Raw genomic sequence first — 57,239 nt, 5'->3', positions numbered from 1 at the left:
GGTGGCGCGGAGCGCCTTGTCCTTCTCGGCGACCAGTTCCGTCAGCGCGTGGGCGTAGTCGGTCAGCTTGGCCTGCAGCGTGGCGTCGTGCATGCCGAGCATCCGCACCGCGAGCAGCCCGGCGTTGCGCGCCCCGGCGATCGACACCGTCGCGACCGGGATCCCGGCGGGCATCTGCACGATGGACATCAGCGAGTCCATCCCGTCGAGGTACTTCAGCGGCACCGGCACCCCGATCACCGGCAGCGGCGTGGCCGAGGCGACCATGCCCGGCAGGTGGGCGGCCCCACCCGCCCCCGCGATGATCACCTTGAGGCCGCGGTCGACGGCGGCACCGGCGTACTCCAGCATGAAGTGGGGCGTACGGTGCGCCGACACGACCCGCACCTCGAACTCCACGCCGAACTCGGTCAGCGCCTCGGCGGCCCCGCGCATCACCGGCCAGTCCGAGTCCGAACCCATGATCACCGCTACCTGCGGCGTCGCCTCGGTCATGACATCGCCTTTCCGTAGGTGAGCCAGTGCGCCGCCCGGGCCGCGCGGGCCCGGCAGTCGTCGAGGTCGGCGCCCAGCGCCGTGACATGGCCGATCTTGCGGCCGGGCCGGGTCTGCTTGCCGTACAGGTGCAGCTTGACCCCCGGCTCGGCGGCCATCAGATGGTGCACCCGCTCGTCGATGCCGATGCCGCCCTCGGGCCCGCCGAGCACGTTGACCATGACCACGGCCGGGGCGGCCAGCGAGGTGTCGCCCATCGGGTAGTCGAGCACGGCCCGCAGGTGCTGCTCGAACTGCGAGGTGCGGGCCCCCTCGATGGTCCAGTGCCCGGAGTTGTGCGGCCGCATCGCCAGCTCGTTGATCACCAGCCCGTCCGGCGTCTCGAACAGCTCGACCGCGAGCAGACCGACGACGCCCAGCTCGTTGGCGATCCGGATGGCCAGCTGCTGCGCCTCCAGCGCCGTGTCCTCGGCCAGGTCGGGCGCCGGGGCCAGCACCTCGACGCAGATGCCGTCGCGCTGCACGGTCTCCACCACCGGGTACACGGCGACCTGGCCGTACGGCGAGCGGGCCACCTGGACCGCGAGTTCGCGGCGCAGCGCCGCCTTCTCCTCGACGATCAGCTCGGCGCCGCTGGCCAGCAGGTCGGTGATCTCGGCGGGGTCCGACACGACGAAGACGCCGCGGCCGTCGTAGCCGCCGCGGGCCGTCTTCACGACCGCGGGCAGCCCGAACTCGACCAGCTCGGCGGCGGTGCGCAGCGGCGCCCAGCGCGGCACGGGCGCGCCGAGTTCGCTGAGCCTGCGCCGCATCGCGTGCTTGTCCTGGGCGTAGTGCAGCGCGTCGGCGCCGGGGAAGACCTTGTGGCCCTCGGCGGCCAGGGCCCGGATGTGCTCGCCGGGCACGTGCTCGTGGTCGAACGTGACCACGTCGCACGACTTGGCGAAGTCGCGCAGCGCGGCCAGGTCGGTATGCCGCCCGAGCTGCACGTCGGCCGCGACGAGGGCGGCGGATTCGTCCGGGTCGGTGGCGAGCACCCGCAGTGATTGACCGAGGGCGATCGCCGCCTGGTGGGTCATACGGGCGAGCTGGCCGCCGCCGATCATGCCGACGACAGGGAGTCCGGTGCGCGTGTCCATCGCCGCGAAGTCTAGTCAGCGCCGCTTCGCCGCAGGCCGACCGCCCTTGCGGCCAGTGGACTGGGCCACCTGCCGGGGCTTGGCCAGCGCCAGCACCAGCGGGGTACGCCGGTCGTCCTGCCCGAACGGGTTGTCGGCGCACAGCGCGCCCAGCAGCGCGGCGGGCGGCTCGCCGGGCCGCGACCAGCCGAGCAGCCGCATGCCGCCCGTGCCGACCCCGACGACGGCGCAGCCGGACAGCGCGGCGTACACGTCGGCGGGCAGGCCCTTGCGCAGGGCGGCGGCGATCTCCTCGGCGACCCGCTGCGGCTGGCGCGGCGGCGGCACCACGGCCAGGTGCGCGGGGGCGCAGGCGTGCTCGCGGGGCGGGCAGACCGAGCGGACCAGCGGCCCGGCGAGCTGGTCGGCCCAGGCGCGGTGGCCCAGCCGGACGCAGAGCGCGGCCGCGCCGAGCCGGGCGGCACCGCCGTGCTCAAGGGCCACCTGCACGGTCCACGGGTCGACGCGCCCGGCGCCGGACCCGGCCAGCCGGGCCAGGCCCTGGGCGACCGGGCCGGGGCGGATGTCCCAGACCGGCCGGGCCAGTCCTTGCGCGACGGCGACGGGCTTGGCCGCCACGAGCAGGTGCCAGGGCTGGCGCAGGGCCTGCCGGGTCGGCTTGTCGGCGCCGAGGGCGAACTCGGCGACGTACCAGGCGATCTTCTCCGCGATGCGGTCGCCCGCGACGACCGGCTCGGTGGTGAGCGCGTGCAGCAGCCAGTCCTGCCCGTCGGCGGTGGCGGTCGGGGCGGCGGGCGCGCGGTTCGGCGCGGGGCGGGCGGCGGGCACGGCCGCGACCGGGCGCCGGTACGGCCCGACGACGGTGTGCAGCCAGCGCTCCAGCACGTACCGCCGCCACAGCCGGTCGGTCTCGGCCGCGAGCGCGCCGGTCAGCTCCTGCATCGCGGCCAGTCCCGCGTGGTCGGTGGGCCCGTGGCGCGGGTAGAGCAGGGCGCCGATCACCTCGGCCCGCAGCCGCAGCAGCACCTCGGCCAGCGGCGGCTCCAGCGGGCCGTTCCCGGCGGCGAGCGCCGTGCGCGCCGAGGTCGGCGGCAGGGTGCGCTCGGCCAGCGAGCGCAGTTCGGCGCGCAGCGCCTCGTCGGTGGTCTCCAGCTCGCGGTACGGGAAGCGCAGGGTCACGCCGTAGCGGGCGGCGACCCGGTCGGACAGGCGGGGCAGGTGGTTGGCGGGCCCGCTCCAGCCGGTGCTGCACAGCAGCGCGTCGACCTCGCCGCCGCTGGCCCGCGCGACCGCCCAGCACAGGTAGCCGGCCAGGTCGGGCACGGGTTCGCCGACGTCGGCGAGGAAGGCGTCGACGTCGATGTCGTCGGTGAAGAACGGCAGCGACCGGTGCCGCACGGTGCTGTCGGCCAGCGGCCCGAGCAGCGCCGCGGCGTACGCGGAGGAGTCGCTGGGCAGGCCGGGGAAGGTGACCGAGTAGACGGGCAGGCCCCGGGCGTCGACGCGCTCGGACAGCGCGGTGCCGAGCACGGCGGCGCCGGGCAGGCCTGGGCCGAGCAGCACCCCGACCCGGTCCTGGCCGAGGGCCTCCAGCAGGGCGAGCCGGCCGGACGGGGCGGGGCCGCGGCCGCGTACCGGCGGATGGGCCCGCACCGACCAGTTGTCGGCCTGCCCGCGCCCGATCTCGACCACCTGGCCGGGCAGCACCCGCCGGACGCCGTCGAAGAAGGTCGCCGCGCCCTCGTCGCACGAGCCCACGGCCAGGAACCGCTGCACGGTCTCCGGGTCGGGCTCGGCGGGCACCCCGGCGGCCAGCAGCGCCGTCGGCTCGCTGGCCACGAGCACCGCGCTGCGGGTGCGGGCGTAGTAGAGCGGCGGGCCGTCGCCGCTGCGGGCCAGCACCAGGCCGTCCGGGTCGGCCAGGACCAAGGTGTACGGCTGCCCGCCGGTGATCAGCCCGACCGGCCCCCGCTCGGCGTACCGGGCGTTGAGGGTGCTCAGCTCGGCGATGCCGTCGAGGACCAGCACGGCGCCGCCGTCGAGGCGGTGCACGATCGGCAGTGCGGCCCGGACCAGCAGCCGGGCCGGGCCGGCCGCGCCGCGCGCCTCCTCGGAGCCGCGCGGGGCCAGCGCGCGCGACAGCGCGGTGAGCGTTTCGGTGGAGTTGCGATCGGAGCCGAAGCTCAGCAGGGCGGCGAGGCCGGCCATGCGGTCATCTCCTCAGCGGGGGGCTTTGGGGGGAGCCTCAGCCTAGCCAGGATTGTCCGTTTGACGGCCTAATTAGTGCTATTGGGTGAGAATTGTCGTCAGTTCGACAGTCGTCGTCACCGGACGGTCGCAGACGAACCCCCGGCACACGTACGCGGTGGACCTGCCGTCGATCATCGTGCGGCCCGCCAGCAGCGGCACCCCGGGCGCGTTCGGCGCACCGGACACGACGACCGCGCCGGGCGGCGCCTGCTCCAGCGCCGTGAGCAGCAGCGGGTCGGTGTCGAAGTCGGCGGTCACGATCGCGATCTCGTACGGCCCCGACAGCAGCACCTCCGCCCCGGCGGCCGCGTACCCGGCGAAGCGCGGATGCTGCGCCAGCACCGGCACCACCGTGCCCAGCGCCCGCTCGGCCATCTCCCGCCAGCGCGGCTCCCCGCTCAGCCCCGTGTACGCCAGCAGCGCCGCCACCAGTGACGACAGCCCCGACGGGGTGGCGTTGTCGGTCGGGTCGGCCGGGCGGACCACGAGCTTCTCCGCGTCGTCGGCGGTGTCGTGGAACCCGCCCTCGCCGTCGCGGAACCGCTGCGCCGCCGAGTCCAGCAGCCCGCCCGCCAGCTCCAGCCAGCGCCCGTCGCCGGTCACCTGGTGCAGCGCGCAGAACGCCTCGGCCACGCAGCCGTAGTCCTCCAGCACGCCCGCCGGCTCGCCGACGACCCCGTCCCGCGACACCCGCCGCAGCCTGCCGTCGACCAGGTGGGTCCGGGCCAGCAACTCGCCCGCCTCGATCGCGGCCAGGCGGAAGTCCGTCTCCACCCGCTCGGCGTCGTCGCCGGTGTCCACGCAGCGGCGCCAAAGCTCGCACAGCGCGGTGATGGCCAGCCCGTTCCAGGCCGCGACCACCTTGTCGTCGCGGGAGGGCTGCGGCCGGGTCCGGCGGGCGGCCATCAGCAGGTCCCGCACCCGCTCCCAGCGCGCGCGGATCTCCGGGGCGGTGTCGTCGATGTCGCGCTTGAGCTCCAGCACCGAGCTGCCGTGCTCGAACGTGCCCGCCTCGGTCACCCCGAACAGGTCGGCCGCGAACGCCGCGTCGTCGGCGCCCAGCACCGCCTCCAGCTGCGCGGGCGTCCACGAGTAGGTGGTGCCCTCGACGCCCTCGGTGTCGGCGTCCAGCGCCGAGGCGAACGCGCCCTGCGGCGTCTGCAGCTCGTCGAGCATGAACGCGGCGGTGTCCAGGGCCACCCGGCGCGCCATCTCGTCGCCGGTCAGCCGCCAGATCTCCGTGTACGCCCGCAGCAGCAGCGCGTTGTCGTACAGCATCTTCTCGAAGTGCGGCACGGTCCACGTCGCGTCCACCGCGTACCGGTGGAACCCGCCGCCGAGCTGGTCGTGGATGCCGCCGCGCGCCATCGCCTCGCCGGTGTGCCGGGCCAGCTCCAGCGACTCCTCGTCGCCGGTGCGCCGGTAGTGCCGCAGCAGAAACAGCATGATCATGTGCGGCGGGAACTTCGGCGCCCCGCCGAACCCGCCGTGCGCGATGTCGTAGTCGGCGCGCAGCCGCTCCACCGCGTGCGCCAGCAGCTCGTCGGTGATCTCGCCGCTGCCCGTGCCGGGCCGCTGGCCGATCGCCTCCACCACCAGGTCGCTCTGCTCGACCACGGCCTCGCGCTGATCCCGCCACGCCTCGGCCACCCGGGTCAGCAGCAGCCCGAACTGCGCCTTCGGGTAGTAGGTGCCGCACACGAACGGCTTGCCGTCCGGCGTCGCGAAGACCGTCATCGGCCAGCCGCCCTGCCGCGTCATCGCCTGCGTCGCCGCCATGTACACCGCGTCGACGTCGGGGCGCTCCTCGCGGTCCACCTTGATCGCGACGAAGTTCGCGTTGACCAGGTCACCGATCGCCTGGTCCTCGAACGACTCGTGCGCCATCACGTGGCACCAATGGCACGCGGCGTAGCCGACCGAGATCAGCACCGGCACGTCGCGGCGCCTGGCCTCCTCGAACGCCTCGTCACTCCACGGCCACCAGTGCACCGGGTTGTCGGCGTGCTGGAGCAGGTACGGCGAGGTCGCGCTGGCGAGCCGATTCACCCGACCACTCTCTCACACCGACGATCTCGCCAGGCCCGGTCGGGTTGCCTTCCTCACCGGCGCCAGCGCCACCGCCCGGCCGGCTGAGGTTTCGTCGCAACGCGCCACACCGCATAGGGTGTGGCCACATCGCACGAGGTGTGGCCGCGTACCGGACCTACTCGCCCGGCGCGGCTGCCCGCGCAGCGGTCACGCGAGCCGGGCCGCGCGGTGCACCCGGGTGAGGTGCGGCATCGGGAAGCGGGTGCGGCCGGCCAGCTCGGGGCTGGTCAGCAGCTCGCGGACCGCGCCGATCAACTCCGCGCGCTGGTGCTCCGTGCCCACCAGGTACGGCGAGCGCGTCGTCGCCAGCGCCACCAGGTCGTCGGGCGTCAGCCACAGGTCGTGCGGGAACCCGGCCGCCTCGACCGGCCCGAACAGCGGCCCGAAGTCCGACCGCGGCCGGTCCCCCGCCGCCTCCCCGCCCCCGTCGATGATCTCGACGAACCGGACCGTCCACGGGGTGCCCAGGTCCGCGTCGTTCCAGAGCGCGGCGAGCACCCCGCCCGGCCGCAGCACCCGGGCGATCTCCGGATGCGCCCGCGCCGGATCGAACCAGTGGTACGCCTGCCCGGCCACCACCGCGTCGACCGACCCGTCCGGCAGCGGGATCCGCTCCGCCGACCCCGCGTACGCCATCACCCCCGGGCTGGCCTGGAGCAGGTGCTCGCGCATCAGGTCGTCGGGCTCGACCGCGACCACCTCGTGCCCGAGCCGGTGCAGCAGGCGGCTGAGGATGCCCGTGCCGGCGCCCAGGTCCACCACCCGCACCGGCCGCTCCCCCACCGCCCAGACCACCGCCTCCGGGGCATAGGACGGGCGGTAGCGGTCATAGCGCTCCGCCGCGCTGCCGAAGGAGCGGGCGTGCGAACTCGGGTCGGTCACGGGGCTCACCCTAACGACGCTCAGCGCCCGGACGGCCCCGACTTCATCGCGGCCAGGCGCTGCTCGATCTCGCTGTCGCGGGCGCCGGCCGCCAGCTGCTCGAACTGCTTGTCGATGCTGGAGGCGGCCAGCTCCTCGTGCCCCTTGAGCCGGGCCTCCTCGCGCCGCACCATCTCCTCGAACCGGCTGATCTCGCTGGTCGGGTCGAGCATGTCGATGTTGCCCGTGGCCTCCTGCACCCTGCCCCGCGCCTCGGACACCTTCGCCCGGCTGACCAGCTCGTCCCGCTTGCGCCGCAGCTCCTCCAGCTTGGTGCGCAGCTGCGCCACGCCCTGCTTGAGCTGCTCGGTGACCTGCGTCTGCTCGGCGATGAGCGGCTGGTAGTTGCTCGCCTCGGTCTCGTAGGCGATCTGCTTGCCGATGGCGATACGCGCGAGATCGTCGAACTTGTCGGCCTCGGCCTGGCTGCCCGCCGACCGCATCTGGTCGGCCTTGGCGCTGGCGGCCTGGGCCTTGACCTGCCAGTCGGCGGCGGTCTTCGTCGCCTCCCGCGCATCGGCCTCCATCAGGCGCAGGTTGCCGATCGTCGTGGCCACCGCGTTCTCGGCCTCGCCGATGTTCGCGGTGTAGTCGCGCACCATCTGGTCGAGCAGCTGCTGCGGATCCTCGACCTGGTCCAGCATCGCGTGGATGTTGGCGCGGGCCATCGCGGTGATCCGTCCCAGGATCGACTGTGCCGCCATCGGACTTCCCCTCTCCCCGTTCAGCCTTGCCGGGCCCAGGTGCTGGGACCGCCGAATCTCGCCTGCACCGGCGCGGGGGCCGCCGGGTCGTCCCCGCCGGGCACCAGCCCGAGCCGGATGCCGCCGCCACCGGCGCCGGACAGCACGTTCTCCAGCAGGATGCCGCCGAGCACCGCACCGCCCAGGCCGCCCATGCCAAACCCGCCCATGCCACCGCCACCGATGATCACCTGCCCGCCCGGCCGGCCGTAGCCCGACGGGAACGACCAGCGCTCGACGTCGTCGCGGGCGGCGTCCATGGCCTGGGCGGCCAGGTCGTGCGCGCGCTGCGCGGCGGTCAGCGCGAGCACCGGGTCGCCACCTCCCGACGCGGTGGCGAGCTGCTGCTGGGCCTCGGCCAGCCGGGACCGCGCGGTCGAGCCGACCGCGCCGCGCCGGGTGCCGATGAACCCGGTCGCCGCGTCGACCGCCGACCGGGCCGCGAACAGCGCCTGCTCCAGCTGGGCGCGGGCCTGGCCGGCCCGCTCGGCGGCGTCGCGTACCGCACCCAGCGCCTGACCGAGCGAGGCGCCGGCGCCCTCCAGGCGGCGCATCAGCCCGAGCGGGTCGGTGCGGGGTGCGGCCAGCTGCCCGCGTACGTCCGCGGCGACCTGCTCGGCTCGGGCGACCGCCGCGGCCAGGTTCACCTGGTCGGCCGAGCCGGTGCCGCCGCCCGCCTGCAGCGCCGCCCTACCCGCCGCGACCTCGGCGTGCAGCTCGTCGGTCAGCCGGGTGGCGGCCTGGGCGGCCGCGTCGAGGTCGGTGGCGGCCCTGCCAACCGCATCGAGCAGCTGCCCGGCCTGGTCGAGGGCCTGCTGCGCGCCGCGCAGCGCGACGGCGGCCTGTCCCCGGTCGGCGGCGGCGAGGCTGGTCGCGGCGCGCCGCAGCTGCTCGTCGGCGAAGTCGAGGCGGGCGGCGGCCTCGGTGGCGTTGCCGGATACGGCGGCCAGCGCACCGTCGGTGTAGCGGGTGCCGAGCCCGGTCAGCGTGGCCGCGCCGGCGGGCAGCCCGGCGCGCAGCGCGCTCGCGCGGGCGGTCAGGTCGGCGCTGAGCTGCTCGGCGTTGGCCTGCATGTCCCGTAGCCGCTCGAACGCGTCGGCCTGGGCGTCCAGCCGCTGGTCGACGGCGGCGCAGCGGCGCAGGATGTCGGCGAGCAGCGCCCGCCGGGTGGGCTCGTCCTCTTCGATCTCGTCGTCGAGCTGCTGGCGCAGCCGGAACGCGGCGGCCACCTCGTCCTTGGCCGCCGCGACCGCCTGCGCGTACGGCGCGACGGTCGCGGTGCCGTACTGGGCGGTGGCGAAGCCGAGTTCCTGCTCGCTGGTGCGCACCGCGTTGTCGACCGCCACGAGCTGCCCGTTCGCGCGGGTGGACAGGTCGTCGGTGGACATTCCCGCGTACGGGTCGGGCGGGCCGGACGGTCCTGCCGGGCCGCCGCCACCGCCGCCGGGGCCGCCGGGGCCGGGTGGGCGCCTGCGGCGCAGGACGAACAGGACGATCGCCAGGGCCACGAAGAACGTCAGCAGGCAGCAGAGCACCGAGTAGAGATCGGCTCCACCGCTGTCCACCGGCACCTGCTCACCATAACGCGGTTGAGCAGGGCGAACGGTCGAATCATCGGCCTATCCGGAGGCCAGACCACCCGGCTCGGCCCGCAGTTTGCGCGCCGGCCGCGCTGCCGAGGCGAGGGTGCGCAGCGCCTCGATGATCTGGTCGCCGGGCAGCGGCCGGGAGAAGTGGAAGCCCTGCCCGGCGTCGCAGCCGAGCCGGCTCAGCACGGCCCGCTGGTCGCCGGTCTCCACGCCCTCGGCGACCACCCGGATGCCGAGCTGGCGGCCCAGGTCGACCACAGCCCGCACGATCGCGGCAGCCTGCTTGGACTCCGCCATCCGCGCCACGAAGGTACGGTCGATCTTGAGTTCGTCCACCGCGATGCGGGTGAGGAAGGTCAGCGACGAGAAGCCGGTGCCGAAGTCGTCGACGGCGAAGCCGACGCCGAGCTTGCGCAGGTCCTGCAGCACGTGGTCGGTGACGGGCAGCGGGCTGAGGACCACCGTCTCGGTGATCTCCAGGACCAGCCGGGACGCGGGCAGCCGGTGCTTCTTCAGCAGCTCCGCGACGTCGGCGGGCAGGCGCGGGTCGAGCAGGCTGCGCGGGGACAGGTTGACCGCGACCGGCAGCTCCATCCCGAGCGCGCCCCACTGCGCGGCGAAGCCGAGGGCCTGGTCGAGCACGTGCCGGGTGAACTGGCCGAGCAGGTCGCTGGCCTCGACCGCGCGGACGAAGTGCACCGGGGTGAGCAGGCCGCGCCGGGGGTGGTGCCAGCGGATCAGCGCCTCCACCCCGGTCGGCGCACCGGTGGCCAGGTCCACCGCGGGCTGCAGCACCAGGTGCAGCTGGTCGTCGGCGGCCAGCGCGGTACGCAGCTCGGCCACCAGCGCCAACCGGTCGGTGCTGGTCCGGTCCCGGGCCGGGTCGTACGAGGTGACCCGCGCCCCCGACTCCTTCGCCTGGTACAGCGCGATGTCGGCGCGGCGCAGCAGTTCCGTCGGGTCGAACTCGCCCGCGGCCGCCACGACCACCCCGACCGACACCTCCGACGACAGCGTCACCCCGGCCACCTCGGTCGGGCTGGCCAGCGCCGCGGCCAGTGCCCGCGCCCGCCGTTCGGCGACCGTCCGCGCCGCGCCCAGCAGGTCCGGCTCCGGCGCGTCGCGGTCCCAGGACATCGCCGGCAGCTCGGTGATGAGCAGCGCGAACTCGTCCCCGCCCAGGCGGGCGACCAGTTCGGACTCGCCCGCGTCGGCGACCAGGCGGGTCGCGGCGGTCTGCAGCAGCTCGTCCCCGGCCAGGTGCCCGAGGGTGTCGTTGACCTCTTTGAAGTGGTCCATGTCCAGCAGCAGCAGCGCCACCGGCGAGCGCGCGTCCAGCCCGCGCAGCACCGCGTCGCCCCGCTCCAGCAGCGCGTCGCGGTTGAGCAGCCGGGTCAGCGGGTCGTGGTGCGAGTCGTAGGTGTTGCGTTCGCGCAGCTCGCGCAGGGCGCTGTGGGTGGCGGCGTCGTGCAGGGCGGCCGCGAGCGCGTCGCCGAACGCGGCCAGGCGGTGCTGGTCGTTCAGGCCCCACGCGCTCTGCCGGGACAGGCGCAGCGTCAGCAGCCCGACCGGGCCGCCGGCCACCTCCAGCAGCCGGGTCACCACCGGCACCCGGTCGTGCTCGGTCGGCTGGACGTCGGCGGGCTCGGCGGCGGCCAGTTCGAACACCCCGCCCCTGGTCGCACCGTGGTAGCGGGTGTGCGAGGCGAGCACGGTCAGCTCGACGGCGCGTACCGGGAACAGCGACTGCGCCGCCCGCAGCCCCTCCTGCGCGACCGCGACCTCGTCCAGTTTGTGCAGCGAGCGGCTGGCCGCCGCGAACGCGCCCCAGGTCCGCCGCTCCTCGTCCTCGCGCAGCCGGTGCACGTAGAGCTGGTGCACCAGCCACAGCAGCGGCGGCAGCACCCACAGCCAGCTGCTGCGCCACAGCCCGACCGCGAGCAGGCCCAGCGCCACGTTGCCGACGATCATGACGGGGGTGCCGCGCAGGGCCTGCCACACCACGCCGAACATCGACTGGCCGTCGCGTACGCCCAGGTGCAGTGCGAGCAGCAGGGCGCTGCAGAGCAGGTACAGGACCGCGGCCAGCACCACCACCGCGGCCGAGGACGGCGTCAGCGGGCGGGTCTGCACCCCGCTGGCCGACACGACCAGCACCGCGAGTCCGGCCGACAGGGTCAGCGACGCCGAGGCGCGCACCACCTCGAACGCCGTGGTCCGGTTGCCGGTGAACAGGGCCAGCACCGGCTTGGCGACCAGCACCGCCACGGCCGTCGCGGCGAGCAGCCAGCCCGAGGGCACCAGCGTGAAGCCGACGATCAGCGCCGCCTCGCCCCAGTCGACGTCGATGTAGGTCGAGCCGACCCGCATCCGCATGCCGAACAGGTGCGCCAGCACGATGAGCCCGGCGACCAGCCCGAAGTCGGCCAGGCGGCCGCCGCTGTCCAGCAGCAGCCCGCAGACCGAGGCGGCCGCGGCGGACACGGCGAGGGCGGCGGTCACCAGCCGCACCGGGCGTGCCGCCGTAGCCACCCCGGACCAGCGCCGCCACCGGTCCCACGTACGCGAGAGCGAATCGCTCATCGCAGCCCCCTGTCCGAGCGCACGCGTGGCGGAGGCTGCCGCCGACGTGCGGCGACGCGTCCTCCGCCTGACGTGACAGCGCCCGCCGGTGGTAGTCCCGATCCGCCTATCGGGCGTCCGGCGAGGTGGGCGTGTCAGGCCGCACACCGCCAACCATGCTGGCGGAATCGAACGTCTCGGGCAACCGCTTGATTCGCTTGTTCATGTTGCGAATCAGGAAAACCGTGGCCACAGCCAGCAAAAGGATCAGCAGGAGGGCCATCGGACCGGCGAGGCCGTCGCCGGAGCGGGTGTCGCCGAAGTTGTTGTCGGCCAGCAGTTGCAGCATGGTCCTCACCTGTCGGTCACGGCCGGCTCGCGCAGGCCGGCGAAGAGGTCGTCCTCGGGGATGGCGGTCTGCACGACGGAGCGGACCAGCTGGTAGTCCTCGGTCGGCCAGGCGGCGCGCTGCACCGTCAGCGGGGCGCGGAACCACGGGCCGTCGGGGTCGATCTGGGTGGCGTGGGCGCGCAGCGCGTCGTCCCGCAGCTCGAAGAACTCGCCGCAGGGGACGCGGGTGGTGATGCGCGGGGACTTGTCGCCGATCCAGTCGTCGTTGAGGCGCTCACCGTACGGCGACTCCATGCCCGCGGCGAGCATCGCCTCGTGCAGCGCCGTGAACTTCAGCTTGGTGAAGCTGATGTGGTAGTAGACCTTCTGCACGGTCCACGCCTCGCCCAGCTCGGGCCGGAACGCCGGGTCGGCGGCGAGGTCGAGCGCGGCCATGCTGATCACGTGGGTCTGGATGTGGTCGGGGTGCGGGTAGCCGCCCTCCTCGTCGTACGTGAGCAGCACCTGCGGCCGGAACTCGCGGATCAGCTTGACCAGCGGCTCGGCCGCCTCCGCCGCCGGCACCCGGGCGAAGCAGCCCTCGGGCAGCCCCGACGGGTCGGCCGGGTCGAAGCCCTCGATCCAGCCCGAGTCGACGAAGCCCAGCCAGGCCTGGTCGACGCCGAGGATGTCCCGGGCGGCCGCCATCTCCGCCTTGCGGATCTCGGCGATGTTCTCCCAGACCTCCGGCCGGTCCAGCTTAGGGTTGAGCACGTCCCCGCGCTCGCCGCCGGTGCAGGTGGCGACCAGCACCTCCGCGCCCTCGCGGACATACTTAGCCATCGTCGCCGCACCCTTGGACGATTCGTCGTCAGGATGGGCGTGCACCGCCATCAGGCGCAGCCGCTGCGTCACCGTGTACTCCCCACGTGCGAGAATCAACCCCACCAGTGTTCCTCACGACTGTGACACGGCTAGCGAAGGACCCCCCACGGTGACCGAGACCTCGACGAACACGCCCACCGGCACCACCGGTGAGCGTGCGCCGTGGCCCGCGGGGCGGTACGGCCGGCGCCGGGAGCGCCGCAGCATGCCGCGCACGGCGGTGGTCGCGCTCGCGGCGGTGACCGCGGTGGCCATGTCGGCGGTCGGCTGGCAGCTCTTCCGGGCGTACGGCGACGGCGACTACAGCGCCTCGGTGACCCGCTTCACCGACATGGCCGACGACCAGGTCGTGATCACGATCCTGGTGCGGATGCCCGCCGACGGCACCGCCACGTGCACGCTGCGGGCTCGGAACGCCGCGGGCGTCCAGGTCGGCATCGAGGACGTCACGGTCAGCCCGGGACCCGACCCGGCCCGTACCCAGGTGACACATCGCCTGGTCACCAGCGGGCGGCCGGTCACCGGCGAGGTTAAGGGATGCCGTCCGGCCTGAAGCGCTGGTAAGTTTGTAACTTCGCCCAACGCGCTCAACGAGGCCGTTACCACTTGACGAGCCCTTGACGCGCTCGTGGACGATCGCACAAGAATCCGACCGTAAGACCCTGAGGAGAACGCCCGTGTCCACGACTGACGCCACCTGGCTGTCCCAGGACGCGTACGACAAGCTCCAGGCTGAACTCGCCGAGCTGATCGCCGCCCGCCCCGCCATGGCCGCGGAGATCAACGCCCGCCGCGAAGAGGGCGACCTGAAGGAGAACGGCGGCTACCACGCCGCCCGCGAGGAGCAGGGCAAGGCCGAGGCCCGCATCCGCCAGCTCCAGGAGCTGCTGCGGGTGGCCAAGGTCGGCGAGGCGAAGACCACCGACAACATCACCGTCGGCACCGTCGTGACGATCTACTTCGACGACGACAGCGACGACACCGAGACGTTCCTGCTGGGCTCCCGCGAGATCGCCACCACCACGGACCTGACGGTGTACTCCCCCGAGTCCGCCCTCGGCCGGGCCATCCTCGGCTCCCGCAAGGGCCAGACGGTCACCTACACGGCCCCCAGCGGCGCCGACATCAAGGTCACCATCGTCTCCTTCGAGCCCTTCGCCGGCTGACCCGCCCCTGACCGGGCCAGCACCGCTCCCGCACCGCTCCCGCGTCGCGCCGTGCCGCGCCCGTGCCGCGCCCGTTGCCGCGCCCGCGCGGCAGCACTTGGCATCGACAGTGGCCTATCCAGAGGACGACTATTCGCGAGTCGTCTTCCAGATAGGCCACTGTCAATTAAAGAGCGGGTCGTGGGCCCGCCCCGGGTCAGTTGTTGACCTCTACCTGGTAGCCGGCGGCCGTGAGGGCGTTGACCAGGCGGTCGGAGTGCTCGGCGCCGCGGGTCTCCACCGACAGGTCGACCTCCACCTCGCCCAGGTGCAGCCCCGGGTCGTGCCGCTGGTGCGCCACGTCCAGCACGTTCGCGCGCTGCTCGGCGATCAGCGACAGCAGCGCCGCCAGCTGCCCCGGCCGGTCGGCGCAGCGTACGCCGAGGTGCAGGTAACGCCCGGCCGCGCTCAACCCGTGCTCGATCAGCCGCACCATCAGCAGCGGGTCGATGTTGCCGCCGGACACCACCGACACGACCGGCGTCCGCACCTCGACCTTGCCCGCCAGCAGCGCCGCCACCCCCACCGCCCCGGCCGGCTCGGCGACCAGCTTGCCGCGCTCCAGCAGCATCAGCAGCGCCCGGGAGATCTCCTCGTCGGTGACGGTCACGACCTCGTCGACGAGCTTGCTGATGTGGGCGAAGGTCAGGTCGCCGCAGCGGCCGACCGCGATGCCGTCCGCGATGGTGGCGATGCTGGGCAGCCGCACCGGGCGCCCCGCTCGCAGCGCCGGGGGCACCGCCGCCGCGCCCGCCGCCTGTACGCCGATGATCTGAATGTCGGGCCGCAGCGCCTTGGCCGCCACCGCCATCCCGGAGATGAGCCCGCCGCCGCCGATCCCCGTGATGATGGTCTGCACCTCGGGGACCTGCTCCAGGATCTCCAGCGCCACCGTGCCCTGCCCGGCGATCACGGCGGGGTGGTCGAAGGGGTGGATGAAGACCGCGCCGGTACGGTCGGCGAACTCCTGCGCGGCGACCAGCGCCTCGTCCACGGTCGCCCCGGCCAGCTGCACGCTCGCGCCGTACCCCCGGGTGGCCGCGACCTTCGGCAGCGGCGCGCCCACCGGCATGAACACGGTGGCCCGGGTGCGGCACAGGCCCGCCGCCAGGGCCACGCCCTGGGCGTGGTTGCCCGCGCTCGCGGCGACGACCCCGCGCTCGCGCTCCTGCTCGCTCAGGCCCGAGATCCGCATGTACGCCCCGCGCACCTTGTACGACCCGGCCCGCTGCAGGTTCTCGCACTTGAGCCAGGCCGCCCCGCCGAGCTTGGCCGACAGGGGCCGGCTCGGCTCGATCGGGGTGGTGCGCACGACGGAGCGCAGCCGCTCCCGGGCCTGTTCGATGTCGGCGAGGCTGACCAGCTCAGGTGTCACACCTGGATCGTGCCACCTGCGGCGGGCTGCCCGCCTGCGGGGACGTCGGCGGGGATCCCGGTCACGGACGGGTCGGCCGCCGGGAACGCCGTCTGGAGGTACGCCGCCTGCGCGTACGCCGCGTACGCGTGCAGCACGTCGCCGCGGGCGATGCGGTCGGTCTGGGCCCGGCTCACCCCGTACACGAGCCAGGCGAGGCAGCCGCCCGCCACGCCGAACACCAGCGCCGACACCGCCCCGCTGAGCAGCTCCTGGTCGAAGTAGGCGGACAGCGCGCCGTAGTCGCGGGTCCCGTCCACCGGCACGTCCCCCTCCAGTAACCGCCCGAGGCACTGGTACACCAGGAACGCCGCCCACCACACGGCCACCACGGGGCCGACCCAGCGGCGGTGCACGCTCTCCCGGGCGACCTGCAGCATCAGCCGGCAGGGGATGACGAAGTTCGCGATCGGGGTGAACCAGCCGCCGATGGCCCAGCCCGCGCCCAGGTCGGCGGAGGCGCCGGGGAAGGCGTCGAGGTTCTTGCGCGCCCGCCACAGCCATACGATGACGAGGACACCGGCGACCAGCAGCACCGCCAGCGCGGCGAAGATGCCCACCGCCTGGACGAGGAACGCCGCGGCGACGCCCTCGCCGCCGTCGGCCGCCGCCTGCTCCACCAGGGCCCGGCCGATCAGCGGCGTCATCACCGCCGCCGCCAGCTGCGCCGCGGCCGCCGCGACGACGGCGATCGCCGTCGCGACGCCGAGACCGCGCACGCCGTACGTCCTCGGGCGTTGCCCCGTCTCCGGCTACGGGCGCGGGTAGCCCGGGGCGTGGCGGCGCCAGGGCGAGGCCAGCTCGATCTGCCCGGCGACGGCCAGCAGCAGCAGCTCGGTGCCGGGCGGGCCGACGAGCTGCACCGCCGCGGGCAGGCCGTCGGGGCGTACGCCCAGGGGCAGGGTCATCGCGGGGAACCCGGCGATGTTCCACGGCGCCGCGTACGGGGCGTAGCGGGTGTTGGCGACGAGGTTGCTCAGCCACCCGCGCCGGTGCCAGTCGGCGGCCTTCAACGGCGGCCCGGCCAGCACCGGGGTGAGCAGCAGGTCGACGCCGTGCCCGGCGAAGAACTCCAGCGACTGCTCGCGCATCCGCGTACGGTCGGCCTCGCGGACGTAGCCGCGCTTCCAGGCCCAGGCGCCCATGGCGATGTGGCGGCGGCTGCGCGGCTGCAGCCGCCAGCGCTCCAGCCCGGCCGCCTCGGCGTCGCGGTAGGCCGCCGCGAACCAGGTCGCCATGCCGCGCAGGCCGAGCTTCGTGTCGTACGCCGGGTCGGCGGTGATGAGGTCGTGACCGCACTCCACCAGCAGCTTCTCGGCGGCGCTGACCGCCGCCCGGTTGCCCGCGTCGGCGCCCGCCCCGGCGACCGGCGAGCGCAGCGACACCGCGATGCGCAGCCGCCCCGGCTGGTTCAGCGGCTGCGGCGTACGCCCCGCGAGGACGGCGAAGCCGAGCGCCGCGTCGGCCACGGTGGTGGCGAGCATCCCGTGCTCGACCAGGCCGAACCAGTCCTCGGCGCCCAGGTTCACCGGCAGCACGCCCCGGCCGGGCTTGAGCCCGATCAGGCCGCAGCAGGCCGCCGGGATGCGGATCGAGCCGAGCCCGTCGTTGGCGTGGGCCATCGGCACCAGCCCGGCGGCGACGGCGGCCGCCGACCCGCCCGAGGAGCCGCCGGGGGTACGGTCCAGCGACCACGGGTTGCGGGTGACGGCGGTGTCGTCGTCGGTGGTCCCCCACAGGCCCAGCTCGGGCATGCGGGTGGTGCCGAGCACCACGGCGCCCGCGCCGCGCAGGCGCCGGACCAGCTCGTGGTCCTCCTCGGCCACGGCCGAGCGGGCACCGGCCGAGCCGTGCCAGGTCGGCAGCCCCGCGACGGGGGTGTTCTCCTTGACCGCGATGGGCACCCCGGCCAGCGGCAGGTTGCCGAGCTCGCCCTGCTCGTCGACCTTCTCCGCCTCGGCGGCGGCCTCGGCGTCGCGGATCACCCGGAAGGCGGCCACGATCGGATCGGTCCGGCTCACGTACTCGAGGTGGTCGGCGATCACGGCGGTGGCCGAGGTGTCGCCGCGGCGCACCGCGCGCGCGATCTGCTTCGCGGTGGACCCGACCCAGGTGTCCGCCATCAGTTCCTCCGCAACTTGGCTGTCGCCGACCAGGCAACCGGGGTTCCAGTATGGAGGTGATCGCCGACACCTCGACAGTGGAGTCTTGCCGGGGCGGGGGTTCGTTGGCAATGCTGGTCCGATGCAACCGAACCAGTCTCGTCGTGATTGGACCGTGCCTGTCGTCGTCGGCGTGATAGCGCTGGTGTGCGTGCTGGTGCTGTGCCTGGCCGGCGGGGCGGCCGGCTACTACTTCCTGTACCGCGACGGCTCGGACCCGTCGCCCACCCCGTCGCCGCTGGCGGCGGCCGCCAGCCCGCAGCCCTCGGCCCCGGCGCCCGCGCCGACCAAGGCGCCGCAGGACTGCCTCATCGGCGACTGGCTGGAGACGTCGTACACGTCGAACACCGAGTTCTCCACCGGGACCGTGCAGCTGACCGGCAAGGGCACCCGGTTCAGCTACGGCGCCGACGGCGTGCTGCGGATGGTCTACAACACGACCCGCACCGGGTCCCTCGACGGCGACAAGTACCAGGTCATCCACAAGGGCAACGTCACCATGAACTACGTGGCCGACGAGAAGACCATCAACTACAGCAGCCCGAAGACGACCGGGACGACGACACTGAAGATCAACGGCAGCACCAACAACTCCCGCAAGCTGACCATGTCGGTCGACCCCGACAGCTACAGCTGCAAGGGCGACGACCTGCGCCTGTTCGGCGAGAACTACGCCATGGAAGCCAAACGCGTCCGCCCACCCGGCCAAGGCGTCTAGCCCCCTGAGGAAAGGAAGGGCCCCTTCTTATCGCAATGCGATGTAGAAGGGGCCCTTCTTCACTGCCGACGGCTCAGGAGAGCGCGGCGGACAGGTCGGCGAGCAGGTCGTCGATCGTCTCGATGCCGACCGACAGGCGGACCAGGTCGGCCGGGACCTCCAGGGCCGAGCCCGCGACGCTGGCGTGGGTCATCCTGCCCGGGTGCTCGATCAGCGACTCGATGCCGCCCAGCGACTCCGCCAGCGTGAACACCTTCGTGCTGTTGCAGACCCGCTCGGCCGCGGCCGGGTCGCCGGTACGGAAGCTGATCATGCCGCCGAAGCGGCGCATCTGCTTGGCCGCCAGCTCGTGGCCCGGGTGCTCGGGCAGGCCCGGGTAGTAGAGCTGGGTCACCTTCGGGTGCCCGGCGAGGAACTCGGCCACCTTCTCCGCGTTGTCGCAGTGCCGCTCCATGCGTACGGCCAGCGTCTTCACCCCGCGCAGGGTCAGCCACGCGTCGAACGGGCCGTTGACCGCGCCCATCGCGTTCTGGTGGTACTTCAGCGAGTCCGCCAGCTCCAGGTCGTTCAGGATCAGCGCGCCGCCCACCACGTCGGAGTGGCCGCCGACGTACTTGGTGGTCGAGTGGACCACCACGTCGGCGCCCAGCGCCAGCGGCTGCTGCAGGTACGGGCTGGCGAACGTGTTGTCGACGACCAGCAGCGCGTGCGCGTCGCGCGACAGCGCCGCCAGGCCCGCGATGTCGGCGATGTTGAGCAGCGGATTCGTCGGCGTCTCGACCCAGATCATCTTCGTGTTCGGGGTCAGCTTGGCGCGCACGTCGTCGACGTCGGAGATCCGGGCCGACGACCAGGTCAGGCCCCAGCGCTCGGCGACCCGGGCGAACAGGCGGAACGTGCCGCCGTACGCGTCGTCGGGGATGATCACGTGGTCGCCCGGCGCGCAGACCGTACGGATCAGGGTGTCCTCGGCGGCCAGGCCGCTGGCGAAGGTCAGCCCGCGGGCGCCGCCCTCCAGCGCCGCCAGGCACTCCTGGAGCGAGTCGCGGGTGGGGTTGCCCGAGCGCGCGTACTCGTAGCCCAGCCGCGGCGCGCCGACCGCGTCCTGCTTGAAGGTTGATGTCTGGAATATCGGCGGGATCACCGCACCGGTACGTTCGTCCGGTTCCTGACCCGCGTGGATGGCGAGCGTTTCAAACCCGTAAGACATAAGGACAGCCTAGGCGAGCACACTTGACACATGTTCCTTCGCCACAAGAAGCTCGACCTGCCCACCCCCGCCGAGGCCCTGCCCGGACGGGACGCTTCCATGCACGTGCCCGCCCGCCACTTCGTGCTCGGCACCCCGCTCACCGGCCCCTGGCCGGAGGGGCTGCAGACGGCAGTGGTCGGCATGGGCTGCTTCTGGGGAGCCGAGCGGCTGTACTGGAAGACCGACGGGGTGTACTCGACGGCGGTCGGGTACGCGGGTGGGACCACCCCCAATCCGACGTATGAGGAGACGTGCTCGGGGATGACCGGGCACACCGAGGCGGTGCTGGTCGTGTTCGACCCGGCGGTCGTCTCGTACGAGGAGATCCTCAAGATTTTCTGGGAGAACCACGACCCGACCCAGGGGATGCGGCAGGGCAACGACATCGGCACGCAGTACCGGTCGGCGATCTACACGACCAGCCCGGAGCAGGCCGCGGGGGCGCAGGCGTCGCGGGAGGCGTTCCAGCCGGTGGTGAACGCGTCGGGGTACGGCGAGATCACGACGGAGATCGCGCCGCTGACCCACTTCTACTACGCCGAGGACTACCACCAGCAGTACCTGGCCAAGAACCCCAACGGGTACTGCGGCATCGGCCCCAACGGCATGAGCTGCCCGATCGGCGTCGCGAAGACCGACGCCTGACCGGCGCGGCCGGCCTGGTCACGCCCAGCGCGTTGATCACGGCCTGCGGTCGGAACCTCGGCTAGAGGCCCGGGTTCCGACCGCAGGCGGTGATCACCCGCCGAGACGGGCTCCGCTCAACGACCGCGCCGCTCTGGCGCGGGCGATCCGGTCGGTCTGCGCCCCGCTGATCAGCACGATCAGCCGCACCAGCAGCACGCCCGCCGCCACCATGGCGACCGCCGCCACGAGCTGCACCTCGCGCATCCGCACGAAGTACTCCACGTGCGCGGGGAACCCGCCGTCGGGCCGCAGTCGCCTCATCAGCCGCGTGGTGAGCATCCCGACCAGGTACGCGCCCCACCACCAGCCGACGAGCCGCCCCGTGGCGCGGCCGCGCAGGCTGGCGGCGGCGATCTGCTTCATGATCCGGTACGGCAGCACGAAGTGCGCGAACGGCACCAGCCAGCCGCCGATCGCCCAGCCCGCCGAGATGCTCGGCCGCGCCTCGGGGAACGCGTCGAGGTTCCGGCGCGCCCGGCTGAACCAGGCGATCACGAGCACGCCGGCCACGAGCATGGCGACGCCCTCGGCCCGCAGCAGCCCCTCCTCCAGCCGGTGCGCCCGCTCGACCAGGCCCGGATCGCGCTGAGCCGCGCCCAGCCGCGCCAGCCAGAGGCTCTCGAACGACAGCGCGCCGGCCACGACGGCCAGCAGCGAGCAGACGGCCACCGCCGCGGCCGCCACGACACCCAGCTTCCGCACCGCGTACGCGGGCAGGTGCGGCCAGATCAGCGGGGACGTACGGTCCAGCCCGCAGGTGCGGCAGCGGCTGCTGTTGACGGGGTTCTCCGCTGAGCAGTGGGGGCAGCGCATGATCTTCTCCAGGATCGAGGGCCCGCGCAGCGTACCGATCCCGGGCAACCAGCGTCCGATCGGCTGCGGCGCCCCGGTCGCCCGGAGAACGACCGCAGACGGCGATCTTGGTGGCTCGGACCTGCGCTTGATCGCGGATGGCGGACGAAAGCTCGGATTCGGCCACTCGCGACGCCCGGAAACTGACCACAGACCGCGATCTTCGGTGCCCTACGCAGCCATGATCGGCGCCCGCGGTCAGAAGGCCGCCCCAAACGCGCTGTTCTGACCGCTGACGGCGATCACGAAGTCCGAGGCCCCGACCGCCACCGAGCCCACCAGCCACATCCGGCACGCGGGCGCCCGAAACACGACTGAAGCCCCGTTTCGTGGCACCAAATCGCGATCATCACCGCGGCAGCGCGCAGAGGCGCGGGCCGGGGTGGACACGAGGGCGGTCCGGGTCGCCGTACGCGACCCGGACCGCACCCAGACCAAGCGCCCAGTGAGTGAACCCGCGCTCAGTCGCCCCCGCCGCCCCCCAGCGGCGCGGGAGTCTTCTCGTACGCGTGCCAGCTGTTCCCGCCCGCCCCCATGAAGAACACCAGGTACGTCTTCCCGTCCTGCACCACCGCATCCAGACTCTCGCCCAGCCGCGCGTCGGCCTGCCCCGCCAGCGGCCCGAAGTCCAACCCGACCACGCTGTCGGGCCCACCGCTGCGCGCCGGGCGCAGCTCCCACACCCCGCCGCCGTCGACCTGCCCGGTGCACCCGTCGGGCAGGAAGTCGTGGAACTCCCAGTACGGCAGCTTCGTGGCGGTGAACCTCCCGTCCGCCGTGAAGACCAGCGACCCTCCGTCCGCGTTGCTCCAGGTGCCGAACAGGTCGGTCGGGCGCGGGTCGGCGGGCTCCCCGTAGTCAACGAAGAGCTCCCCCAACACGCACCCGCCCCCGATGACCAGTACCGCCACCAGCGCGAGCATCCGTCGCACGCCCCTGATTCTGCCGCCGCGCCCCCCGGATAACGCCCGCCCTCACCACGCCTTCACACCTTCTCCACACCCGAGAAGGCGTTAGGAGGCTCTCGATGTTAAGAAGGGCCCCTTCTACATCGGATTCCGATAAGAAGGGGCCCTTCCTTTCGCCTTAGGCGAGGGCGGCGAGGGCGAGAGCGGCGAGGGCGGCGGTGCCGTCCGAGCCCGAATCGCCGTCGGCGATGGCGATGGCGTATCGGAGCAGCAGGCTGCTCTCGGGCGCCACCGTCACCTCAGTGGAGAAGAACGGCGCAGGACACACGCACGCGAACGGCTCGGCCCGGACGAACCACTGGACGTGCTGGTCACCGTTGCCCGGGGCGTCGACGAAGACGAGGGTCGAGGAGCGCCCGCTCCCGTCGTGCCGGCCGGTGAAGCCGAGCCACGGCGCCCGCACCCCCATCAGCTCGTCGCCGCCCACCTTGCCCTCGGTGTACACGGTGCCGCCCGTGAACGAACGCGGTCCGCGCCAGAACAGGCCGCCGTAGCCCGCGTTGTCGCGCCCCTCGGTGGTGGGGCTGCCGATGACGATGTCGCGCCCGCTGACGTTGGTGAGCTCGGTGCTGAAGGTGAGCACCCAGGCACCGGCGTCGGGGGCGACGGTGACGGTGAAGCCGCGCTGCTCGCGCAGCCAGGTCTCGCCGCCCTCGGTGATCCAGTCCAGGCGGTGGGCGACGCGCACGGCGTCGGGCCCGGCGTCGAGCCGGTCGAACTCGAGGTGCCGCATGCTGCCGTTGTTGGGCAGCTGGCGGTAGCCGTGGCCGCGGGTGTAGGTGACCCCGCCCCAGAAGTTCTCGGTGCCGACGTTGGGCAGCGACAGCGCGATGCCCCGGTGCCACACGTGGTCGTGCGGCCGGAACAGGCTGACCAGGTCGCCGCCGAGGGTGTGCAGCGGGTGGAAGTACGGCCGCGGCGACTCCAGCTGGGCGTCGTCGGGCTGGTAGACGTAGCGGAGCAGCAGCTGGTCGCCGTACTCGACGGCCAGGGCGCCGGTGGGCTGGGTGAGGCGCAGGGCGGTCATCGGGCACCTCCGGTGGGGACGGCGCGTACGGTCGGCCACGGGGCGCCGGTGCCCTGCATCCGGCCGTAGAACGGCGAGCCGGGTCCGATCTCGCCCCGGGCGACGGGTCGGCCGGTGAAGGCGGACTGGTACACGGCGGCGACCAGTTCCATGGTGGCGCGGGCGTCGGCGGGGCCGACCGGGGGCGCCTGGCCCGCGTCGAGCGCGTCGAGCACGGCGAGGAGCTGGGCGCCGTGGCCACTGTCGCGGCCCTTGGGTCCGGCCGCCCAGGCCGCGTCGATTGTGTCGGCGTGCTCGGGGGTGGCGGTGACGGTCCAGTCGGCGTCGCCGTAGCCGTACAGGTGGGTCAGTTCGACGGTGGCGTGGGCGAAGTCGAAGCGCAGGTGGCTGGTCTCGCGCGGGGACAGCAGGCTGTTGACGACGCTGGCCACGGCACCGGACTCGAATGTCACGATGGCGCAGGACAGGTCCTCGGTGTCGGTGGGCCGGGCCCGGCGGGCGGCCACGGCGACCACCTCGCGCCACGGGCCGAGCACCGACAGCAGCAGGTCCATCTGGTGGATGCCGTGGCCCATGGTCGGGCCGCCGCCCTCGACGTCCCAGCGGCCGCGCCAGGGCACGTCGAAGTACGCGTCGGGCCGGTGCCACAGGGTGTGGCAGACGGCGGTCATGGGCGCGCCGAGGCGCCCGTCGGCGGCGAGTTCCCGCAGCGTGCGGGCGCCGCTGCCGAAGCGGTGCTGGAACACGGTGGCGAAGTGGCCGCCGCCGTCGCGCGCGGCGGCGGTGATCCGGTCGAACTCGGCGAGGCTGAGGGCGGGCGGCTTCTCGCACAGCACGGTCAGGCCCCGGCTCAGGCACATGACCGCCTGCGGGGTGTGCAGGCCGGGCGGGGTGCACAGGTCGACCAGGTCGGGGCGCTCGGCGGTGAGCAGCTCCTCCAGGCTGGTGTAGCCGCGCGGTTCGGGCTGGCCGAGGTCGGCCAGGTGGGTGGTGAAGTCGCGCAGCCGCTGCGGGTCGACGTCGACGACGGCGCCGATGCGGGCCCGGCCGCCGGAGTCGGCGATGCCGCGGGCGTGCACGGCGGCGATGCCGCCGGTGCCCACCACGGCGAGGTCATAGGTCTTCAAGCACAACCTCCGAGGTCATGACTCGGCCGTGGCCCACGGTCCGCTGCGGACCGTGGAAGCGGGCTGCCACGGTATGGCGGAAGTCTGCACTGGACGCCCCGAACCGCAACTCGGCGTCCCCCGGTTCGACGACGCGCTGCCCGGACCGGCCGGTGAACGAGGTGAGGTCGGCGTGCACGGTGAACACGACCCGGCACGCCTGGCCGGGCGCCAGCGGCACGCGGGCGTACCCGATGAGGCGGATCACGGGGCGGGTCACCTGGGCGACCGGGTCGTGCAGGTAGAGCTGGACGATCTCGGTGCCCGCCCGGTCGCCGGTGTTGCGGATCCGGATCGCGACCTCGACCGCGCCGTCGGTGCCGCAGCTCAGCGGGCCCTCGGTATCGGGCTCCCAGGCGAAGCAGGTGTACCCCACCCCGTGCCCGAACGGGTACAGCGGGGTCGGGTCGACCGTGCTCACGTCGCTGCGGTGCGCCAGCTTCGGGGCGAGGTACGTGGCGGGCTGCCCGCCGGGGTGGCGCGGGACGCTGACGGGCAGCCGGCCCGACGGCTCGACCCGGCCGGTGAGCACGCCCGCGACGGCCGGCCCGCCCTCCTCGCCGGGGAAGAACGCCTGCACGACGGCGGCCAGGCGGTCGGCGTACGCGCCGAGGGCGTAGGGGCGGCCCGACAGCAGCACCAGCACCACCGGCACGCCGGTGTCCAGCACGGCCTCCAGCAGCCGCTCCTGCACGCCGGGCAGGCGCAGCTCGGTGACGTCGCAGCCCTCGCCGGAGGTGCCGTTGCCGAACAGCCCGGCCTGGTCGCCGAGGACCAGCACGCACGCCTCGGCCCTGGCGGCGGCCTGCGCGGCCGCGCCGATCCCGGCGGTGTCGTCGCCGCGCACGTCGCAGCCGGGGGCGTACGCGATGGCGGTGCCGGGCAGTTCGGCGCGCAGGCTGGCGAGCAGGGTCGGCACCTCGACGCCGAGCGGCAGGCCGGGGTGGTGCAGGCCGACGTGGCGCGGGAACGTGTAGCAGCCGAGCATGCCGTCGGCGTGGTCGGCCAGCGGCCCGGCCACGGCCAGCGTGCTGGGGGCGCGCAGCGGCAGGGTGCCGTCGTTGGCCAGCAGCACCACCGACTCCTCGGCCAGCCGCCGGGCCAGCTCGCGGGCGGGCGCCGGGTCGAGGTCGACGGTCTCGGGGACGGTCGGGGTCCAGTCGGGGTCGAGCAGGCCGAGTTCGCACTTCTGCAGCAGCACCCGGCGCAGCGCGCGGTCGACCAGCTCCGGCGCGACCTGGCCGGACTCGACCGCCTCCAGCAGCGGGCGGCCGTAGCAGCGGACCATGGGCAGCTCGACGTCGACCCCGGCGGCCAGCGCCAGCCCGGCGGCGGCGCCGTGGTCGGCGGCGACGTGGTGCAGCGTCTGCAGGAACGTGACGCCGAAGTAGTCGGCCACGACGGTGCCGGTGAAGCCCCAGGCGTCGCGCAGCAGCGTGGTCAGCAGCCACGGATCGGACGCGGCGGGCACGCCGTCGATCTCGGCGTACGAGTGCATCACCGAGCCGGCGCGGCCGTCGCGCACGGCCAGCTCGAACGGCGGCAGCAGCACGTCGGCCAGCTCGCGCGGACCGAGCCCGACGGGTCCGAAGTTGCGCCCCGCCTTGGACGCCGAGTAGCCCGCGAAGTGCTTGAGCGTGGCCACGATCCCGGCCGACTGGAGCCCCCGCACGTAGCCGGTGCCGACCGTGGCCACCAGGTACGGGTCCTCGCCGATGGTCTCCTCGGTGCGCCCCCAGCGGGCGTCGCGGGCCACGTCGAGCACCGGGGCCAGCCCCTGGTGCACGCCGAGCGCGCGCATGCTCGCCCCGATCGCGGCGCCGACCTGCTCGACCAGCGCGGCGTCGAAGCTCGCGCCCCAGGCCAGCGGGGTCGGGTAGATGGTCGCGCCGTACGCGGTGAAGCCGGTGAGGCACTCCTCGTGCACCAGGGCCGGGATGCCGAACCGGCCCGCGGCGACGACGGCCTGCTGCAGCTCGGCGAGCTGGCGGGCGCCCTCGGCGCCGGAGACGGGCGCGGTGCCGTACGGCCGGGTGAGCTGGCCGAGGCCGTCCTTGATCAGCCGGCGCCAGTCGAAGTCCGGGTCGGCCATGTCCGACTGGAACGGGGCCACGTCCTGGCCGGTCGCGCCGCCCGCGGGCCACACCGAGTAGAGCTGGCCGAGCTTCTCGGCCAGGGTCATCCGGCGGATGAGGTCGGCGACTCGCTCGGCGGCGGGCAGCGCGACGTCGCGCCACGGTTCGAGCTGGGTGGGCTGGCTGGACATCCGGCGGGTCCTCCGAGGCACGAAGACGACAGCTTTCCGGGAAAGTTCCGGTATGGAGATTTCGCCCGAGGGCAGTGGCCTCCGCACCCTAGCACCGCGCTCGCCGCTGTCCATAGGTCTTGCACAGACTTTCGCCGTACCCGCGTCCAAAAGCGCCGATCAATGAGCACCGAAAGTTCCGAAAACAAGGGAACTGGCTGCTGGCGCCCGTCGGCCGCGTCGGGAGCCGCACAGTGGACAGCCGCGCCCAGACGCCGGAGCACGGGGTACATCACGTTGCGTGGCCGGGTTGGCGGGTCGGATCAGAGAGCCGAGAGCTTGTCGCGGCCCAGCGGGCATCGACGTCGCTCCACTGCGTGACCGAAAGTTTTCAATGGCCCCAATTCGGCCATAGGGGGTTGACTATCCCGTTCGGTCGTCCCTACCGTTCCGGGTCAGTTACGGAACTGTTCCGGAATTCTTTCGACTGTACGGCTTTGCCCATCGAGAGGACCGCGAGGCGATGACCGTGCCGACGCAGACTCCCGTGGGGCGGACCAGCCCGCCGCCCCACGGGTCACCCGCTCCCCCACCGGCGGCCAGCCGCCGCCCGCCCTGGTGGCGGCGGCTGGCCGCCGACCGGGTGCTGGTGCTGGCCGCGCTGCCGGGCGTGGCGGCGCTGCTGCTGTTCCACTACCTGCCCTGGCTGGGCAACGTCATCGCGTTCAAGGACTACCAGCCGTACCTCGGCATCCTGGACAGTCCGTGGGTCGGCCTGGCCAACTTCGCGGTCATCGTCGACGGCGACCCGCAGTTCCTGAACGCGCTGGCCAACACGCTGCTCATCACCGCGCTCCAGGTGCTGATCGTGTTCCCGGCGCCGATCGCGCTGGCGCTGCTGCTGGACAGCCTGATCTCCGAGCGGCTGAAGCGGCTCGCGCAGAGCATCCTGTACCTGCCGCACTTCCTGTCCTGGGTCATCGTCGTGGCGATCTTCCAGCAGATGTTCGGCAACGCCGGCCTGCTCAACAGCGCGCTGCGCGCGCAGGGGCTGGCCACGATCGACGTCATCAGCAACCCGGAGCTGTTCAAGCTGCTGGTCACCAGCCAGGTGCTGTGGAAGGACGCGGGCTGGGCCACGATCCTGTTCCTGGCCGCGCTGGCCCGCATCGACCTGGAGCTGTACGAGGCCGCCGCCGTCGACGGGGCCGGGCGCTGGCGCCAGCTGTGGCACGTCACCCTGCCCGGCCTGCGCGGCCTGATCGTGCTGCTGCTGATCCTGCGCCTGGGCGACACCCTCAGCGTCGGCTTCGAGCAGATCATCCTGCAGGAGCCCGCCGTGGGCAGACAGGCCAGCGAGGTGCTGGACACGTACGTCTTCAACCATGCGGTGCTGGCCGCCGACTGGGGCCAGGGCGCCGCCGTCGGGCTGGTCAAGGGCGTGCTGGGGGTGCTGCTGGTGCTGGGCGCCAACAAGCTGGCCCACCGCTTCGGGGAGCGGGGGATCTACCAGCGATGAGCCGACGTTCGATCACCGCGCTCGGGCCGCCGTCGGCGGGCGCGCGGGCGCTCAAGGGGCTGGTGCTGACGCTGTGCTGCGCCGCGGTGGTGGTGCCGTTCGTCGGCATCGTCGCGACCAGCCTGTCGCCGCGGGCGGAGGTCACCCGGGCGGGCGGGTTCGTGCTGGTCCCGAAGCAGATCAGCTTCGCGGCGTACGAGGCGATCCTGAGCGGGGGCGTGGTCACCCGGGCCACGCTCGTCAGCCTGTTCGTGACCGCCGCCGGGACGCTGCTGAGCCTGGTCGCGACCACGCTGCTGGCGTACGGGCTGAGCCGGCCCGGCTCGTTCGCGCACCGCCCGCTGCTGATGACGGTGCTGTTCGCGGTGCTGTTCGGCCCCGGGCTCATCCCCAGCTACCTCGTGGTCAAGAGCCTGGGCCTGCTCGACACGTACTGGGCGCTGCTGCTGCCCCCGATGATCAACGCGTTCAACGTGATCATCATGCGGTCGTTCTTCCTGGAGCTGCCGCCGGAGGTCATCGAGAGCGCGCGCATCGACGGCGCCGGCGACCTGGCCGTGCTGACCCGGATCGTGCTGCCGCTGAGCAAGGCCGCGCTGGCGGTGATCGGGCTGTTCTACGCCGTCGGCTACTGGAACGCCTTCTTCTCCGCGCTGCTGTACCTCAACGACTCCGGCATGTGGCCGCTGCAGCTGGTGCTGCGCACGTACGTGGTCAACCAGACGCAGCTCGGCGTCGACCAGCTCGGCGGCGGCGCCGGGCTGCCCCCGCAGGAGGCGGTGCAGATGGCGATCCTCGTCCTCTCCATCGTGCCGGTCCTGCTGGTCTACCCGTTCGTCCAGCGGCACTTCAGCAAGGGCGTGCTCATCGGCGCGGTCAAAGGCTGACCGCGCGACCCGGAGGAGTCACCATGCTCGAACAACACCCCGTCCCGCGCCGGACACTGCTGTCCGGCGCGCTGTCCACCGCCGCGCTCGCCGCCACCGGGCCGTCCCTACTGGCCGGGTGCACCGACAGCGGCGGCACCCCGAACACCGCGGTGAACAACGCCGACGTGAAACTGCCGACGTACACGCCGTACGCCGGGGCGAAGCCGGACTTCCCCGGCAACGCCGAGGGGCTGCTCGACGCGTTCAGCGGCTACCCGAACCCGGCGCCGCAGGCGTTCCCCGCCCCGCCCGGCAAGGGCGGCCAGGTGTCGGCGTTCGTGCTCACCGGCGCGCCGGTGCCGCCCTCGGTCGACCAGAACCCGTTCTGGCAGGAGCTGAACAAGCGGCTCAACGTCGACCTGAAGCTCACCATCACCCCCGGCGGGGACATGCCGGTCAAGTTCGCGGCCCTGGTCGCGGGCGACGACCTGCCCGACTTCATCGTCCCGGCCCTGTTCACCCCGTCCGGCCTGGGCGCGGGCATCGCGAACCTGCCCGCGTGGCTGTCGGCCAAGTGCCAGGACCTCAGCCCGTACCTGTCCGGGGACGCGGTCAAGGAGTACCCGTTCCTGGCCAACATCCCGAGCGCCGCCTGGAAGCAGTGCGTCTACAACGGCGGGATCTACGGCCTGCCCGTGCCGCGCGGGGTCGGCGGGACCCTGATGTTCCGCCGCGACGACCTGTTCGCACAGCTCAAGGCCAACCCGGACCCCGCCTCGTACGCCGAGTTCCGCGACGTGTGCAAGGCGGTGACCGACCCGAGGGCGAGCCGCTGGGCCGCCACCACCGGCGCGCTCATGTACTTCGTGCAGCACATGGTCGGCGTGCCCAACCGCTGGCGGCTGGACGGCGGCAAGCTCACCCACGCCGCCGAGACCGAGCAGTTCCGCAAGGCGCTGGCCGACGTCCTGCAGCTGGTCAAGGACGGGTACGCCCACCCCGACAGCAACATCGCCAACGCGCCGGTCAAGAAGTGGTTCAACGCGGGCAACACCGTGCTCAACCCCGACCGCTACACCGCCTGGCCGCAGTACTACGCCGAGAACGTGGCCGGGCCGGGGTTCGACATCGGCGGCATGCGCCCGCCGCGGTACGACGGCGGCGGCTTCGCCGGGACCTGGCAGTCCGAGCCGACCAACAACTTCACGGCGCTGAAGAAGGCCGACGCCGGGAAGATCAAGGACCTGCTCGCGATCGCGAACTGGCTCGCCGCGCCGTTCGGCACGCAGGAGTGGCTGTTCCGCCGCTTCGGCGTCGAGGGCGTCCACTACACCATGAGCAACGGCGGGCCGGCCCAGACGCAGGCCGGGATCACCGAGACCGCGCTCGGCATCCGCTACATCGTGGACGCGCCCGACGCCATCTTCATCCCGGGCAACGCCGCGGCCACCCGGAAGTCCTACGAGTACCAGAAGTCGATCATCCCGACCTCGGTCAAGGACCCCACCGTCGGCTACTTCTCCGACGCCTGGTCGCGCAAGCGCGCGGCCCTCGACACCATCCTCAACACGTACCAGACTGACATCCTGTCCGGACGCAAGCCGCTGTCGGCCTGGGACGACGCCGTCAAGGAATGGCGCCAGGGCGGCGGCGACGAGGTCCGCGGGCAGTTCCAGGACCAGCTGGCCTGATCGTCGCACCGGGTGCGGACCGCGCTCTCCCTACCGGCCCGCACCCGGCCCGCCTCCGCCGTCGTCGTCGCAGCCCGCAGTTTCGGGGAGAGTGCAGGAATCTCGACCCGGATTCGCGCACTCTCCCCGAAACTGCATGATCATTTCCGCCGGCGCGGGCGCCGCGCAGGTAGCGCTTGTCGTCCTGCGGCTGGAGGTCGGCCATGTCGCCCTCGCCCCCGTTCTGGCCCCCGTTCTGGCCGCCGGGCTGGCCGCCGGGCTGGCCGGCCCCGGGCTGCGGCGCGCCGCTGGGCGGGGTGCCGCCGGGTGCGCCGCCCGGGGGCGTGCCGCCGGGGCCGCACGCGGCCAGCAGGCTGCCCAGCCCGAGCGAGCTGATCCCCGCGAAGATCGCGCGGCGGCTGATCCGCTGGCCCTCAAGGTCGTGGTGCATCGCGGTCTCCATCCCTTCGTCGATGCACCCGGCGCTAGGCACCCCAGGTCGGCACAGCTGCACGGACCCTGCGCGGGCCCTCAGAAAACCCTGGGAGCCATCCGGTACGGCGGCCGTACGCTACGCCGGTGACCCGAGAGTTGATCGTGCTCGGCACCTCCAGCCAGGTGCCCACCCGCCACCGCGCGCACAACGGCTACCTGCTGCGCTGGGACGACGAGGGCATCCTGTTCGACCCGGGCGAGGGCGCGCAGCGCCAGCTGCTGCTGGCCGGGGCGGCCGCGAGCGACATCAACCGCATCTGCGTCACCCACTTCCACGGCGACCACTGCCTGGGCCTGCCCGGCATCGTGCAGCGGCTGTCGCTGGACCGGGTGCCGCACGAGGTGCCGGTGCACTTCCCCGCCTCGGGCACGCTGTTCTGGCGGCGGCTGCGCAACGCGAGCTGGTTCGACAACCGGGCGCGGACGGTCGAGCAGCCGGTCATCGGCGAGGGCGGGGTCATCGCCACGGGCCGCTTCGGCACCCTGTCGGCGCGGCGCCTGAACCACTCCGTCGAGTCGTACGGCTACCGCCTGGTCGAGCCGGACGGCCGCCGGATGCTGCCGGAGCGCCTGGCCGCCCTGGGCGTACGCGGACCCGGCGTGGGCACCCTGCTGCGCGACGGCTCGGTCGAGGTCGACGGCCGCCGGGTGACCCTGGACCAGGCGAGCGAGCCGAAGCCGGGGCAGGTGTTCGCGTTCGTGATGGACACCGGGCAGTGCCAGGCGGCGCTGGACCTGGCCGCCGGGGCGGACCTGCTGGTGATCGAGTCGACGTTCCTGGAGTCGGAGGCGGAGCTGGCCGCCGTGGCCGGTCACCTGACCGCCGCCCAGGCGGCCCGGATCGCGGCCGAGGCGGGCGTACGGACGCTGGTGCTGACGCACTTCTCGCAGCGGCACCCGGACGCCGACGTGTTCGGGCACGAGGCGGCGGAGCACTTCGACGGGGACATCGTGGTGGCGCGGGAGCTGGACCGAATCCCCCTGCCGACGCGCCGCTGAGGAATCGGCCTAGTATTCGCACCGGCCAGCCGCACCGCCGATCGGAGCCGACCTGTGTCTTCCCTGAGCCAGCCGGGCACCGCACCCGCCGCGAGCGGCGCGCCGCGGTCGCGGTTGAAACAGTCGTTCCTGGCGGCGTGGCCCGCGCTGGCGGCGTACGTGGCGGCCCGCGCCGTCGGCGTCGGCGCCTTCCTGGCCGTGGCCCGGATGGCGGGGCGCGACGGGTGGCAGATCCTCGGCCACCGCACCGACGCGGGGTTCTACCTGCGGATCGCGGTCGAGGGCTACGCCGGCGCGGAGCCGCTGGACAAGAACGACATGGCCTTCTTCCCGCTGTTCCCGATGCTGGTGCGGGGCGCGCACGCGGTCGTGCCGCTGCCGGTCGACACGGTCGCCGTGCTGGTGAGCTGGCTGGCCGCGCTGGCGGCGGCCTGGGGCGTGTTCGCGATCGGGGCGCACCTGCACGACCGCCGCACCGGGGTGCTGCTGGCGCTGCTGTGGGGGCTGCTGCCGCACGCGATCGTCGAGTCGATGGCCTACACCGAGGCGATCTTCACCGCGTTCGTCGCCTGGGCGCTGTACGCGCTGCTGCGCGAGCGCTGGGTCGCCGCGGGCGTGCTGACGCTGCTGGCCGGGCTCACCCGGCCCACCGCGCTGGCGCTCATCCCGGTGGTGGGCCTGGCCGCGCTGCTCGCGGTGGTGCGCGGCCGGGGCCGGGCGTGGCGGCCCTGGGCCGCCCTGGTGCTGGCCCCGCTGGGCTGGCTGGGGTACGTGCTGTGGGTGGCGCAGCGCACCGGGCGCCTCGACGGCTACTTCCACCTGCAGGACGCCGGCTGGGGCTCGCGCTTCGACGGCGGCCGGTACACCGCCACGACCATGGCGAAGCTGCTCACCGAGAACAGCTCACTGAACACGTACCTGGTGTCGCTGGTGCTGGTGGTGGCCGTGGCACTGTTCGCGCTCACGATCCTGGACCGGCAGCCGTGGCAGCTGCTGCTGTTCAGCGGGTTGATCCTGCTGATCACGCTGACCGGCGCGGGCTACTTCAACGCCAAGGCCCGGTTCCTGCTGCCCGCGTTCGCGCTGCTGCTGCCGGTCGCCACCGCGCTGGCGCGGACCAGGCCGGCCCGGATGGCGGTCGTCGTGGCGACGCTGGCGGCCGTGTCGACCTACTGCGGCGTCTACCTGCTGCTCATCTGGAAGTACTCGCCGTAGTCCCGGCCCGCCGACGCTAAAGGGCGAGGGTACGTGACCGGACTGCGGGGACCGGACTGTCACGTACCCTCGCCCACTCGACACCGGTACGGCCCGACGGACGCCTGGCCGGAGGCGCCGGGTCGACGGAGGCTTGTCGACCCGCTGTCGGCTGTACAGGTGCGACGCGGCACGCCGGCGCTGGCGGAGCGCGGTGGCGGCGCCGCGGGGTCGGATGCCCCGCCCGGCCCGCGCCGGGGGACGGCCGGCCGGGCGGAGCACCCTCAGGTCGGCTAGCCGGGACGATCCGGCTAGTCGAAGTACCCTCGGTTCTCGAAGCTGCTGCCGCGCGTGCCACCGGTGCCGGTGGCGGCGTCGCGCTGGTGCGAGCCACCTCGTTCGCCCAGGTCGGCACGCCAGCCGGGCAGCGAGCGCAGCCCGTTCAGGTCGTGCCGTGCGGTCCAGGCCTCCCGCCAGTGCCGGCTGGCCGCGGCTTGCGCGCGCTCTGCCAACCGCCGCGGCGGGCACGGCCACTGCTGACCGCACCAGTTGCAGTGATCGTCTTCAGGTCGGTCGTGCCGGTCCAGGATCTGCTGCGCGTCGCGCCACAGCAGCCGGTCGGCTATCTCGGTCGGTTCGGTGTCGGCGGACAGTGCATGGTCGACGGTGACCACGTTCCCACTTCCTTCGGTAGCGGTGCCGCTTCCGTACGCTTAGTAGAACTGCGGGGCAAGCAGACGCGTCGCACAGACTGTGCGATTGCCGGCCGACACGGTCATCCGAATCAGCGACGTGCCGCTCTAGCAGCCATGACACCGACCAGCAGGGCCAGCCCGACCAGCAGCAGCGCCACCCCGAACCAGGTCACTGGCTGTGACGCCAGCGCCAGCATCCGCCCCGCGTCCGAGGCGGGCGACACGGTCGCGGCGGCGCCCGCGCCGGGATCGGGCGTGCCACCGGCGCCCGACGGCGTCGCCACCGGCCGCGGGCTGCCGTCGCAGATCAGATCCAGGGGGTACGGGTACCGCCGGGTCGCCGGGACCGCGCTCGGCGACGGGCTCGGACTGGGCGACGCGCTCGGACTCGGGCTGGCCGACGGGCTGGGGCTCGGGCTGGGCGACGTGCTGGCCGACGGGCTGGGGGTCGGGCTGGCGACGACCCGGGCGTTGCGGGCCGTGCGCTCCGCGTTCGGGCTCGGCACGACCTGGGCGTCGGGTCGGCTGTCCGGGGGCGCGGGCACCACCTGCGCGGCCGGTGGCGGCTCGGGCGACGGGACGGCGGAGGTGTCGATCACCTCGGCGCGGGGCGCGAAGACCAGCCCGCTGGGCACCGGGGCGCTGAGCGTGATCCGGATCGCGTCCGGGAAGTGCCACAGCAGGTCGCGGTTGGGCCCAGGCAGCGACGGCAGCCGGGGCACGGTCCAGGCGAAGTCGTAGCCCACGCCGCGGGTGTCCACGTTGACCAGCACCGGCGCCCCGAACGAGGGGTTCGGCTCGAAGGTCAGCTCCTCGATCTGGTTCAGGTCGGCGGCGGTCAGCCACAGCACGTTGGTCTGGCCGCCCACCAGCCGCACCACCGCCCGGGTGCCCGGCGCGTACGGCGAGGCCAGCGGCTCGCCGGCGGGCCCGGTCGGCTGCACGGTCGCCACGCAGGCGGTCAGCGTGGCGGAGTGCGCGAAGTCCCCGCCGGACGGCCTCGGGGAGGGCGCCAGTCCGATCACCACGCTCAGAACCGCTGCGACGGCGGCACGCACCTGAGCACAGTAACCCTTGCGCGCCACCGGTTCGGTCCCGCCACACCCGGCGAGACCGAACCGATGCACGCGTCAGCCGAGCTGCGTGAGCAGGTCCTGGCGGGTGAGCACGCCGCGCGGCTTGCCGTCGACCAGCACCATCGCGGCGTCGGACTTCTCCAGCATCGCCACGATCTCGGCCACCGGCTGGCCGCCGCCGATCATGGGCAGGGCCGGGCCGACGTGCCGGTCGAGCGGGTCGTGCAGCGCCGCCGCCCCGGTGAACAGGGCGTCCATCAGGTCCTTCTCCGCGATCGAGCCGGCCACCTCGCCGGTGACCACCGGCGGTTCGGCCTTGAGCACGGGCAGCTGCGACACGCCGTACTCCCGCATGATGTCGATGGCGTCGCGGACCGTCTCGGTCGGGTGCACGTGGATCAGCTCGGGCATCCCGGCCTTGGCCGACATCTTGGCCGCCAGCACGTCGCCGACGGTGACCCCGGACTCGTCGGTGCGCAGGAAGCCGTAGCGGGCCATCCAGCCGTCGTTGAATATCTTCGAAAGGTAGCCGCGGCCGCCGTCGGGCAGCAGCACCACCACGACGTCGTCGGGACCGGCCGACGCGGCGACCTTCATCGCCGCCACCGCCGCCATCCCGCACGAGCCGCCGACCAGCAGGCCCTCCTCGCGGGCCAGCCGCCGGGTCATCGCGAACGACTCCTTGTCGGTCACCTCGATGATCTCGTCGCAGACGCCCCGGTCGTAGGTCTGCGGCCAGAAGTCCTCACCGACGCCCTCGACCAGGTACGGCCGGCCGGTGCCGCCGGAGTAGACCGAGCCCTCCGGGTCCGCCCCGATGATCTTCACACGGCCCTGGGAGACCTCCTTGAGGTAGCGGCCGATGCCGCTGACCGTGCCGCCGGTGCCGACCCCGGCCACGAAGTGCGTGATCCGGCCCTCGGTCTGCTCCCACAGCTCCGGCCCGGTGTCCTCGTAGTGCGAGCGCGGGTTGTTCGGGTTGCTGTACTGGTCCGGCTTCCAGGCGCCCGGGATCTCGCGGGCGAGCCGGTCGGAGACGTTGTAGTAGGAGCGCGGGTCCTCCGGCGCCACCGCGGTCGGGCAGACCACGACCTCCGCGCCGTACGCCCGCATGACGTTCTGCTTGTCCTCGCTGACCTTGTCCGGGCAGACGAAGACGCACCGGTAGCCCTTGAGCTGGGCCACCAGGGCGAGGCCGACGCCGGTGTTGCCGCTGGTCGGCTCGACGATGGTGCCGCCCGGCCGGAGCAGGCCCTCCTGCTCGGCCGCCTCGACCATCCGTACGGCGATGCGATCCTTGACCGAGCCGCCCGGGTTCAGATATTCGACCTTGGCCAGCACGGTCGGGCTGGCTCCGTCGGTGACGTTCCTCAGCCTGACCAGGGGGGTGTTGCCGATCAGGTCGACCACGTTCTCGTAGTAACGCATTGGTCAACTCTAAAGCCGGCAGCCCCCCGCCGGGCTCAGGCCATGGCGCTCAGCCGACCTCCCCCTCGATGACCGAGCCGGGCGCGTGCGACGGCCGGGTGTACCCCGCACCGGCGTTCGGCGGGAGCGAACCCTCCCAGGCCAGGAAGCGGTCGGTCTCGCTCAGCAGCGCACCGGCGATCCAGCCGACCACGATCATGTCGTCCACCAGGCCGAAAACCAGCAGGAACGCCTCGGGCACGACGTCCACGGGCGAAACCACGTACAGCGTGGCGGCCGAGATCAGGGCCAGCCGGCCGAAGCCGTCGTACCGGCCGCGCAGCGTGGCCGCCAGCATCCGGGGCATGGCGCCCAGCCGCCGCCCCAGGCTCGCGTTGCTGCCCGACCCGGTGACCACCGCTTTCCACAGCGCCGTGAACGCCGCGGTACGACGCAATGTGCGTCCCATCTCGCCTCCATCCGCGCGCTCGCGAAGAGCGCTATTTTCTTGCCTATGAAGCGTTGCGAGCGAGCCGGCCGCCCGATGCGGCACCGCCAGGCGCCGATGGCTTCGGCGGCACCGCGCGGAACGGTATGGCCATGAACGAGCGTAGTGAGCGAATCATGGGGCACAGTGCGAAAGTGCCTCATGTGGGAACCGCGCGAAGCGGGGTTCCCACATGAGCGAGATTACTGCGCCGGTGCCTGTCTCGGCACGTCGACGCCGTCGAGAGGCACCGATGGAGCGGCGGCGGCGCGCGGCCCGGATCGCGATCTGGGGCGGCGGGGCGGCGGCCGCGCTGGGGCTGGCCACGGTCGGCGTGATGCTCGGGCAGGCCGAGGCGGCCCGGCGCACGATCCCGCTGGCCATCGCGCCGCCACCGCGCTCGGACGGCCTGTACGGCGGCCGCCAGGGCGGCGTACCGCTGCGGATGGTGATGCTCGGCGACTCGTCGGCGGCCGGACTGGGCGCCCTGCGGGCCCGGCAGACCCCGGCGGCGCTGATCGCCACCGGGCTGTCCCGCCGCCTGGGGCGGCCGGTGCTGCTGCACAGCCTGGCCGTGGTCGGCTCGACCTCGCTCAGCATGCTGCCGCAGGTGGAGGAGGCGCTGGAGCTGCACCCCGAGCTGGCCGTGATCCTGATCGGCGCCAACGACATCACCCACCGGGCGGGCACCGCGCTGGCCGTCAGGCACCTGGCCGACTCCGTGCGGCGGCTGCGCGAGACCGGCGCCGAGGTGGTCGTGGGCACCTGCCCCGACCTGGGCGCGGTGCAGCCGATCCGGGCGCCGCTGCGCTGGGTGGCCCGCTCGTGGAGCCGCCAGCTCGCGGCCGCGCAGACCGTGGCCGTGGTCGAGGCGGGCGGGCGCACCGTCTCGCTGGGCGACCTGCTCGGGCCGACGTTCTCGGCGCAGCCGCACCGGATGTTCGCCCGCGACCGGTTCCATCCGTCCGCCGAGGGGTATGCACTGGCCGCGTCGGTGCTGCTGCCGACGGTGGTGGCGGCGCTGCGCGCCCCGTCGGGTCCACAGGCCCCGCAAGAGGGCGCGAAGACCGCCGCGGACGGGGTACGGTCGCTGCCACAGGCCGCGGTCGAGGCGGCACGCCACGCCGGCACCGAAGTGAGCGGCGTACGCGTGGAGGGTCGCGACCGGGGCCCGGCCGGCCGGTGGGCGCAGCTGCGCCGCCGGGTGTGGGAAGTGGTCCGCCCCGCTGAGGCGCCCTGGACCGCGGGCACTGAGCGGACTGCGGACATAAGCGAGGCACAGGCATGAGCGAGGTTCGGGCATGAGTTCGATGGCGCGCAAGCTCGGCAAGGCCGCCGTGATCACCCTGGTCGCGGGGACTGTCGGTGGGGCGGCGCTGCTGGCCGCCGAGGCGGTCATCGCCCGCACCCGCCGCTACGCCAAGCCCGAGCTCGGCCTGGCGCTGCGCACGACCGTGGGCGGCGAGACCCTGCCGCCGCTGCGGCTGGTGCTGCTGGGCGACTCCGCCGCCCTCGGCGTCGGTGTCGACCGGGTGGTCGACACCGTCGGCGGGCAGCTCGCGACGCTGCTGGCGGCGGGCGAGAGCGGCGAGCCGGGGCAGGGGCCCCGGCGCGGCTCGGCCCGGCAGGTGGCCCTGTCCAGCGTCGGCGTGGCCGGTTCCCGCTCCTCGGACCTGGCCACCCAGGTGGCCCGGTGCCTGCTCGGCGACCGGCCGGACGTGGCGGTGATCCTGGTCGGCGGCAACGACGCGATCACGCTGCGGCGGCCGTCGGACGCGGCGGCGTACCTGGGGGCGGCGGTGCGGCGGCTGCGCGAGTCGGGCGTCGAGGTCGTCGTGGGCACCTGCCCCGACCTGGGCGCGGCGCGGGCGATCGCCCCGCCGCTGCGGCAGGTGGTGGGCTGGCTGGGCCGCCGGGTGTCGCGGGCGCAGGTGCGCGCGGTGCACGCGGCCGGGGGCGCCGTGGTCGACCTGGCACTGGAGACCGGGCCGGTGTTCCGGGCCGACCCGAACACGCTGTCGGCCGACCGCTACCACCCGTCCGCGGACGGGTACCGGGTCTGGGCGTACGCGCTGCTGCCCGCCGTCGCGCACGCCGCCGGAGTGACCCCGAGACTGCCCTGACGATCTGGTCACTCCGCCCTGGCGGGCTAAGTTACCCGCGAGTTAACGTACGTTCATGTCAGATGCTGTCATCGTCGCCACCGCCCGGTCTCCGATCGGCCGGGCCGGCAAGGGTTCGCTGCGCGACCTGCGCGCCGACGACCTCGCCGCCACCATCATCCAGGCCGCCCTCGACAAAGTCCCCGGGCTCGACCCGGCCGGGATCGACGACCTCTACCTGGGCTGCGGCCTGCCCGGTGGCGAGCAGGGCTTCAACATGGGCAAGGTGGTCGCCACCCTGCTCGGGCTGGACTCGCTGCCCGCCGCCACGGTCACCCGCTACTGCGCGTCGTCGCTGCAGACCAGCCGGATGGCTTTCCACGCGATCAAGGCGGGCGAGGGCGACGTGTTCATCTCGGCCGGCGTCGAGATGGTGTCCCGGTACGCCCGGGGCAACTCCGACTGGCTGCCCCCGGACGCCGCGGCCGCCGTCGGCGGCGCCTGGAACAACCCCCGCTTCGCGGCGGCCCAGGCCCGCTCGGCCCGCCGCGCCGAAGCGGGCGCCCCGGTCTGGCACGACCCGCGCGCCGACGGCGAGCTGCCCGACATCTACCTCACCATGGGGCAGACCGCGGAGAACCTGGCCCAGCTGCACGGGGTCACCCGCGAGGAGATGGACGCGTTCGGCGTACGGTCGCAGAACCTGGCCGAGCAGGCGATCAAGGACGGCTTCTGGGCCCGCGAGATCACCCCGGTGACCACTCCGGACGGCACCGTGGTCAGCACCGACGACGGCCCGCGCCCCGGCATCACGCTGGAGGGCACCGCCTCGCTCAAGCCGGTGTTCCGCCCCGACGGCCGGATCACCGCGGGCAACTGCTGCCCGCTCAACGACGGCGCCGCCGCTGTGGTGATCATGAGTGACCGCAGGGCGCGGGAGCTGGGGCTGACCCCGCTGGCCCGGATCCTGTCCACCGGCGTCACCGCGATGAGCCCCGAGATCATGGGCATCGGCCCGGTCGAGGCCAGCCGCCAGGCGCTGCGCCGGGCCGGCCTGACCATCGACGACGTGGACCTGTGCGAGATCAACGAGGCGTTCGCGGCGCAGGTCATCCCGTCATACCAGCAGCTGGGGCTGCCGCTGGAGAAGCTGAACACGATGGGCGGCGCGATCGCGGTCGGCCACCCGTTCGGCATGACCGGCGCCCGCATCACCGGCACCCTGATCAACGCGCTGCAGTGGCACGACAAGACCATCGGCCTGGAGACCATGTGCGTCGGCGGCGGCCAGGGCATGGCCATGGTCATCGAACGCCTCAGCTGACCTGCCCAGCCCTCCCCGCCCGGCCCTCCCGGGCCGGGGCCCGGCCCGCGGGCCGGGCCAAGATCGCGCAAGTTGCCCGGCAATGGGGCGAAAGTGGGGTCCACATACCCCCGATTGCCGGGCAACTTGCGCGATCGTCGACGGGCCCGCAGTCAGGCGTCGAGGTCGCGGCGGAGGGCGGCGATCTCGGCGGTGGTCTGGGCCAGGAGCTCGGCTGCGGGGGCCAGCGAGATCAGCTCGCTCACGACGACCCGCAGCTGGTCGGCCAGGGCCGGGTCGGGCAGGCGCGGCACCGTCCGGCGGGGTGTGCCGCCCGCGTCGGCGGCCTGGTCGGCCACCCGCTGCACCAGCAGGTGCATCGACTCGCCGCGGCCCGCCCAGCGGGCGGGCGTCCAGTGGCCGACCTGGTTGGCGAGGAGATCGGCCGCTCGCCTCAGCTGCTCGGTGCTCACGCAGTGGATTGTGCCGCCCCGGAATGCGCGACGCCGCCGCGGGCTGGTGCCCGCGGCGGCGTGTCGATCCGGCGACCGGCGGCCGGACTAGTCTTCCTGCAGGTACGACAGCAGGCGCAGGAACTCCAGGTACATCCAGACCAGCTCGACCAGCAGGCCGAACGCGCCGATCCAGCCGTACTTGCGGGGCAGCCCGGCGGCGATGCCGTCCTCGATCTGCTTGAAGTTGACCACGAACATCAGCGCGGCCACCACGATGCAGACCAGGCTGAAGCCGATGGCCAGCGGGCCGCCGCTGCGCAGCGGGCTCGCCTCCCCGGTGATCAGCCAGATCCCGAGGTTGATCAGCATGATCACGCCGAGACCGACGGCGGCGCCCATGACCACGCGCATGAACGTGGGCGTGGCCCGGATCACCTTGGTCTTGTAGAGCAGCGCCATGGTGACGAAGACGCCCAGCGTGGCGATGACGGCGTTGACCACGATGCCGTCGAAGAAGTAGTTGTAGAACTTGCTCACCGCGCCGAGGAACACGCCCTCGATGAGGGCGTAGCCGCACACGACGAGTGCGTTGGTCACCTGCGCGAACGAGATGATCATGCCGACGACCAGGCCGACGAGCGCCGCCCCGATCCAGACCGGCCGCAGCATCTCGTACGGCAGGACCGCCCAGGTCGCCGCAGCCGACACCGCGGTCAGGCCGAGGAGCGTGATGGTCTTGACCACCACGTCGTCGAGGGTCATCACGTCGCGGTGGCCGGTCTGCACGACCTCCGGGTAGCCGCCCGGGGTGTAGCTGGTCGGCACGTCCTGGCCCGGCACGGTGTACCGGGGCTGCTGCGCCGCCGCGCCGATCCGGCTGAGGACCGGATTGGAACTCTTCACTGCGCTTCCTCGCCTCCTCCATGGATGGTGGCGTCAGCGTAGCGGATCAACGCATGCTGGAAAGTCCGACTTTCAGACCGAAGATCAGCTTCGGCACTCCAGCGCCACATCAGGCAAAAGCCAGCCCAGCGGTTCAGTGGTGATCTGCGGCACTGCCACCTGACCTGATGCCAAGCCGCCAGCGTGGCATCACCTGGCCGGGCCCTGTGACGTGTCCGGCCCGGCCAGGCGCTGCCGCCCCCTCCGACTTTTCGGGGTGCGCCGACGACATCCGCTACCAGGTGTCGGCCGTCTGGGGCTTCCGCCGACGCAGCACCCGAATCAGCCGCCCTGCCCCGAACACGCCTGCGCCGATCAGCAGGACGGCACCGATGCCGGTCACGGCCGCCGCGATGACCAGGCCAGGTCCGGTATCGGTCCGCACGGTACGAACCGCGGACAGCGGGAGCGCCACAGCCACCACGCGGCCCTCGACGGCTGCCGCGGCGATGGCTCCGCCGCCGGCGTCGAGGTGGGCCCTCGAGTCGCGGGCGGCGTCACGCCGGTCCCCAAGCACGAAGAAATGGCCAGCCGCCACAGGCACCGAGAACTTCCCGAAAGCGTCATTGCCCGGACCGGCGTACGCTTCGGTCAGCGGAGCCCCGTCGACGAGAATCCGACCCTGCGGATCGCAGCACTCGACGGTCTCGCCCGGCATCCCCACGACGCGCAGAATGTAGGTCGCACCACTCGGCTCGCCCGCCCAGGCTCCACTGGACATGGCGATCACGTCTCCGCGTCGGATCCCGGCGGCCTCGGCCGACTCGACCAGCACGGTTTCGTCACGCGTGACCTGTGGGGACATGACAGACGTCCGGACCGGCTGCCAGCTGTACCCGGTAGCGAGAAGAACGGCGCCGACCGCGAACAGCACCAGCCCCACCGCCGCCACAACGGCCAGCGGACCGAACCGGCGACTGCGGGCGGGGGTTGACACATTGTCGTTCATGTTGAAGTTCTCCTTGGCTTGTCCAGGTTTTGGCCGCCCGTCATTCCTGGCGTAGATCTTCCGGTCTGAGTCGGCGGCCCACCACCATCGCCGCGGCGACGAGGGCCGTGACGAATGCGACCAGGAGCAGCGGCGCCATCGCCCCGATCGTGCCGGAATACCATTCCCGCTGCATGTCGTTGAGGCGCAGGGCGACATTCCCGCCGAGATGCCCGATCAGCATGACGAGAGTCAGGGTCACCACGACGGGAACGCACACCTGAACGACCTGGGTCACCCGGATCGCCTGTATCCGCATACCCAGCACGACCAGCGAGGTGACGCTGCGGCGCCGCTCCATGCCGCGGTCGACGGCGGCGATCGCGAAAGCGAGCGCGGCGAGCACGAACCCGACCATGACGCCGAAGTCGAGCACCCCGCGCTGATTGCGAGCCGCCTCCAGCATCTGCAGGTTCTCGGCGTAGATCTTGACCGGCGCGGACGGCGCGATCGCGGCGGCCGCGGCCTTGAACTCCTCGACCTTGCCCGGACTGCCGGAGATGAGGAAGTGCATGCGCACATCGTGGTTCCAGCCGGTGGGCGACTGCGAGCCCGTCAGCACCAGGCCGCCGAAGGTGTCGACAGCGAACGGATTGTCCTGGGGAATCACCAGGGCATCCTGTGGCGTCTGGAGATTGAAGGGGCCGGCCGACTCAGTGCCGAACGAGATCGTCTTGCCGGCCGGAATCTCGTACGGTGTGCCGACGAGATGTTGGGGCAGCAGACGGTAGAGGCTCCCGTCCCGGCAGTTCGACAGCGGCTGCTGCGTGATCGCCCGCAGGTGCGCGCACTCGACGACGACCAGTTCCACACCGATCATGTCGATGCTCTGCGACACGGTCGGTTCGGTGACGACGGAGACGTTGTCCACGACCTGGCTCCGCTGCATCGTCCAGCGGTACTCCGCAGGAAGGTCGCCGATTTTCTCCCTACTGCCGGGATCGGCGATCTGCGCACCGATGACGGACGCCTCATAGCTGGTGAGCGTGGGAGCGGCTCGCCGCCCCAGGTCCTCCAGCAGGCCTGACCCGACACCCGCCACGAGGACGATGAGGGACAGTCCGGCGACCAGGCGGATCGTGGATCCGGGCTCGACGGCGAGCTGGCGACCGGCCAGGCGCAGCGGGTACGGCAGCCGGGCATGGGACAGCACTCGGGAGGTGGCCGCCAGCAGGGGCCGGATCGCCAGCAGGGCGCCGCCGATCGCCAGTGCGATACCCGCCATCGCCAGCCACGCGGACGCATCCGGCATCGGCAGCCGGGTAGCCTCGCCGATGCGGTCCGGTCGCATCATCATCGGCTGTGCGAGCATGCCCAGACCGAGTATCAGCGGCAGTACCAACCACCATCTGGCACGCGGTTCGACCAGTCCCCGCCGCCCGCTCAGCGGGCGGCGCAGGCTCTCCCGCAGACCCATCGCGCCCAGCGCCGCCGCAGCGGCCGCGACGACGATGAACACGAGAATGCTGACGACCGGCCCCATCGCCGCGCGTTCGGGGTACCAGGTGAAGCCGAGCACACCCGACCCTGCGAGCACAGGCTGCGCCACGGCGAATCCGGCGAGCCCGAGCACCGCCCCGATGCCGCCGGCGATCGCTGCTTCGGTGGCCGCCAGTGCCAGTGTCCGGTCGCGCCGCAGCCCCAACAGCCGCAGGGCCGCGTACCGGCGGGCACGCGTCGTGGCCGCCAGGCGGCCGCAGACGACCAGGTACAGGGCGACGGGCGGCAGGACGAGCAGGGCGAGGCCCTGGGGAAGGCCGGCGTGCTGCTTCTCCAGCGCGAACCCGTCCCGGCTGCCGAAGGCCAGGCCCTGGTGCGGGTCGCCGATCGCATCCTTGGTCGTACCCACATAGGCGTACAGCTCATCCGGCCCGAGCAGGCCGGGCGCCTCGATCGTGGCCACCACGCGACCCGGCACGAGCTCCGCGAGGTCGCGGTCGGTGGTCAGCAGGCGTGCCAGAGCGGGCGACACCATGATCTCACCGGGCTGCGGAAGCGCCTTGAGCCCGGGTGGCGCGGGAGCGTCGCCGGCCACCTGGGCAAGGAAGATGCGGCCCAGCCGCTCGCCGCGCCAGACATCGTCGTACTGCGCGAAGAGGAAGCGGACCGCGTCCGGGTTCTCCACCAGCAGCGGCGCCCGGGCCGCCAGCACCTGCTCCCGGTCGGCCAGCACGCCTGGCATCGCGGCGACCAGCGCGGCCGCGATGACACCGACCGCGATCCCCACGATCATGAGGGCCAGCCGCACCATGCCGGACCTGCCGCCGCCCCGCATCAACCGCAGGGCGAGTCTGAGCATCATGACGACTCCACGGTTCGTCCGTCGCGCATCGTCAGCACACGGTCAGCCCATTCAGCGACCGTGTGGTCGTGCGTGACCAGAAGAATGGCGGTCCCGTTGTGACGGGCAAGCGCCAAGAAGGCGTCGAGCACCAACTTGCCGTTGTCTGAGTCGAGAGCGCCGGTCGGCTCGTCAGCGAAGACGACCTTCGGTTTGTGGGCGATCCCCCGGGCGATCGCCGCACGCTGCGCCTGGCCCCCGGAGACCTGAGCGGCGCGCCGATCAGCGTGCTCCCTGAGCCCGAGCGCCTCGACGAGTTCTTCGACCCGGGCATCGCGGTCCTTGCGCTTGACGCCGATGAGCTCCAGAGGCAGCGCGATGTTCTCCCGCAATGTCAATTCCGGAACCAGTTCCGCGAATTGGAACACGAATCCGAACCTGCTGCGTCTGACGTCCGATCGCGAGTCGTCATCGAGATTTGTGATCTCGTGCCCGTCGAAAAGGACGCGACCTGACGCGGGCCGCAGCAGACCCGCCATGCAATGCAGCATGGTCGACTTTCCGGATCCGCTGGCTCCCACCAATGCGACGACTTCGCCAGCACCAACAGTGGCGCTCGCTTCCGCGAGCGCCACCGTGTCGCCGAAGGTCAGACTCAACTTCTCAGCGATCAGCACACTTCTACCTTAGTGCCGGTAGAACCACTGCGAAACACCGCAGGTGTCGGCGCCGAAATCGTCTACGCACACCTGGTACTGGCCGCGGTTCACCCACGTCGCCTGGGGGTCGTAGATCTCTCGACCGTCCCAGCCGCAGCCGGCGGCAGAGCCGTTGCCGTCACCGATGCTCGACGACCAGCCGTACCCCTCGACGCGCCCCTGACCGTAGACGCCGTTGCCGTCGTTCACGTTGTCGCAGACACTGACTGCGACCTGGAATCCACCGTGGCCGACGCCTACCGCGTTGAACTTCCAGGTGCCGCTGGTGGACCCCTCGTTGGCGCTGCTCGTCTTGAGGTTGAGGGGCGCCGGGCTGGTGCCGTGGGACGCCAGCGCCGAGGCGCCGAATCCCAGGATCGCCGTCGCCGTGGCAACCCCGATGCTCAGCATACGAGACCGAGTGTTCAACTTACACCTCCATCAATCGATCGATGCTGCACGGAGACTGGCAGCAGATCGCAGTGCCCGCAATCTGCATGGATATAGAACCGCTGCTGGCGGGCCGTCCGATCAAGGCATTGACGTCGGCCGGTGGGATACGTAACGTGCTGGTGCGCGGATTCACGGGGGATCCCGCGTATACGTTCAGGAGCTTCTAGTGGAAGTCGTCCTCAGCGCCCACATCCTTTCCCGCGAGGAATACTCTTCGCGGGCGGTGCACCTGGCCAGCGGAGCAAGCGCCACCTTCGGCACCTGCAGTTGCGAAACATGCGGCCATGACCTGCATATCCCGAGATCGGAAGGCGCCCCTATCCGCGGGCGTATCACCGCCTTCGCCGATCACTGGCGGCTGGACAATCTGGGCAGTTCAATCATCCGCGTACGGCATCTCGAGCGCGCTGAGGCCATCACCGTCGCAGGGGGCCGCGTCAGCGTCCCCATCCCGTTCGACCTGGCGTCGATCGGCGCGCTCGGCGAAGACACCGCGGGCCTCAACGTGTTCGGTCCTGAGCCCCTGGAAAGCCAGATCGCTCCGGGCTGCAGCCTCGCGCCGGCCGAGGACCCGGCCTCCTGCATCGACAAGGCCGCGCTGTACTACCAGGTCCTCGTCCTGCTTTGCGCGCCGCAGCTCAACACGCTCCTCGCCGTTCCGCCCACCTCCTCGTCGATCGCCGAGACCATGACGAGACTCGGGCATCCCATCGGCAAGAGTGCCGTGGACGCACACATCAACTACTTGATCAAAAGGCTGGCGTTGCACACCCGTACCGACGTCAGGCGCCGCGGCCCCTGGCGCAAGCAGCTGCTCGTCCGCCATGCGATCGACGTCGGCCTCGTGACCCAGGAAGACGTCTCCGCCTTCCGAGAGTCCGCGGACTGCGCCCCCGCACAGTCCGGCCCTTAGTCCGACCCACGGCGGCGTCCACCGCCGGCGCCGGAGGAGCCCTAGGGCCAGGCAGCCGCCCCGACCCCTTCGCCAAGATCATATAGTCGGGTGCGGAGCCGGTCGCGAGTCGACCGGCTCCGGGCCGCGCCGGTTCGACCTCATGGAACCTGTGGTGCCCGGGGCGGGACTCGAACCCGCACGCCTTTCGGCAGTCGCTTTTAAGGCAACCGTGTCTGCCGTTCCACCACCCGGGCTGGCACCGCTCGCGCTGTGCCCTGTCACGTTAGCGGTTCGACCCGCCGCGGGGCACCTGCGATCCGGCAATGCGGCACATCACCCCGTGCCCCGCTCGATCAGCGGAGGTGTTCGGGCGGGTGAAGCGCTAGGGTCAAGCGCGTGACGAGCACCGCGCCCGCCCTGGGATCGACAGAGAGCTCCGCCCCGCCCGAACAGCGGAGCGCCGAGGCGCCCTCGGCCGCCCCCGGATCCGGTCGGCGGCGCGTGCTGCTGGACGTCGCCATCGGTGTGTCGTACGTCGCGCTGGCGGCCTGGCTCACCCTCGGCCTGTGGCCCGACCCGGACACCCGCACGCTGGCGCTCAACCCGCCGGACCAGATCCTCTACGAGTGGTTCCTGGCCCACGACACCACCCTGTGGAGCGGCGACTTCTCCCTGGTCAGCGACCGCCTCAACGCACCCTACGGGGTGAATCTGCTGGCCAACACCACCGTGATCGCGCTGGGCGGGCTGTTCGCCCCGATCACCGCCCACTACGGCGCCGCCACCACGTTCTCGCTGCTGATCGCGTTCAACCTGGCCCTGACCGCCATCTCCTGGTACGTGCTGCTGCGCCGTAGCCTGCGCGCCCGGCCGCTGGCCGCCGGGGTCGGCGCCGCCTTCTGCGGATTCGCGCCCGGCATGGTGTCGCAGTCCAACAGCCACCTGCACATGACGGCGCAGTTCCTCATCCCGCTGATGCTGTGGTGCGTGGTCGAGCTGGCCCGCTGCGCCCGGCAGCCGGTGCCGTCCTGGCGGCGCATGGCCGGCTTCGGCGCGCTGTTCGGCGCGCTGGTGAGCCTGCAGCTGTTCATCGGCGAGGAGACCCTGTTCCTCACCGCGCTCACCCTGGCCGTCTTCACCGGGGTGTACGCGATCCGCACCCGCCCGCCCCTGCCCGAGCTGGGCCGCTTCGCGGCGGGGCTGGCGGTGGCCGTGGGCACGGCGGTGGTGCTGCTGGCGTACCCCCTCTGGATGCAGTTCAAGGGCCCGCAGTCGGTCTCGGACGGCGTCTTCAGCCCGCACTACTTCTCCGCCGACCTGGCCGGGTTCGCGGCGTTCTCGCCGCTGTCGCTGGCCGGCGACGAGTCGGCGGCGGCGCTGACCACCGGCCCGGCCGAGTACAACACCTTCCTCGGCTGGCCGCTGCTGGCGCTGGCGGTGGCGCTGGTGTGGTGGCTGCGCCGCGACGCGATCGCGCTGGCCTGCGGTGTCGCCGCGCTGGTGATGAGCCTGCTGTCGCTCGGCCCCGAGCTGGTCGTGGCCGGTCACCGCACCGGCGTGCCCGGCCCGTTCTGGCTGCTGCTGAAGGTCCCGGTGGTCGACGGCGCGCTGCCGATGCGGTTCGCGCTGGCCGCCATCCCGCTGGTGGCGATCCTGCTGGTGCGGGCGCTGGAGCGGGCGCGGGTGTCGACCCGGCAGCCGGTGCGGATCGCGGTGCCGGTGCTGGTGGGCGCGGCGCTGCTGCCGCTGGTGCCGACCCCGCTGCCGACCGCCGACCGCGCGCCGGTGTCGCCGTTCTTCACGCAGGGCCTGTGGCGCCAGTGCGCAGCCGAGGGGCAGACCATCGTGACCGTGCCGCTACCCACCCCGGAGCAGCCCGAGCCGATGCGCAACGCCACCGCCGCGCAGACCGCGTTCGCGCTGCCGGAAGGCTTCTTCATCGGGCCGCACGGCAAGAACGGGCACGCCACCATGGGCATCGGCAAGCTGCCCACCTCGTGGGTGCTGTCGGAGGTCATCCGCACCGGTGTCGTCCCGAAGATCAACGACGACCACCGGCTCGACGCCCGCAAGGACCTGACCCGCTGGGACGCCGCCTGCGTGGTGCTCACCCCGCACCCGCGCCACGCCGAACTGAAACTCACCCTGGAGCAGCTCCTCGGCCCCGGCACCCCCGTCGCCGACGTCCTCATCTGGCCCCGCAACTGGTGATGTAAGGAAGGGACCCTTCTTATCGGTTTCCGTAGAAGAAGGGTCCCTTCCAAACCGCCGGAGGCGGACGGCGCCGCCGCGAGCGGGGTGGTCAGTCCTGCTTGGTGGGGGCGGTGACCTGCGCGAAGGGGTCCATGGGCTGGTGCAGGGCGCCCAGCGAGACCACCTCGCGCTTGAGGAACAGCGCCAGGGTCCAGTCCACCACCACGCGTACCTTGCGGTTGAACGACGGGATCCGGCTCATGTGGTAGGTCCGGTGCATGAACCAGGCCGGCAGGCCCTTGGCCTTCACGCCGTACACGTGCGCCACGCCCTTGTGCAGGCCGAGGCTGGCCACCGAGCCGACGTGCTTGTGCCGGTACTCCTTGACCGGCCTGCCGCGCAGCTCCGCGACCAGGTTGTCGGCCAGCCGGGTCGCCTGGCGCACCGCGTGCTGGGCGCTCGGCGAGCACAGCTCCCCCGCCGCCGCGGTCAGGTCCGGCACCGCCGCGCAGTCGCCCGCGCTCCAGGCGCCCTCGACGACCTGCCCGTCGCGGACCACCCGCAGCGTCGCGTCACAGGTGATCTTCCCCTGCGGGTTGAGCGGGAAGTCCGTCGCGGCCACCATCGGGTGCGCCTTCACGCCCGCGGTCCACACGATGGTGTCCGCCCCGAACTCGCCGCCGTCGGACAGCTTCACCACGCCGTCGACGCAGGACTCCAGCCGGGTGCCCAGGCGCAGGTCCATGTTGCGCTTGAGCAGCGCCTCGACCGTGTACGCCCCCATCTGCGGCCCGACCTCGGGCAGCACCCGCTGCGTCGCCTCGACCAGCACCCAGTGCATGTCGTCGGCCTTCAGCTCCGGGTAGTAGCGCAGCGCGTCGCGGGCCATGTCCTCCATCTCGCCCAGCGCCTCGACGCCGGCGAAGCCCGCGCCGATCACCACGAACGTCAGCGCCCGCCTGCGGGTCTGCTCGTCGGTCGTGGCCGCCGCGATGTCCAGGCACTCCAGCACGTGGTTGCGCAGCCAGATCGCCTCACCGATGGTCTTGAAGCCGACCGCGTGCTCACGCAGACCCGGGATGGGCAGGGTCCGCGAGACGCTGCCGGGCGCGACCAGGATGTGGTCGTACGGGATCTCGCGGGACGGCCCCACCACCGGCTGCACCGTCGCGACCTTCCGGGAGTGCTCGACCTTCGTCACCGCCCCCTGGACCACCGTGCAGCGGCGCAGCTCCCGGCGCAGCGGCACCACCGTGTGCCGCGGGGAGATGTTGCCGGCCGCCGCCTCGGGCAGGAACGGCTGGTAGGTCATGTGCGGCTGCGGGTCGACGACGACCACCTCAGCCTCGGTCGCGCGCAGTTTCCTGGACAGGCGGAGGGCGGCGTATAGGCCTACGTGGCCCGCGCCCACCACCAGAATCCGCAGTGGCTTCACGTATTTCACGCTACCGCCGCCCGCGGCTGACAATCAGCTGAGAAACCTGTGATCCCGGACAGCGACGCCCATCACGTCCAGCTCACCGGCTCGATCACCCCTGGCCACCTCCTCCTTTCCATTGACGCCGGCCTATCTAGAAGACGGATTTCGGAGAATCGTCTTCTAGATAGGCCAGCGTCGATTCAAGGCGAGGCGCGTCCGGGGCGCGTCCGGGCGCGGGACGGGCGCGGAGCGCTGGGCCGCGCCGGATGGCGGTGGGCGCGGGTGCCGCGGGGAACGGTGCGGCGGGTCAGGGGCGGCGGCCGAGCTGGGTGAGGAGGCCGATGGTGAGGGCGGTGGCGGCCAGGCCCAGGACCAGGGCCACGTTCGGGGCGGCGATGTGGCGGCCGGGCAGGAACTCGGCCAGGGCGATGGTGAGCCCACCGGAGACCGTGACGAGCAGCACGGCCCGCGCCGCCCAGCGGATGATCACCTGGCTGTCCACGATCGCGTCGTACGGCAGCACCGCTGCCAGCGCCGCCGCGGTGTGCGTCAGGTACAGCGCCACTGCCAGCGCGAGCAGCCGGGTGAGCGTCACCGGTGCCCCGAACGCCATGGTGTCCACCAGCCACAGCCCGATCATCGCCAGCATCACCCCGACGACCGCGATCGAGCGGGGGGCCAGCGCGGGCAGCGCCGCCGCCAGCAGCAGCCCGACGAGCAGCCGGGACTGCAGCGTGCCCGACGGGGCGGCCACGACCAGCCCGACGAACGCCGCGACGAACACCGCCGTACGCACCAGCAGCGGCCCGCCGGTGATCCGCCCGACCGCCCGCACCCGCTCCGTGAGCTGCCTCATCGCCGTGTCCTCACGTACCTCGTCATCGCAGGGTGGCCTTCGGGGCCGAAGCCAGCCGGGACACGTCGCGCAGCACCGCGTCGAGGGTGCCCGCGCCGGCCCAGGCGACCACGGGCACGCCGTGCTCGCGCAGCTGCCCGATGGTGTTCTCGCGCTCGGCCCGCCACAGCCGGTACGCCACCTCGCCCCAGTTGTTGGTGGCGGGCACGGCCAGGTCCTCGGGCAGGGTGTCCACGGCCACGACGAAGCGGCCGGAGCGGGCCAGCCCGGCCAGCATCGCCGCCGAGCGCGCGTCCAGCAGCGGCGTCAGCACCACGACCAGCGCGGCCGCGGAGATGCCCGCGGCGAGCTGGGCGCCGCCGCGCTCCTGCGCGGTGGGGCTGGGGTGGGCGTCGAGCAGCCACTCCAGCACGGTCAGGTACTGCCGGCGGCCGCTGGCCGGGCGCAGGCGCCGCGCGGCGGCGCCGTACTCCAGGACGGAGACGCGGTCGCCGCGGTGCAGGTAGTGCTCGGCGATGGCGGCGGCGGCGCGGACGGTGCGGTCCAGCACCGAGGCGGTGCCGTCGATGCCGCCGGAGCGGCCCGCGTCGGCGAGCAGGTCGAGCAGCACCACGACCTCGGCGTCGCGGTCGGACAGCGTCGCGGCCACGTGCAGCCGCTCGGTACGCAGCGACACCCGCCAGTCGATGCGGCGCAGCCGGTCGCCGGGGCCGAACTGGCGTACGCCGGCCAGCTCGCCGCCCTCGCCGGGCCGCCGCGAGCGGTGCTGGCCGACCAGCCCGGCCGCGCGCGGCATGGCCTCGTCGGCTTTGAACGGGTCGGTCAGCGGGTACACCTTGACGCCCAGTGCCCCGGTCACCACGGCCCGGCTGACCAGCAGCCCGTCGGCGGCCACGGCGTACGCCGAGGCGGGGCCGAGCGAGTGCCGCCCCCAGCGGACGGCGGGACCGGCCAGCTCGATCGCGGCGGCCACCCCGCGCGGCACCAGCGTCACGTAGGGGCGGCTGCCGCCGACGTGGCGCCCCTGCGCGCCGGTGTCGTCCAGGCGCAGCCAGGGCGAGTGCTGCACCCGTACCACGGTCAGGTCGTAGCCGGTGACGTCGCGGTTCTCCACCTCGGCGGTGGCGCCCAGCTCGCCGCCCTCGACGGGGAACGACTCCACCGTGGACAGCCGCAGGCCGGGCAGGTCGCGCGGGCGCTTGGCCAGCGCGAACGCCACGCTGAGCGCCAGCGGCAGGGCGAGCACGATCAGGTCGGTCCGCCCCAGCAGCACCGCCGCGACCAGCAGCGCGCCGGTGACCAGCACGGCGCGGCCGAGCGCCCGGGTGGGCACCCAGTCGTCGTGGCGCGGCGCGCTGTCACCCGGGTCGCCGGTTTCGGGGGCTCCCGGCCGCATGTCAGCCCCGCTGCCCGGTCGGCCGGAACGGTTCCAGGTCGTCGTCGTCGAGGCTGCTCAGCAGGCGGCTGGCGCGGGCGGGGGCGGGCCGCTGCTGCTGGCCCAGGTTCCCGGCGTGGCTGGGCAGCGCGCCGCTGACCGGCGCGGGCGTCGCCGACAGCACCTCGGCCACCACCGCGACCGGGTCGATGCGCTTGAGCCACATCTCCGGCCGCAGCGTGATCCGGTGCGCGAGCGCGGGCAGCGCCACCGCCTTGACGTCCTCGGGGATCACGTAGTCGCGCCCGGCCAGGGCCGCCTTGGCCCGCGACAGGAGCAGCAGCGCCAGCGAGCCGCGCGGCGACGAGCCGACCAGCACCGCCGGGTGCTCGCGGGTCGCGGCGGTCAGCGCGATGAGGTACCGGCAGATCGAGTCCTCGACCTCGATCTCCTCGACCCCGGCCTGCATCCGCAGCAGCGTCTTGGCGTCGACGACCGGCTCGACCACGGCCTCCTCGCGGCGGCGCGACATGCGGCGGCGCAGCACGTTGAGCTCCTCGTCGGCCTCCGGGTAGCCGAAGGAGACGCGCAGCATGAAGCGGTCGAGCTGGGCCTCGGGCAGCGGGTAGGTGCCCTCGTACTCGATCGGGTTGGCGGTGGCGAGCACGTGGAACGGCGCCTCCAGCCGGTAGGTGACGCCCTCGACCGAGACCTGCTTCTCCTGCATCGCCTCCAGCAGCGCCGCCTGCGTCTTGGGCGGCGTGCGGTTGATCTCGTCGGCGAGCAGCAGGTTGGTGAAGACCGGCCCGGCCCGGAAGGTGAAGTCGTGGCTGCGCTGGTCGTACAGGAACGAGCCGGTGACGTCGGCGGGCAGCAGGTCGGGGGTGAACTGCAGGCGGCGGAAGTCCAGCCCGAGGGCCTGGGCGAAGGTGCGCGCGGTCAGCGTCTTGCCCAGGCCGGGCAGGTCCTCCAGCAGCACGTGGCCGCCGGCCAGGATGCCGGCCAGCACCAGCTCCAGCGAGTCGCGCTTGCCCACCATCACGGTGCCGACGCGGTCGAGCACCTGCTGGGCGAGGCGGCCCACCTCGCCGGCGGGAATCGGTTGCATGCTCACAGTCTCTCCAACGCAGTGACGATCACATCGAGTTCGCGAGGGCTGGGCAGCCGCTTGGACGGCACCGTGAGGAACGTCCAGAGCTGGTCGCCGAGCAGCCTACGCGCGCGGTCCGGTTCGGTGGTGCGGCTGACGCCGTGCCGCTGGCGCAGCCGCTCGTCCACCAGCTCGGCCAGCCGGGCGTGGACGCGCCGCTGGTAGCGGGCCCCGTCGGCGTGGCCCCATTCGAGGATGGTGGCCCACCGCATCACCGCGAGCCGGATGCCGTCGTCGACGGCGGAGGCGTCCTCGTCATGGGTACGGCGGCCGGCCTGGCGCGGCGGCAGCGGCGCCTTGAGGGTGCGGACCATCCGCCACACCGCCACGATGGTCACCGCGACGGCGAACAGCAGCGGCAGCGGCATGGCCAGGTTGAACACCTGCAGCGCCGCCCAGCCCGCTCCCGTCCAGACCAGCGCGAACGCGATCAGGGTGAGCCAGCGTACGGACCGGGGCCGGGCGGGCCGCTCGGACCGCTCCGGGGCGGGCTCGCGCCCGAGCCCGAGCAGGTCCTCGATGGATCCCTCGTCGGTCATGCCACCACCTGCCCGGATTCGGCGAGTTCGGCGCGCAGGCGGCGCAGGGCGGAGCGGGCCTGCTCGCGCATGCCCGCGTCGACGCGGTGGGTCGCGAAGCGGGCCCGGCGGTACACGTCGGCGAAGCCGTTGAGCACGTCGGAGCTGAGGCGGCGGCCGGCCAGCATCCGCACGACCAGGTCGGTGGCGGTGTCGCCGGGCAGCCGGGCCACGCCGGCGGCCGCGGCCGCCTGCTCCAGCCGCACCCAGCAGGCGATCACGGCGGTACGCGGATCGGCGGCGTCGTCGTCGAGGTCGAGCAGGCCGGCGTCGAGCGCGGCCATCACCTCGGCCTCGGCGGCGGCCTGCGGCAGTTTGACGGCGGGCCGCTCGCGGATGGCGCGGCGGCGGAACCGGGTGGTCGACCGGGCGGCCGCACCGAGCAGCACGACCAGCACCACGACGCCGATCGCCAGCAGCACCCCGACCGCGGCCAGGCCCAGCCAGCCGGAGCCGCTCTCGGCCACGGCCTGGGTGGAGGCGGACGGTGACGGCGCGGACGGGCTCGGGGTGGGTGAGGCGCTGGCCGAGGCCACCGGCTGCGCCTGCGGCCCGTCGACCGCGGGGCCGATCGGCAGCACGGAGACGGAGGCGGCCGCCGCCGCCACCGTGAGCAGCACGGCCACGGCCAACAGTGGCCACCAGCGACGCAGTGCTTCCATGGTTCCCCGCTCGTGCGAACGTCTTGCGTATCGGCCGGTGCCCGGTCAGTCGAGCCCGGCCAGCTCCCGGGCGTGGCGCAACACGTCGTCCAGCATGGCCGGTGTGAGCCGCCCGGTAAAGGTGTTCTGCTGGCTGACGTGGTACGACCCGAGCAGCGCCGGAACTGCTCCGCCGCCGGTCTCGCCCATCCGGAACAGCGCGCCGTGCCCGAAGGCCGGGCGCGGCACCGGGGGGCGGACGCCGTACACCGTGGACAGCGTAGGCCACCACGCGCTCCACGCGAACGCGCCGAGCGCGATCACCACCCGCAGTGTCGGCTTCAGCAGCGTGACCTCGCGATGCAGCCAGGGCGCGCAGGTGTCCCGCTCGACCGGGGTGGGCTTGTTGTCCGGCGGGGCGCAGCGGACCGCGGCGGCGATGCGCACGTGCCGCAGGGCCAGACCGTCGTCGCGGGACACGCTGGTGGGCTGGTTGGCCAGGCCGGTGCGGTGCATCGCGGCGAACAGCACGTCGCCGCTGCGGTCGCCGGTGAAGATGCGCCCGGTGCGGTTGCCGCCGTGCGCGGCCGGGGCCAGCCCGAGCACCAGGATGCGCGCGTCGGCGGCACCGAACCCGGGCACGGGGCGGCCCCAGTAGTCCTGGTCGCGGAAGGCCGCCCGTTTGACCGCGGCGACCTCCTCCCGCCAGGCCACGAGCCGGGGGCAGGCCCGGCAGGCGGAGATCTCTGCGTCGAGCGCGGCCAGCTCGGCCGCGGTCACCGGGGGCGGCGCAGCAGTTCGACGGTGCGGGCCCAGGCGCTGGACGTGGCGTGGGCGTTGAACACCTCGGGCCGGTCGTCGTTGACGAAGGCGTGCTTGGTGCCGGGGTAGTCGTACACCACGCAGGTGCCGCCCGCGGCCTCGATCGCCGACTGGGCGGTGCGGATGCCCGGCGCCGCGGAGGTGCCGTCCTCCTCGCTGCAGTGGATCATCGCGGTCTTGCCCGCGTAGCTGCCCCACTGCGGCGCCATCCGCTCCCACGGCAGGGCCGGGTAGAAGCCGACCGCGGTGGAGATCTTGTCGCTGACCATGGCGGACCACAGGGCCAGGCTGCCGCCCATGCAGAAGCCGACGACGCCGATGCCGCCGGCCGTCTCCGGGCGCTGCGACAGGTAGTCGGCCGCGCCCGCGATGTCCCGGGCTGCCTGCTCCATGGCCAGGCCCATCATCAGGCGCTGCGCCTCGTCGGGCTCGGTGGTCTGCACGCCGTGGTAGAGGTCGGGCGCGAGCGCGACGAACCCGGCGTCGGCGAAGCGGTCGGCCAGCGTGACGATGTGCGGGACCAGGCCCCACCACTCCTGGATCACGATGACCGCAGGCCCGCTGCCTTCCTTGGGCAATGCGAGGTACCCCTCGCTCGTACCCCCGTTGCTGGGGAAGCTAACCATTTCACCCATCGGTCGTCCTCCTGTCGGTCAGTCGTCATTGGCTGGTCGCACAGTCGTGGCGTTCGGGGTAGCCAACCACACCGGACGGTACCGGGGAAGACAACGGCGGCGTGGCGAAAGTTACGACTTATCGCCGTAACTCGCCACACCGCCGCGTAACGAACCCTCAGGTGAGCAGCGTCACTTGGTGGGCTTCAGGCACCACACGTCGCCGGTGCCGGTGTCGCCCACCCAGATCGCGCTCTGGGCGTCGGTGAACTCGGTGCAGGGGTTCTCGGTCGACTCGAACGAGGCGCTCGTGTACTTGTCCTCCACGATGCCGACGACCTTGTTGGCCGCGTCCGGGTCG

General features: G+C 72.9%; 52 protein-coding genes and 1 tRNA gene (2 of these 53 cut by a window edge). 14 read left to right on the top strand and 39 right to left on the bottom strand.

The annotated features are described in order from the left end of the window. From purE to mca, 10 genes are all read right to left on the bottom strand, one after another. Positions 1-495, bottom strand: partial view of a 5-(carboxyamino)imidazole ribonucleotide mutase gene (gene purE, locus QEZ54_RS05695; RefSeq protein ID WP_281303388.1) — the 5' portion only. 6 nt of this gene lie to the left of the window's left edge; the window shows 495 of its 501 coding nt (coding positions 1-495); its start codon is at positions 493-495; its stop codon lies beyond the left edge, outside the window. Then, positions 492-1,634 carry a 5-(carboxyamino)imidazole ribonucleotide synthase gene (locus QEZ54_RS05690; RefSeq protein WP_281303387.1) on the bottom strand — a complete coding sequence of 381 codons (1,143 nt, stop codon included), beginning with the start codon at positions 1,632-1,634 and terminating at the stop codon, positions 492-494. The genes purE and QEZ54_RS05690 overlap by 4 nt, the downstream gene beginning before the upstream one ends. 15 nt (positions 1,635-1,649) lie before the next feature. Continuing rightward, complete coding sequence (locus QEZ54_RS05685; RefSeq protein ID WP_281303386.1) at positions 1,650-3,842, bottom strand: hypothetical protein; 2,193 nt, start codon at positions 3,840-3,842, stop codon at positions 1,650-1,652. A gap of 78 nt (positions 3,843-3,920) precedes the next feature. Continuing rightward, positions 3,921-5,933 (bottom strand): thioredoxin domain-containing protein, encoded by a 2,013-nt coding sequence (locus tag QEZ54_RS05680; protein ID WP_281303385.1) that lies wholly within the window; start codon positions 5,931-5,933, stop codon positions 3,921-3,923. Between the two features lie 189 nt (positions 5,934-6,122). Beyond that, positions 6,123-6,857 (bottom strand): class I SAM-dependent methyltransferase, encoded by a 735-nt coding sequence (locus QEZ54_RS05675; RefSeq protein ID WP_281303384.1) that lies wholly within the window; start codon positions 6,855-6,857, stop codon positions 6,123-6,125. Positions 6,858-6,877: 20 nt separating this feature from the next. Next, on the bottom strand, positions 6,878-7,600 hold the full coding sequence (locus tag QEZ54_RS05670; protein WP_281303383.1) for a PspA/IM30 family protein: 723 nt from the start codon (positions 7,598-7,600) through the stop codon (positions 6,878-6,880). A gap of 20 nt (positions 7,601-7,620) precedes the next feature. After that, positions 7,621-9,210: a hypothetical protein gene (locus QEZ54_RS05665; protein WP_281303382.1), complete on the bottom strand. Its 1,590-nt coding sequence runs from the start codon at positions 9,208-9,210 to the stop codon at positions 7,621-7,623. Positions 9,211-9,258: 48 nt separating this feature from the next. Further along, a complete protein-coding gene (locus QEZ54_RS05660) occupies positions 9,259-11,811 on the bottom strand; it encodes a bifunctional diguanylate cyclase/phosphodiesterase (RefSeq protein ID WP_281303381.1) in 2,553 nt (850 codons plus the stop codon). Positions 11,812-11,917: 106 nt separating this feature from the next. Beyond that, complete coding sequence (locus QEZ54_RS05655) at positions 11,918-12,148, bottom strand: hypothetical protein (RefSeq protein ID WP_348650511.1); 231 nt, start codon at positions 12,146-12,148, stop codon at positions 11,918-11,920. Next, positions 12,145-13,035 (bottom strand): mycothiol conjugate amidase Mca, encoded by an 891-nt coding sequence (gene mca, locus QEZ54_RS05650; protein WP_281303555.1) that lies wholly within the window; start codon positions 13,033-13,035, stop codon positions 12,145-12,147. Before mca ends, QEZ54_RS05655 begins: the two co-directional genes overlap by 4 nt. Before the next feature lie 79 nt (positions 13,036-13,114). Here mca and QEZ54_RS05645 point away from each other — a divergent pair, with 79 nt between their 5' ends. Next, positions 13,115-13,558 (top strand): DUF4307 domain-containing protein, encoded by a 444-nt coding sequence (locus QEZ54_RS05645; RefSeq protein ID WP_281303379.1) that lies wholly within the window; start codon positions 13,115-13,117, stop codon positions 13,556-13,558. A gap of 124 nt (positions 13,559-13,682) precedes the next feature. Beyond that, a complete protein-coding gene (gene greA, locus QEZ54_RS05640) occupies positions 13,683-14,171 on the top strand; it encodes a transcription elongation factor GreA (protein WP_281303378.1) in 489 nt (162 codons plus the stop codon). Between the two features lie 196 nt (positions 14,172-14,367). On the opposite strand, the gene ilvA is transcribed toward greA, so the two are convergent. The 3 genes from ilvA to QEZ54_RS05625 are packed head-to-tail and all read right to left on the bottom strand — an operon-like array spanning position 14,368 to position 17,747. Next, the gene (ilvA, locus tag QEZ54_RS05635) at positions 14,368-15,585 is read right to left on the bottom strand and encodes a threonine ammonia-lyase (RefSeq protein WP_281303377.1); all 1,218 of its coding nucleotides are present in this window, start codon (positions 15,583-15,585) and stop codon (positions 14,368-14,370) included. After that, on the bottom strand, positions 15,582-16,343 hold the full coding sequence (locus tag QEZ54_RS05630; RefSeq protein ID WP_281303376.1) for a DUF4328 domain-containing protein: 762 nt from the start codon (positions 16,341-16,343) through the stop codon (positions 15,582-15,584). Before QEZ54_RS05630 ends, ilvA begins: the two co-directional genes overlap by 4 nt. 33 nt (positions 16,344-16,376) lie before the next feature. Continuing rightward, positions 16,377-17,747 (bottom strand): amidase, encoded by a 1,371-nt coding sequence (locus tag QEZ54_RS05625; protein ID WP_281303375.1) that lies wholly within the window; start codon positions 17,745-17,747, stop codon positions 16,377-16,379. Between the two features lie 154 nt (positions 17,748-17,901). Here QEZ54_RS05625 and QEZ54_RS05620 point away from each other — a divergent pair, with 154 nt between their 5' ends. Further along, positions 17,902-18,504 carry a hypothetical protein gene (locus tag QEZ54_RS05620; RefSeq protein WP_281303374.1) on the top strand — a complete coding sequence of 201 codons (603 nt, stop codon included), beginning with the start codon at positions 17,902-17,904 and terminating at the stop codon, positions 18,502-18,504. A gap of 73 nt (positions 18,505-18,577) precedes the next feature. Here QEZ54_RS05620 and QEZ54_RS05615 read toward each other — a convergent pair whose 3' ends face one another. Next, positions 18,578-19,714, bottom strand: a complete 1,137-nt coding sequence (locus tag QEZ54_RS05615) for a cystathionine gamma-synthase (RefSeq protein ID WP_281303373.1) — start codon at positions 19,712-19,714, stop codon at positions 18,578-18,580. Between the two features lie 30 nt (positions 19,715-19,744). Here QEZ54_RS05615 and msrA point away from each other — a divergent pair, with 30 nt between their 5' ends. Then, positions 19,745-20,401: a peptide-methionine (S)-S-oxide reductase MsrA gene (gene msrA, locus QEZ54_RS05610; RefSeq protein ID WP_281303372.1), complete on the top strand. Its 657-nt coding sequence runs from the start codon at positions 19,745-19,747 to the stop codon at positions 20,399-20,401. A 93-nt stretch (positions 20,402-20,494) separates the two neighbouring features. Here the strand turns inward: msrA and QEZ54_RS05605 are convergent, their stop codons facing one another. From QEZ54_RS05605 to QEZ54_RS05585, 5 genes are all read right to left on the bottom strand, one after another. Then, a complete protein-coding gene (locus QEZ54_RS05605) occupies positions 20,495-21,304 on the bottom strand; it encodes a DUF4328 domain-containing protein (RefSeq protein WP_281303371.1) in 810 nt (269 codons plus the stop codon). 452 nt (positions 21,305-21,756) lie between these two features. Continuing rightward, entirely contained in the window at positions 21,757-22,227 is a 471-nt protein-coding gene (locus tag QEZ54_RS05600; protein ID WP_281303370.1) for a hypothetical protein, read from the bottom strand. A gap of 154 nt (positions 22,228-22,381) precedes the next feature. After that, positions 22,382-23,290, bottom strand: a complete 909-nt coding sequence (locus QEZ54_RS05595) for a PmoA family protein (protein ID WP_281303369.1) — start codon at positions 23,288-23,290, stop codon at positions 22,382-22,384. Beyond that, positions 23,287-24,417, bottom strand: coding sequence for a Gfo/Idh/MocA family oxidoreductase (locus QEZ54_RS05590; protein ID WP_281303368.1), 1,131 nt, complete (start codon positions 24,415-24,417; stop codon positions 23,287-23,289). Before QEZ54_RS05590 ends, QEZ54_RS05595 begins: the two co-directional genes overlap by 4 nt. Continuing rightward, the gene (locus tag QEZ54_RS05585) at positions 24,404-26,722 is read right to left on the bottom strand and encodes a glycoside hydrolase family 3 N-terminal domain-containing protein (RefSeq protein ID WP_281303367.1); all 2,319 of its coding nucleotides are present in this window, start codon (positions 26,720-26,722) and stop codon (positions 24,404-24,406) included. The genes QEZ54_RS05590 and QEZ54_RS05585 overlap by 14 nt, the downstream gene beginning before the upstream one ends. Positions 26,723-27,224: 502 nt before the next feature. Here QEZ54_RS05585 and QEZ54_RS05580 point away from each other — a divergent pair. The 5 genes from QEZ54_RS05580 to QEZ54_RS05560 all read left to right on the top strand — a co-directional run bounded on the left by QEZ54_RS05580 (position 27,225) and on the right by QEZ54_RS05560 (position 33,468). Beyond that, positions 27,225-28,220 (top strand): ABC transporter permease subunit, encoded by a 996-nt coding sequence (locus QEZ54_RS05580; RefSeq protein WP_281303366.1) that lies wholly within the window; start codon positions 27,225-27,227, stop codon positions 28,218-28,220. Further along, positions 28,217-29,107, top strand: coding sequence for a carbohydrate ABC transporter permease (locus QEZ54_RS05575; RefSeq protein ID WP_281303365.1), 891 nt, complete (start codon positions 28,217-28,219; stop codon positions 29,105-29,107). Before QEZ54_RS05580 ends, QEZ54_RS05575 begins: the two co-directional genes overlap by 4 nt. 23 nt (positions 29,108-29,130) lie before the next feature. Further along, the gene (locus QEZ54_RS05570) at positions 29,131-30,780 is read left to right on the top strand and encodes an extracellular solute-binding protein (protein ID WP_281303364.1); all 1,650 of its coding nucleotides are present in this window, start codon (positions 29,131-29,133) and stop codon (positions 30,778-30,780) included. A gap of 558 nt (positions 30,781-31,338) precedes the next feature. After that, positions 31,339-32,253 carry a ribonuclease Z gene (locus tag QEZ54_RS05565; RefSeq protein WP_281303363.1) on the top strand — a complete coding sequence of 305 codons (915 nt, stop codon included), beginning with the start codon at positions 31,339-31,341 and terminating at the stop codon, positions 32,251-32,253. Positions 32,254-32,307: 54 nt separating this feature from the next. Beyond that, on the top strand, positions 32,308-33,468 hold the full coding sequence (locus tag QEZ54_RS05560) for a hypothetical protein (protein WP_281303362.1): 1,161 nt from the start codon (positions 32,308-32,310) through the stop codon (positions 33,466-33,468). A 290-nt stretch (positions 33,469-33,758) separates the two neighbouring features. Here the strand turns inward: QEZ54_RS05560 and QEZ54_RS05555 are convergent, their stop codons facing one another. The 4 genes from QEZ54_RS05555 to QEZ54_RS05540 form a co-directional block, all read right to left on the bottom strand. Then, entirely contained in the window at positions 33,759-34,121 is a 363-nt protein-coding gene (locus QEZ54_RS05555; RefSeq protein ID WP_281303361.1) for a hypothetical protein, read from the bottom strand. Positions 34,122-34,231: 110 nt separating this feature from the next. Continuing rightward, entirely contained in the window at positions 34,232-35,200 is a 969-nt protein-coding gene (locus QEZ54_RS05550; protein WP_281303360.1) for a collagen-binding domain-containing protein, read from the bottom strand. A 72-nt stretch (positions 35,201-35,272) separates the two neighbouring features. Further along, positions 35,273-36,646, bottom strand: a complete 1,374-nt coding sequence (locus QEZ54_RS05545) for a cystathionine beta-synthase (protein WP_281303359.1) — start codon at positions 36,644-36,646, stop codon at positions 35,273-35,275. 49 nt (positions 36,647-36,695) lie between these two features. Further along, positions 36,696-37,094, bottom strand: a complete 399-nt coding sequence (locus tag QEZ54_RS05540) for a YkvA family protein (RefSeq protein ID WP_281303358.1) — start codon at positions 37,092-37,094, stop codon at positions 36,696-36,698. Positions 37,095-37,365: 271 nt separating this feature from the next. On the opposite strand from QEZ54_RS05540, the gene QEZ54_RS05535 reads away from it, so the two are divergent. Genes QEZ54_RS05535 through QEZ54_RS05525 form a run of 3 tightly spaced genes read left to right on the top strand, consistent with a single transcriptional unit; the run spans position 37,366 to position 40,538 of the window. Continuing rightward, positions 37,366-38,400, top strand: coding sequence for an SGNH/GDSL hydrolase family protein (locus QEZ54_RS05535; RefSeq protein WP_281303357.1), 1,035 nt, complete (start codon positions 37,366-37,368; stop codon positions 38,398-38,400). Positions 38,401-38,413: 13 nt separating this feature from the next. Beyond that, positions 38,414-39,235 (top strand): SGNH/GDSL hydrolase family protein, encoded by an 822-nt coding sequence (locus tag QEZ54_RS05530; RefSeq protein ID WP_281303356.1) that lies wholly within the window; start codon positions 38,414-38,416, stop codon positions 39,233-39,235. A gap of 55 nt (positions 39,236-39,290) precedes the next feature. Continuing rightward, positions 39,291-40,538, top strand: a complete 1,248-nt coding sequence (locus tag QEZ54_RS05525; RefSeq protein WP_281303355.1) for an acetyl-CoA C-acetyltransferase — start codon at positions 39,291-39,293, stop codon at positions 40,536-40,538. A gap of 152 nt (positions 40,539-40,690) precedes the next feature. Here the strand turns inward: QEZ54_RS05525 and QEZ54_RS05520 are convergent, their stop codons facing one another. The 6 genes from QEZ54_RS05520 to QEZ54_RS05495 all read right to left on the bottom strand — a co-directional run bounded on the left by QEZ54_RS05520 (position 40,691) and on the right by QEZ54_RS05495 (position 46,292). Further along, positions 40,691-40,990, bottom strand: coding sequence for a hypothetical protein (locus QEZ54_RS05520; protein WP_281303354.1), 300 nt, complete (start codon positions 40,988-40,990; stop codon positions 40,691-40,693). An 87-nt stretch (positions 40,991-41,077) separates the two neighbouring features. Further along, positions 41,078-41,875 (bottom strand): Bax inhibitor-1/YccA family protein, encoded by a 798-nt coding sequence (locus QEZ54_RS05515; protein WP_281303353.1) that lies wholly within the window; start codon positions 41,873-41,875, stop codon positions 41,078-41,080. 274 nt (positions 41,876-42,149) lie between these two features. Then, positions 42,150-42,863 carry a signal peptidase I gene (gene lepB, locus QEZ54_RS05510; RefSeq protein ID WP_281303352.1) on the bottom strand — a complete coding sequence of 238 codons (714 nt, stop codon included), beginning with the start codon at positions 42,861-42,863 and terminating at the stop codon, positions 42,150-42,152. A gap of 40 nt (positions 42,864-42,903) precedes the next feature. Beyond that, on the bottom strand, positions 42,904-45,204 hold the full coding sequence (locus QEZ54_RS05505) for an FtsX-like permease family protein (protein WP_281303351.1): 2,301 nt from the start codon (positions 45,202-45,204) through the stop codon (positions 42,904-42,906). After that, positions 45,201-45,860 carry an ABC transporter ATP-binding protein gene (locus QEZ54_RS05500; RefSeq protein ID WP_281303350.1) on the bottom strand — a complete coding sequence of 220 codons (660 nt, stop codon included), beginning with the start codon at positions 45,858-45,860 and terminating at the stop codon, positions 45,201-45,203. Before QEZ54_RS05500 ends, QEZ54_RS05505 begins: the two co-directional genes overlap by 4 nt. A 9-nt stretch (positions 45,861-45,869) precedes the next feature. Beyond that, complete coding sequence (locus QEZ54_RS05495; protein ID WP_281303349.1) at positions 45,870-46,292, bottom strand: hypothetical protein; 423 nt, start codon at positions 46,290-46,292, stop codon at positions 45,870-45,872. Positions 46,293-46,500: 208 nt separating this feature from the next. Here QEZ54_RS05495 and QEZ54_RS05490 point away from each other — a divergent pair, with 208 nt between their 5' ends. Next, positions 46,501-47,247 (top strand): hypothetical protein, encoded by a 747-nt coding sequence (locus QEZ54_RS05490; RefSeq protein WP_281303348.1) that lies wholly within the window; start codon positions 46,501-46,503, stop codon positions 47,245-47,247. A 152-nt stretch (positions 47,248-47,399) separates the two neighbouring features. Here the strand turns inward: QEZ54_RS05490 and QEZ54_RS05485 are convergent. Beyond that, positions 47,400-47,483 (bottom strand) — tRNA-Leu (locus QEZ54_RS05485). Positions 47,484-47,625: 142 nt separating this feature from the next. On the opposite strand from QEZ54_RS05485, the gene QEZ54_RS05480 reads away from it, so the two are divergent. Next, on the top strand, positions 47,626-49,440 hold the full coding sequence (locus QEZ54_RS05480; protein WP_281303347.1) for a hypothetical protein: 1,815 nt from the start codon (positions 47,626-47,628) through the stop codon (positions 49,438-49,440). A 91-nt stretch (positions 49,441-49,531) separates the two neighbouring features. Here QEZ54_RS05480 and QEZ54_RS05475 read toward each other — a convergent pair whose 3' ends face one another. The 9 genes from QEZ54_RS05475 to QEZ54_RS05435 form a co-directional block, all read right to left on the bottom strand. Continuing rightward, a complete protein-coding gene (locus QEZ54_RS05475; protein WP_281303346.1) occupies positions 49,532-50,857 on the bottom strand; it encodes an NAD(P)/FAD-dependent oxidoreductase in 1,326 nt (441 codons plus the stop codon). 292 nt (positions 50,858-51,149) lie between these two features. After that, positions 51,150-51,698, bottom strand: a complete 549-nt coding sequence (locus QEZ54_RS05470) for a hypothetical protein (RefSeq protein ID WP_281303345.1) — start codon at positions 51,696-51,698, stop codon at positions 51,150-51,152. Positions 51,699-51,720: 22 nt separating this feature from the next. Beyond that, positions 51,721-53,094 carry a DUF58 domain-containing protein gene (locus QEZ54_RS05465; protein WP_281303344.1) on the bottom strand — a complete coding sequence of 458 codons (1,374 nt, stop codon included), beginning with the start codon at positions 53,092-53,094 and terminating at the stop codon, positions 51,721-51,723. A 1-nt stretch (position 53,095) separates the two neighbouring features. Then, positions 53,096-54,181, bottom strand: coding sequence for a MoxR family ATPase (locus QEZ54_RS05460; RefSeq protein ID WP_281303343.1), 1,086 nt, complete (start codon positions 54,179-54,181; stop codon positions 53,096-53,098). Positions 54,182-54,183: 2 nt separating this feature from the next. Next, complete coding sequence (locus tag QEZ54_RS05455) at positions 54,184-54,762, bottom strand: hypothetical protein (protein ID WP_281303342.1); 579 nt, start codon at positions 54,760-54,762, stop codon at positions 54,184-54,186. Next, on the bottom strand, positions 54,759-55,463 hold the full coding sequence (locus QEZ54_RS05450; RefSeq protein WP_281303341.1) for a DUF4129 domain-containing protein: 705 nt from the start codon (positions 55,461-55,463) through the stop codon (positions 54,759-54,761). Before QEZ54_RS05450 ends, QEZ54_RS05455 begins: the two co-directional genes overlap by 4 nt. Positions 55,464-55,508: 45 nt before the next feature. Beyond that, positions 55,509-56,222 carry a uracil-DNA glycosylase gene (locus QEZ54_RS05445; protein WP_281303340.1) on the bottom strand — a complete coding sequence of 238 codons (714 nt, stop codon included), beginning with the start codon at positions 56,220-56,222 and terminating at the stop codon, positions 55,509-55,511. Next, positions 56,219-56,899: a dienelactone hydrolase family protein gene (locus QEZ54_RS05440; RefSeq protein ID WP_281303339.1), complete on the bottom strand. Its 681-nt coding sequence runs from the start codon at positions 56,897-56,899 to the stop codon at positions 56,219-56,221. Before QEZ54_RS05440 ends, QEZ54_RS05445 begins: the two co-directional genes overlap by 4 nt. A gap of 171 nt (positions 56,900-57,070) precedes the next feature. Next, on the bottom strand, positions 57,071-57,239 hold the end of the coding sequence (locus QEZ54_RS05435) for a hypothetical protein (protein ID WP_281303338.1). 317 nt of this gene lie beyond the right edge of the window; 169 of the gene's 486 nt are visible here — the last part of the coding sequence; its start codon lies beyond the right edge, outside the window; it ends in the stop codon at positions 57,071-57,073.

The sequence above is a fragment of the Catellatospora sp. KI3 genome, from assembly GCF_029948125.1.
Classification (GTDB): Bacteria; Actinomycetota; Actinomycetes; order Mycobacteriales; family Micromonosporaceae; genus Catellatospora.
Note: the sequence above shows the minus strand (reverse complement) of the source record. Positions and strands in the feature narration are given on the sequence as shown.

Coding starts and splice junctions, on each gene's coding strand:
- QEZ54_RS05465 (WP_281303344.1), bottom strand. CDS start 53,094: ATGCGGCCGGGAGCCCCCGAAACCGGCGACCCGGGTGACAGCGCGCCG.
- QEZ54_RS05540 (WP_281303358.1), bottom strand. CDS start 37,094: ATGGGACGCACATTGCGTCGTACCGCGGCGTTCACGGCGCTGTGGAAA.
- QEZ54_RS05455 (WP_281303342.1), bottom strand. CDS start 54,762: ATGACCGACGAGGGATCCATCGAGGACCTGCTCGGGCTCGGGCGCGAG.
- QEZ54_RS05505 (WP_281303351.1), bottom strand. CDS start 45,204: ATGATGCTCAGACTCGCCCTGCGGTTGATGCGGGGCGGCGGCAGGTCC.
- QEZ54_RS05440 (WP_281303339.1), bottom strand. CDS start 56,899: ATGGGTGAAATGGTTAGCTTCCCCAGCAACGGGGGTACGAGCGAGGGG.
- QEZ54_RS05530 (WP_281303356.1), top strand. CDS start 38,414: ATGAGTTCGATGGCGCGCAAGCTCGGCAAGGCCGCCGTGATCACCCTG.
- QEZ54_RS05460 (WP_281303343.1), bottom strand. CDS start 54,181: ATGCAACCGATTCCCGCCGGCGAGGTGGGCCGCCTCGCCCAGCAGGTG.
- QEZ54_RS05470 (WP_281303345.1), bottom strand. CDS start 51,698: ATGAGGCAGCTCACGGAGCGGGTGCGGGCGGTCGGGCGGATCACCGGC.
- msrA (WP_281303372.1), top strand. CDS start 19,745: ATGTTCCTTCGCCACAAGAAGCTCGACCTGCCCACCCCCGCCGAGGCC.
- QEZ54_RS05570 (WP_281303364.1), top strand. CDS start 29,131: ATGCTCGAACAACACCCCGTCCCGCGCCGGACACTGCTGTCCGGCGCG.
- QEZ54_RS05690 (WP_281303387.1), bottom strand. CDS start 1,634: ATGGACACGCGCACCGGACTCCCTGTCGTCGGCATGATCGGCGGCGGC.
- QEZ54_RS05615 (WP_281303373.1), bottom strand. CDS start 19,714: ATGTCTTACGGGTTTGAAACGCTCGCCATCCACGCGGGTCAGGAACCG.
- lepB (WP_281303352.1), bottom strand. CDS start 42,863: ATGAACGACAATGTGTCAACCCCCGCCCGCAGTCGCCGGTTCGGTCCG.
- QEZ54_RS05595 (WP_281303369.1), bottom strand. CDS start 23,290: ATGACCGCCCTGCGCCTCACCCAGCCCACCGGCGCCCTGGCCGTCGAG.
- QEZ54_RS05535 (WP_281303357.1), top strand. CDS start 37,366: ATGGAGCGGCGGCGGCGCGCGGCCCGGATCGCGATCTGGGGCGGCGGG.
- QEZ54_RS05450 (WP_281303341.1), bottom strand. CDS start 55,463: ATGGAAGCACTGCGTCGCTGGTGGCCACTGTTGGCCGTGGCCGTGCTG.
- QEZ54_RS05525 (WP_281303355.1), top strand. CDS start 39,291: ATGTCAGATGCTGTCATCGTCGCCACCGCCCGGTCTCCGATCGGCCGG.
- QEZ54_RS05495 (WP_281303349.1), bottom strand. CDS start 46,292: ATGCTGAGCATCGGGGTTGCCACGGCGACGGCGATCCTGGGATTCGGC.
- QEZ54_RS05545 (WP_281303359.1), bottom strand. CDS start 36,646: ATGCGTTACTACGAGAACGTGGTCGACCTGATCGGCAACACCCCCCTG.
- QEZ54_RS05625 (WP_281303375.1), bottom strand. CDS start 17,747: ATGGCGGACACCTGGGTCGGGTCCACCGCGAAGCAGATCGCGCGCGCG.
- QEZ54_RS05685 (WP_281303386.1), bottom strand. CDS start 3,842: ATGGCCGGCCTCGCCGCCCTGCTGAGCTTCGGCTCCGATCGCAACTCC.
- QEZ54_RS05575 (WP_281303365.1), top strand. CDS start 28,217: ATGAGCCGACGTTCGATCACCGCGCTCGGGCCGCCGTCGGCGGGCGCG.
- QEZ54_RS05580 (WP_281303366.1), top strand. CDS start 27,225: ATGACCGTGCCGACGCAGACTCCCGTGGGGCGGACCAGCCCGCCGCCC.
- QEZ54_RS05660 (WP_281303381.1), bottom strand. CDS start 11,811: ATGAGCGATTCGCTCTCGCGTACGTGGGACCGGTGGCGGCGCTGGTCC.
- QEZ54_RS05585 (WP_281303367.1), bottom strand. CDS start 26,722: ATGTCCAGCCAGCCCACCCAGCTCGAACCGTGGCGCGACGTCGCGCTG.
- QEZ54_RS05670 (WP_281303383.1), bottom strand. CDS start 7,600: ATGGCGGCACAGTCGATCCTGGGACGGATCACCGCGATGGCCCGCGCC.